The organism is Brevibacterium sp. HMSC22B09 (genome assembly GCF_001806795.1).
Taxonomy (GTDB): Bacteria; Actinomycetota; Actinomycetes; order Actinomycetales; family Brevibacteriaceae; genus Brevibacterium; species Brevibacterium ravenspurgense.
In genome coordinates, this window is the sequence record NZ_KV786007.1 from 140,772 (window position 1) to 197,944 (window position 57,173).

Annotated in this window: 53 protein-coding genes, 1 tRNA gene and 2 pseudogenes (2 of these 56 cut by a window edge); 30 read left to right on the forward strand and 26 right to left on the reverse strand. The window is 62.1% G+C overall.

What is annotated here, in order from left to right:
* The 4 genes in view from HMPREF3087_RS04035 to HMPREF3087_RS04050 are tightly spaced (at most 7 nt apart) and all read right to left on the reverse strand, a layout consistent with a single transcriptional unit that may run on beyond the window.
* On the reverse strand, positions 1 to 9 hold the 5' end (the start) of the coding sequence (locus HMPREF3087_RS04035) for a YbjN domain-containing protein (RefSeq protein ID WP_070428146.1). Its footprint begins 537 nt before the window's first position; the window shows 9 of its 546 coding nt (coding positions 1-9); the start codon lies at positions 7 to 9; its stop codon lies beyond the left edge, outside the window.
* Entirely contained in the window at positions 6 to 1,247 is a 1,242-nt protein-coding gene (locus HMPREF3087_RS04040) for a glycosyltransferase (protein WP_070428147.1), read from the reverse strand. Before HMPREF3087_RS04040 ends, HMPREF3087_RS04035 begins: the two co-directional genes overlap by 4 nt.
* A 7-nt stretch (positions 1,248 to 1,254) precedes the next feature.
* Complete coding sequence (locus HMPREF3087_RS04045) at positions 1,255 to 2,052, reverse strand: alpha/beta fold hydrolase (protein ID WP_070428148.1); 798 nt, start codon at positions 2,050 to 2,052, stop codon at positions 1,255 to 1,257.
* A complete protein-coding gene (locus HMPREF3087_RS04050; protein WP_019175795.1) occupies positions 2,049 to 2,366 on the reverse strand; it encodes a DUF2516 family protein in 318 nt (105 codons plus the stop codon). The genes HMPREF3087_RS04045 and HMPREF3087_RS04050 overlap by 4 nt, the downstream gene beginning before the upstream one ends.
* 125 nt (positions 2,367 to 2,491) lie before the next feature.
* On the opposite strand from HMPREF3087_RS04050, the gene HMPREF3087_RS04055 reads away from it, so the two are divergent.
* From HMPREF3087_RS04055 to HMPREF3087_RS04070, 4 genes are all read left to right on the forward strand, one after another.
* On the forward strand, positions 2,492 to 2,887 hold the full coding sequence (locus tag HMPREF3087_RS04055) for a hypothetical protein (RefSeq protein ID WP_070428149.1): 396 nt from the start codon (positions 2,492 to 2,494) through the stop codon (positions 2,885 to 2,887).
* Entirely contained in the window at positions 2,872 to 3,720 is an 849-nt protein-coding gene (locus tag HMPREF3087_RS04060; protein WP_070428150.1) for a hypothetical protein, read from the forward strand. The genes HMPREF3087_RS04055 and HMPREF3087_RS04060 overlap by 16 nt, the downstream gene beginning before the upstream one ends.
* An 866-nt stretch (positions 3,721 to 4,586) precedes the next feature.
* Positions 4,587 to 5,207 carry a hypothetical protein gene (locus tag HMPREF3087_RS04065; protein ID WP_070428151.1) on the forward strand — a complete coding sequence of 207 codons (621 nt, stop codon included), beginning with the start codon at positions 4,587 to 4,589 and terminating at the stop codon, positions 5,205 to 5,207.
* Positions 5,208 to 5,247: 40 nt separating this feature from the next.
* Positions 5,248 to 5,892 (forward strand): ABC transporter ATP-binding protein, encoded by a 645-nt coding sequence (locus tag HMPREF3087_RS04070; RefSeq protein WP_070428152.1) that lies wholly within the window; start codon positions 5,248 to 5,250, stop codon positions 5,890 to 5,892.
* Between the two features lie 102 nt (positions 5,893 to 5,994).
* Here the strand turns inward: HMPREF3087_RS04070 and HMPREF3087_RS04075 are convergent, their stop codons facing one another.
* Entirely contained in the window at positions 5,995 to 7,122 is a 1,128-nt protein-coding gene (locus tag HMPREF3087_RS04075) for an FUSC family protein (protein ID WP_256173028.1), read from the reverse strand.
* A 71-nt stretch (positions 7,123 to 7,193) separates the two neighbouring features.
* Between HMPREF3087_RS04075 and pepN the strand changes: the two genes are divergently transcribed.
* Positions 7,194 to 9,854 carry an aminopeptidase N gene (pepN, locus tag HMPREF3087_RS04080; RefSeq protein ID WP_070428153.1) on the forward strand — a complete coding sequence of 887 codons (2,661 nt, stop codon included), beginning with the start codon at positions 7,194 to 7,196 and terminating at the stop codon, positions 9,852 to 9,854.
* Positions 9,855 to 9,875: 21 nt separating this feature from the next.
* Here pepN and HMPREF3087_RS04085 read toward each other — a convergent pair whose 3' ends face one another.
* Positions 9,876 to 10,964 carry an LLM class flavin-dependent oxidoreductase gene (locus HMPREF3087_RS04085; RefSeq protein ID WP_218078848.1) on the reverse strand — a complete coding sequence of 363 codons (1,089 nt, stop codon included), beginning with the start codon at positions 10,962 to 10,964 and terminating at the stop codon, positions 9,876 to 9,878.
* A gap of 152 nt (positions 10,965 to 11,116) precedes the next feature.
* Between HMPREF3087_RS04085 and HMPREF3087_RS04090 the strand changes: the two genes are divergently transcribed.
* Positions 11,117 to 12,133, forward strand: coding sequence for a bile acid:sodium symporter family protein (locus HMPREF3087_RS04090; protein WP_070428154.1), 1,017 nt, complete (start codon positions 11,117 to 11,119; stop codon positions 12,131 to 12,133).
* 100 nt (positions 12,134 to 12,233) lie between these two features.
* Here the strand turns inward: HMPREF3087_RS04090 and gabT are convergent, their stop codons facing one another.
* The 5 genes from gabT to HMPREF3087_RS04115 form a co-directional block, all read right to left on the reverse strand.
* Positions 12,234 to 13,601 (reverse strand): 4-aminobutyrate--2-oxoglutarate transaminase, encoded by a 1,368-nt coding sequence (gabT, locus tag HMPREF3087_RS04095; protein WP_070428155.1) that lies wholly within the window; start codon positions 13,599 to 13,601, stop codon positions 12,234 to 12,236.
* A 42-nt stretch (positions 13,602 to 13,643) separates the two neighbouring features.
* Positions 13,644 to 14,762 carry a CAF17-like 4Fe-4S cluster assembly/insertion protein YgfZ gene (locus HMPREF3087_RS04100; RefSeq protein ID WP_070428156.1) on the reverse strand — a complete coding sequence of 373 codons (1,119 nt, stop codon included), beginning with the start codon at positions 14,760 to 14,762 and terminating at the stop codon, positions 13,644 to 13,646.
* 76 nt (positions 14,763 to 14,838) lie between these two features.
* Positions 14,839 to 15,531, reverse strand: coding sequence for a hypothetical protein (locus HMPREF3087_RS04105; RefSeq protein ID WP_070428157.1), 693 nt, complete (start codon positions 15,529 to 15,531; stop codon positions 14,839 to 14,841).
* A 10-nt stretch (positions 15,532 to 15,541) separates the two neighbouring features.
* The gene (locus tag HMPREF3087_RS04110) at positions 15,542 to 16,144 is read right to left on the reverse strand and encodes a heme-binding beta-barrel domain-containing protein (RefSeq protein ID WP_070428158.1); all 603 of its coding nucleotides are present in this window, start codon (positions 16,142 to 16,144) and stop codon (positions 15,542 to 15,544) included.
* Between the two features lie 201 nt (positions 16,145 to 16,345).
* A complete protein-coding gene (locus tag HMPREF3087_RS04115; protein ID WP_256173029.1) occupies positions 16,346 to 17,176 on the reverse strand; it encodes an ammonia permease in 831 nt (276 codons plus the stop codon).
* A gap of 115 nt (positions 17,177 to 17,291) precedes the next feature.
* Here HMPREF3087_RS04115 and mshD point away from each other — a divergent pair, with 115 nt between their 5' ends.
* The 8 genes from mshD (at position 17,292) to HMPREF3087_RS04155 (ending at position 26,196) form a co-directional block, all read left to right on the forward strand.
* The gene (gene mshD / locus HMPREF3087_RS04120) at positions 17,292 to 18,227 is read left to right on the forward strand and encodes a mycothiol synthase (protein ID WP_176745002.1); all 936 of its coding nucleotides are present in this window, start codon (positions 17,292 to 17,294) and stop codon (positions 18,225 to 18,227) included.
* A complete protein-coding gene (locus tag HMPREF3087_RS04125; RefSeq protein ID WP_070428161.1) occupies positions 18,227 to 20,371 on the forward strand; it encodes an RNA degradosome polyphosphate kinase in 2,145 nt (714 codons plus the stop codon). Before mshD ends, HMPREF3087_RS04125 begins: the two co-directional genes overlap by 1 nt.
* The gene (locus HMPREF3087_RS04130; protein ID WP_070428162.1) at positions 20,368 to 21,342 is read left to right on the forward strand and encodes an NUDIX hydrolase; all 975 of its coding nucleotides are present in this window, start codon (positions 20,368 to 20,370) and stop codon (positions 21,340 to 21,342) included. The genes HMPREF3087_RS04125 and HMPREF3087_RS04130 overlap by 4 nt, the downstream gene beginning before the upstream one ends.
* A gap of 226 nt (positions 21,343 to 21,568) precedes the next feature.
* A complete protein-coding gene (pstS, locus tag HMPREF3087_RS04135; protein ID WP_070428163.1) occupies positions 21,569 to 22,678 on the forward strand; it encodes a phosphate ABC transporter substrate-binding protein PstS in 1,110 nt (369 codons plus the stop codon).
* 117 nt (positions 22,679 to 22,795) lie between these two features.
* Complete coding sequence (gene pstC, locus HMPREF3087_RS04140) at positions 22,796 to 23,764, forward strand: phosphate ABC transporter permease subunit PstC (protein ID WP_019175814.1); 969 nt, start codon at positions 22,796 to 22,798, stop codon at positions 23,762 to 23,764.
* Positions 23,764 to 24,924, forward strand: a complete 1,161-nt coding sequence (gene pstA / locus HMPREF3087_RS04145; RefSeq protein ID WP_070428164.1) for a phosphate ABC transporter permease PstA — start codon at positions 23,764 to 23,766, stop codon at positions 24,922 to 24,924. The genes pstC and pstA overlap by 1 nt, the downstream gene beginning before the upstream one ends.
* Positions 24,925 to 25,034: 110 nt before the next feature.
* Positions 25,035 to 25,814 carry a phosphate ABC transporter ATP-binding protein PstB gene (gene pstB / locus HMPREF3087_RS04150; RefSeq protein WP_070428165.1) on the forward strand — a complete coding sequence of 260 codons (780 nt, stop codon included), beginning with the start codon at positions 25,035 to 25,037 and terminating at the stop codon, positions 25,812 to 25,814.
* Between the two features lie 306 nt (positions 25,815 to 26,120).
* Positions 26,121 to 26,196 (forward strand) — tRNA-Lys (locus HMPREF3087_RS04155).
* Between the two features lie 598 nt (positions 26,197 to 26,794).
* Here HMPREF3087_RS04155 and HMPREF3087_RS10795 read toward each other — a convergent pair.
* A pseudogene (locus tag HMPREF3087_RS10795) lies at positions 26,795 to 26,875 on the reverse strand (hypothetical protein); the annotation flags it as partial.
* A 153-nt stretch (positions 26,876 to 27,028) separates the two neighbouring features.
* Here HMPREF3087_RS10795 and HMPREF3087_RS04165 point away from each other — a divergent pair.
* The 4 genes from HMPREF3087_RS04165 to HMPREF3087_RS04180 all read left to right on the forward strand — a co-directional run bounded on the left by HMPREF3087_RS04165 (position 27,029) and on the right by HMPREF3087_RS04180 (position 30,796).
* Positions 27,029 to 27,943, forward strand: a complete 915-nt coding sequence (locus HMPREF3087_RS04165) for a phosphoenolpyruvate carboxykinase domain-containing protein (protein WP_070428167.1) — start codon at positions 27,029 to 27,031, stop codon at positions 27,941 to 27,943.
* Positions 27,944 to 28,248: 305 nt separating this feature from the next.
* Positions 28,249 to 28,992 (forward strand): metal ABC transporter ATP-binding protein, encoded by a 744-nt coding sequence (locus tag HMPREF3087_RS04170; protein ID WP_070423827.1) that lies wholly within the window; start codon positions 28,249 to 28,251, stop codon positions 28,990 to 28,992.
* Between the two features lie 2 nt (positions 28,993 to 28,994).
* Positions 28,995 to 29,837, forward strand: a complete 843-nt coding sequence (locus HMPREF3087_RS04175; protein ID WP_061942160.1) for a metal ABC transporter permease — start codon at positions 28,995 to 28,997, stop codon at positions 29,835 to 29,837.
* On the forward strand, positions 29,834 to 30,796 hold the full coding sequence (locus HMPREF3087_RS04180) for a metal ABC transporter solute-binding protein, Zn/Mn family (protein WP_062020602.1): 963 nt from the start codon (positions 29,834 to 29,836) through the stop codon (positions 30,794 to 30,796). The genes HMPREF3087_RS04175 and HMPREF3087_RS04180 overlap by 4 nt, the downstream gene beginning before the upstream one ends.
* 24 nt (positions 30,797 to 30,820) lie before the next feature.
* Here HMPREF3087_RS04180 and HMPREF3087_RS04185 read toward each other — a convergent pair whose 3' ends face one another.
* Positions 30,821 to 31,258 carry a hypothetical protein gene (locus HMPREF3087_RS04185; RefSeq protein ID WP_176745003.1) on the reverse strand — a complete coding sequence of 146 codons (438 nt, stop codon included), beginning with the start codon at positions 31,256 to 31,258 and terminating at the stop codon, positions 30,821 to 30,823.
* 26 nt (positions 31,259 to 31,284) lie between these two features.
* Between HMPREF3087_RS04185 and HMPREF3087_RS04195 the strand changes: the two genes are divergently transcribed.
* The gene (locus tag HMPREF3087_RS04195; protein ID WP_019175825.1) at positions 31,285 to 32,160 is read left to right on the forward strand and encodes a metal ABC transporter permease; all 876 of its coding nucleotides are present in this window, start codon (positions 31,285 to 31,287) and stop codon (positions 32,158 to 32,160) included.
* 28 nt (positions 32,161 to 32,188) lie between these two features.
* The gene (locus HMPREF3087_RS04200; RefSeq protein WP_070423824.1) at positions 32,189 to 32,845 is read left to right on the forward strand and encodes a metal-dependent transcriptional regulator; all 657 of its coding nucleotides are present in this window, start codon (positions 32,189 to 32,191) and stop codon (positions 32,843 to 32,845) included.
* 34 nt (positions 32,846 to 32,879) lie between these two features.
* On the opposite strand, the gene HMPREF3087_RS04205 is transcribed toward HMPREF3087_RS04200, so the two are convergent.
* Complete coding sequence (locus HMPREF3087_RS04205) at positions 32,880 to 33,557, reverse strand: metal-dependent transcriptional regulator (RefSeq protein WP_061942168.1); 678 nt, start codon at positions 33,555 to 33,557, stop codon at positions 32,880 to 32,882.
* A gap of 480 nt (positions 33,558 to 34,037) precedes the next feature.
* Here HMPREF3087_RS04205 and mobF point away from each other — a divergent pair.
* Positions 34,038 to 37,425, forward strand: a pseudogene (gene mobF, locus HMPREF3087_RS04210) (MobF family relaxase).
* Between the two features lie 116 nt (positions 37,426 to 37,541).
* Here mobF and HMPREF3087_RS04215 read toward each other — a convergent pair.
* Positions 37,542 to 38,732: an integrase catalytic domain-containing protein gene (locus HMPREF3087_RS04215; protein ID WP_062020688.1), complete on the reverse strand. Its 1,191-nt coding sequence runs from the start codon at positions 38,730 to 38,732 to the stop codon at positions 37,542 to 37,544.
* Positions 38,733 to 39,150: 418 nt separating this feature from the next.
* On the opposite strand from HMPREF3087_RS04215, the gene HMPREF3087_RS10800 reads away from it, so the two are divergent.
* On the forward strand, positions 39,151 to 39,387 hold the full coding sequence (locus HMPREF3087_RS10800; RefSeq protein WP_370919316.1) for a hypothetical protein: 237 nt from the start codon (positions 39,151 to 39,153) through the stop codon (positions 39,385 to 39,387).
* 73 nt (positions 39,388 to 39,460) lie between these two features.
* Here HMPREF3087_RS10800 and HMPREF3087_RS04225 read toward each other — a convergent pair whose 3' ends face one another.
* The 11 genes from HMPREF3087_RS04225 to HMPREF3087_RS04270 form a co-directional block, all read right to left on the reverse strand.
* Complete coding sequence (locus HMPREF3087_RS04225) at positions 39,461 to 40,477, reverse strand: DNA-processing protein DprA (RefSeq protein ID WP_256173031.1); 1,017 nt, start codon at positions 40,475 to 40,477, stop codon at positions 39,461 to 39,463.
* Between the two features lie 50 nt (positions 40,478 to 40,527).
* Complete coding sequence (locus HMPREF3087_RS10805; RefSeq protein ID WP_338076245.1) at positions 40,528 to 41,052, reverse strand: helix-turn-helix domain-containing protein; 525 nt, start codon at positions 41,050 to 41,052, stop codon at positions 40,528 to 40,530.
* A gap of 129 nt (positions 41,053 to 41,181) precedes the next feature.
* Entirely contained in the window at positions 41,182 to 41,583 is a 402-nt protein-coding gene (locus HMPREF3087_RS04230) for a DoxX family protein (protein ID WP_061941689.1), read from the reverse strand.
* Between the two features lie 224 nt (positions 41,584 to 41,807).
* Positions 41,808 to 42,311 (reverse strand): hypothetical protein, encoded by a 504-nt coding sequence (locus tag HMPREF3087_RS04235; protein WP_070428171.1) that lies wholly within the window; start codon positions 42,309 to 42,311, stop codon positions 41,808 to 41,810.
* A 43-nt stretch (positions 42,312 to 42,354) separates the two neighbouring features.
* Complete coding sequence (locus HMPREF3087_RS04240; protein WP_141738863.1) at positions 42,355 to 42,714, reverse strand: hypothetical protein; 360 nt, start codon at positions 42,712 to 42,714, stop codon at positions 42,355 to 42,357.
* 2 nt (positions 42,715 to 42,716) lie between these two features.
* On the reverse strand, positions 42,717 to 43,322 hold the full coding sequence (locus HMPREF3087_RS04245) for a hypothetical protein (protein ID WP_141738864.1): 606 nt from the start codon (positions 43,320 to 43,322) through the stop codon (positions 42,717 to 42,719).
* Between the two features lie 32 nt (positions 43,323 to 43,354).
* Entirely contained in the window at positions 43,355 to 44,923 is a 1,569-nt protein-coding gene (locus tag HMPREF3087_RS04250) for a hypothetical protein (RefSeq protein WP_141738865.1), read from the reverse strand.
* A 68-nt stretch (positions 44,924 to 44,991) separates the two neighbouring features.
* A complete protein-coding gene (locus tag HMPREF3087_RS04255; RefSeq protein WP_070428175.1) occupies positions 44,992 to 45,612 on the reverse strand; it encodes a prepilin peptidase in 621 nt (206 codons plus the stop codon).
* Entirely contained in the window at positions 45,609 to 46,076 is a 468-nt protein-coding gene (locus HMPREF3087_RS10610; protein WP_176745004.1) for a hypothetical protein, read from the reverse strand. Before HMPREF3087_RS10610 ends, HMPREF3087_RS04255 begins: the two co-directional genes overlap by 4 nt.
* Before the next feature lie 5 nt (positions 46,077 to 46,081).
* Entirely contained in the window at positions 46,082 to 47,296 is a 1,215-nt protein-coding gene (locus HMPREF3087_RS04265) for a hypothetical protein (protein WP_070428177.1), read from the reverse strand.
* On the reverse strand, positions 47,293 to 49,002 hold the full coding sequence (locus HMPREF3087_RS04270; protein ID WP_070428178.1) for an OmpA family protein: 1,710 nt from the start codon (positions 49,000 to 49,002) through the stop codon (positions 47,293 to 47,295). Before HMPREF3087_RS04270 ends, HMPREF3087_RS04265 begins: the two co-directional genes overlap by 4 nt.
* Positions 49,003 to 49,578: 576 nt before the next feature.
* Between HMPREF3087_RS04270 and HMPREF3087_RS04275 the strand changes: the two genes are divergently transcribed.
* The 8 genes in view from HMPREF3087_RS04275 to HMPREF3087_RS04310 are tightly spaced (at most 32 nt apart) and all read left to right on the forward strand, a layout consistent with a single transcriptional unit that may run on beyond the window.
* Complete coding sequence (locus HMPREF3087_RS04275; protein ID WP_070428179.1) at positions 49,579 to 50,397, forward strand: hypothetical protein; 819 nt, start codon at positions 49,579 to 49,581, stop codon at positions 50,395 to 50,397.
* Positions 50,394 to 51,188 carry a Flp pilus assembly protein CpaB gene (gene cpaB, locus HMPREF3087_RS04280; RefSeq protein WP_070428180.1) on the forward strand — a complete coding sequence of 265 codons (795 nt, stop codon included), beginning with the start codon at positions 50,394 to 50,396 and terminating at the stop codon, positions 51,186 to 51,188. Before HMPREF3087_RS04275 ends, cpaB begins: the two co-directional genes overlap by 4 nt.
* Positions 51,189 to 51,220: 32 nt before the next feature.
* A complete protein-coding gene (locus HMPREF3087_RS04285) occupies positions 51,221 to 53,014 on the forward strand; it encodes a nucleotide-binding protein (protein WP_070428181.1) in 1,794 nt (597 codons plus the stop codon).
* A complete protein-coding gene (locus HMPREF3087_RS04290; protein WP_141738866.1) occupies positions 53,011 to 53,412 on the forward strand; it encodes a TadE/TadG family type IV pilus assembly protein in 402 nt (133 codons plus the stop codon). Before HMPREF3087_RS04285 ends, HMPREF3087_RS04290 begins: the two co-directional genes overlap by 4 nt.
* Positions 53,412 to 54,740, forward strand: a complete 1,329-nt coding sequence (locus HMPREF3087_RS04295) for a TadA family conjugal transfer-associated ATPase (protein ID WP_070428183.1) — start codon at positions 53,412 to 53,414, stop codon at positions 54,738 to 54,740. The genes HMPREF3087_RS04290 and HMPREF3087_RS04295 overlap by 1 nt, the downstream gene beginning before the upstream one ends.
* Positions 54,737 to 55,669 (forward strand): type II secretion system F family protein, encoded by a 933-nt coding sequence (locus HMPREF3087_RS04300; protein ID WP_070428184.1) that lies wholly within the window; start codon positions 54,737 to 54,739, stop codon positions 55,667 to 55,669. Before HMPREF3087_RS04295 ends, HMPREF3087_RS04300 begins: the two co-directional genes overlap by 4 nt.
* The gene (locus tag HMPREF3087_RS04305; RefSeq protein ID WP_083272024.1) at positions 55,666 to 56,574 is read left to right on the forward strand and encodes a type II secretion system F family protein; all 909 of its coding nucleotides are present in this window, start codon (positions 55,666 to 55,668) and stop codon (positions 56,572 to 56,574) included. The genes HMPREF3087_RS04300 and HMPREF3087_RS04305 overlap by 4 nt, the downstream gene beginning before the upstream one ends.
* On the forward strand, positions 56,571 to 57,173 hold the start of the coding sequence (locus tag HMPREF3087_RS04310) for a sensor histidine kinase (protein ID WP_070428185.1). 603 nt of this gene lie beyond the right edge of the window; the window shows 603 of its 1,206 coding nt (coding positions 1-603); its start codon is at positions 56,571 to 56,573; its stop codon lies off the right edge, out of view. The genes HMPREF3087_RS04305 and HMPREF3087_RS04310 overlap by 4 nt, the downstream gene beginning before the upstream one ends.

The following is a 57,173-nucleotide window of genomic DNA, read 5'->3' on the forward strand; positions in this document are numbered from 1 at the left end:
CGACGTCATTCGTTCCTCCCCGCAGGCTTTCCACCCGCTCTGGCAACAGTGAGTGCTTCCATTACCTTCTCAGCACAGGCCTGCCACGTAAACCTCTGTGCGCGCTTGTGCGCCGCCCGCCCCAGGCGATCACGCAGCCCAGCATCGTCGAGCAGCCGTGCGAGCTCCTCGGCCCACAGCCGGTGGTCCCGCTTAGCCAGCAGAATTCCCGTTGCCCCGCTGTCGACGATGACCTCCAGCCCGCCCACGCGCGAGGCGAGAACCGCGCGGCCGGCGGCTGACGCCTCGGCGGCGACAAAGCCGAAGGACTCCGAGCGCGACGGCACGATCACCACGTCAGCCGCCCTGTACCAGTCGGCGAGCTCTTCTGCCGGCACGGGCTCGCGGATCTCAAGAACCTCAGCAACCCCGAGCCTCTCGGCCAGTTCGGTGTACACGCTGTCGTGTGCGTCCCCGGATGCCGCGCCCAGCTGGACCATGCGCGTGCGGCTCGCCAGGTCCGGCCGCAGAGCACGCAGCGATGCGAGGGTTTCGATCGCCAGATCGGTTCCCTTGACGCGCTGCATGCGGCCGACACCCAGAACCAGCAGGTCGGCGTCCACGCCCACCCGGCTGCGCGCTTCGGCTTGGTCGCCGGGGGTGAAGATGTCTGCGCGCACTCCCGGCGGCGCCGTGAGCACTCTGTCGGCCGCCGCCCCCAGGAGTTCCTGCGCGTCTTCGGCTTCTGCCGGGGTGTTGGCCACGATGGTGTCGGCCGTCTGCGCGATCCGCCGTTCGGCTTCCAGCCTCTGGGCCGGTTCGCTGTGCCCCGGGAAGTCACGCTCCTTAACCGCCGCCATCGTGTGGAACGACACTGCGGTCGGTTTGTGCGGCTTCGCGCGCAGGGCTGCGTCGGCTGAAATCCAGTAGTGCGCCCACACGCACTCGGCGGCACGGTAGTCGGGGTGTTCGCTCAGCTGCCGGGCCAGGATGTCGATGTCGGCTGCGAGTTCCTCTTTTGTCTGGGCTCTCGTCTCCAACAGGTGGGCACGGATTCCGGGACCCAGTTCACGAGGTGCCTGCTGGCCCCCGCTCTGCAGCTGCGGGTCCGCTGTGAAGATGTCGACGGTGTGCCCGGCGGCCGCGATTTCCCGGGCCACGTTGAGGGCGTACACGTTCAGTCCCCCGGCATCACCGGCACCGGGTTGGGCAGCCGGGGACGTGTGCAGGGATATGAGTGCCAAACGGCGAGCGGATGAGTTCGGCATCGGCGGCTCAGCTGCCAAAGAACTCACCCAGTATGCGGCGCACGTCCTGGCGGCCGCGCCACAGGATGGAGCCGCGCGGCAGAACTTCGAGGCGCGCGCTGGGAAACGCCGCCGCATATTTCTGCGCGACTTCAACAGGGTGGCTGTTGTCGTCCTCGTGGGTCAGCACAAGAACTTCGCCTGCGAAGTCTGCTGCGCCGGCCGGGTTGTCGACAGCCGTCTGGCGTGCCAGGCCGATGCCGTCTTTGAGGTCGGTGGTCATGATGGCCCGGGCTCGCCCGCGAGCGAACTGCTGGGCTTCCGGCATCTGCCGCACTTCGGGTGCTTCGCGTTCCAAAAGAGCATGGGCGAGGCCGTCTTCGTCACCGGATTCGACATAGCCGCGCAGCATCGTCGTGTACGCCTCAAAGTTCTCCATGAGGTGTTCGGGCGGCGCGGTCCACGAGGCCGGGAGGACAAAAGCGACCTTTTTCAGACTGCGTGCAGCCGGATGCCCGTCAGTGATGAGCCGGGCGAGCGCGCCCGCACTCATGGAAACCCCGAGTGCGCGATCAGCGTCAGTGCGCTCAAGAACACCCGCGAGCGCACGAGCGAGCATTGGATAGTCCCACCCGGGCCCGGGCGATGGGTTGCCTCCGTGGCCGGGCATGTGGGGAAAGACTTTTGTGCCGCGGATGCCCGTTGCGAAGGGCCTGGTGTCGCGGATGCTGCCGCCGAAGCCGTGCGCGAAGACGGTTGTGGGCTCACCCGAGCCGATGATGGCCGTGTAGTGCTCTTCCGCGCCGGGCAGAATCGCGCGCGTCATCGTTTATCGCGGCGGGGCTGGACGGCGCGCAGCTTCTTGGCCATGTCGCCCAGATAGATGCCGGCGGCCACGATGCTGGCAATGCCGAGCAGGCCAAGACCACCCGTGCCGCCGGTAATCGGCAGGTTGACAAACGCCAAAGCCGCGGCCACACCCAGGATGATGCACCACAGCGCCTTAGAGTGGCGGTCAATGGCTTTGTAGGCCTCGTCAGAGAATCGCAGCGAGTCAATGAACGCGATCGTCGTCAAAGCGAAGACGCCCACCTGGATGAGCATCATGATTCCCAATTGGATATTCCCGAGCACCTGCATGCCGCCATTCTAGACGGGCGCAAGACCATGGACCGCAGCATCCAAATAAAACGCTAAACGAAGCATTGACGTGACTCAAGCCATACATTTACTATTCTGGTTTAAGGAACTTCAAAGGAGAAGGCATGAACAAAAACTTTCTGAACAGATCCATCGCCGTCGCATGCGGTTTCGTCTTAGCTCTATCCGGAATTTCTGCGGCTTACGCTGGCGGCAAACTCACGGACTACAACACAACCGTTAGCAAGTTCAATGGCAGCGGGTATAGCGGCTACCAAACGAAATCCGTTTCCAGCAAGGCTGGCCGACTCGAATCCAAGTCTGTTGGAGGAAGATACACAGTTGACGCGCGAATGAACGCTGCTTCCGGTACGGGCCCCTGGGTGCGGAGGATAAACGACAACGATCACAGAGATCTGCCTAACGGAGTCGGGGCTAAAAAGAAGACTCGTGTGCAGTTCAGCACCAACCTCACAACCCGAGTGAATGTCCAAGTCTCAGGAAAGTGGAAGAGCAACTGAAACACGCAATAGTCAGCGTTTTTCCCCAGCGAGTATTTCCAGCGCTCGCTGGGGAAAAGCCTCTCTCAGCAGCCAATGTCAAGCGATTTGCGCCGACCGCTGCGGTCGGCATTCTCATCGCCTTCACTCCTGTGCTCTATGGTTCACTAGCGGCACCGTCGAACGTCATCGCCGATCCGGCTGATCTTTTCATTTTTTCGATCGGCAACGTTCTGCCGCTGCTGTTCGTCTTCTACGCAGCGCTTCTCTATGTGCCCGTCGTGCTCCAGGAGACTCAAGCCGCTGGATGGATGCCGATCATCGCTCGCCGGGGACGGAGTTCCTATGTTGGAACCCACGTTGTTCGCTCAGCTGCGATAGGAGCACTTGCGTTTGGCTCAGCTATCGGGTTGGCCGCAATGTGGGCCTTTGCCATTGCACCCGCATTCGACCAGGTCGCCTTCATGCCAGAACAACGGGTTCTTCCAGTGGCAGAAGACATGACATTCAGCCAGTTTGCGCACACAGGAACCTGGAAATTCGTCGTCTTCATGATTTTCTGGACTGCTTTCCACGGCATGCTCTATACGGTTCTCTTCACAGCACTGGCAATGCACCTGCGCAATCCATTCCTGGCGCTGCTCCTCGGCCCCGCAGTTGTTTTTCTGATCGGCACCGCTCTGGCAATCGCACAGCTGGAGATGTTCATGCCTGACAACGCTGTGCTGCCGACCGGGCTGGAACAGGGACCACTCCACGAGCCGGTCATAACAACCTGCGTCGTACTGCTCACGGTCCTCGGCACGGTCGGCTTTACGCTGTGGTCTCCTCGCTTACCCCGGGCGCTGCAATGAAATCGGCGCACGCTCGGCGCCCCCAGAGCACAGCTGCGCCGATTCGCTTTTCTCAAGTACTGCCCGGTCCCGAAGTTCTGCGAAAAGCCAGTCTCATCTTTTTAGCGAGCGCTGGGGTCTATTTTGTCTTCGGTCTTGTTTTTCCTCCTATCCCTACAGATGCGCGGGTTTCTTTTTGGGAGTCGGTTGTTGCGGGTTCGCATGACCCGTACCCCCTGCTGTATGCAGTGTGGCCAGTTTTGATCATCGCCAGCGCGACTGGCCAGCAGAGCTCCATGTCTCCCTTGCGAATTCTCCGGCGGGGCACAGTGAGGGCGGCCGTTGCCTCGGAGGCGGTCACCGGTGCATTCGCAGGGCTCGCTGCAGGTGCGGGAGCTGCGGTCGGCTCTGCAATCACTGCGACAGGAAACGGTCTAAGCCTGTCATGGAGCAGCTTCGCCACAATCCCCGGTGACGCCGATGGGTCACAGGTGCTCAGCGCATTCGCACTCGCAGAAACTCCAGTCCTCAGCGCACTCCTCGTTCCGCTATTCGCATGGGCTGGAACCTTGGCGGCTGCTGCCGCAGGGCTCGCAGTGGCGTACCGTGTCTCAGTTTTTGCACACAGGATTTCAGCCGCCTGCTTGATTCTTCTGCCACCCGTCCTATTCCGGGCAGAGTTCCTTCCGCCAACGGTGAATCCGATCTCTTTTCTTTTGCCGATACATCCGGCCGTAAACGGCCTGAGCGTTTGGATATACCCCTGCATCGCCTTCAGCATCGCGACATTAACTGTCATACAGGCCGGAGCTGGAATCCACACCGCCCTTCGAGTCCTTCGAACACCTCGAAGCGTGTGGTTTCTTACAGCACTCGCTCTAGCCTGGATGCTGTTGCTGCTCGCATCCCCAGAAGACACAGCGGCGGATGCGCTGTTCTACGGAACGTCGCCTGCCGGACTGTCCTTCGTCCACTGGGCTTATGGCGTCACCGTCTGGCTGGGACTGGCGATGGTCTCGCTTGTCCGCTGGTCCGGGTGGGTCCTTCCCCGATTCTCTCTTGTAGCCCTTCGGCACGGAACAGCGTCACGCGTACTGATCCGCGAACTGGTGACCGACACGGCGCGCACACTCGTTTCAGCTTCGGCCTTTGTGCTTCTCTGCGCAGCCAGCGGCATGATCTACGGCCTCACCCCGGCTGTCTGGACCGACTGGCTCGCAGTCGTACTCGGCGGGACTGCCAGCTCCATGGCAACGATCATGTTGGCCCTGGCCGCAGTATGGGCGACTTCGCGAATCGGTTCTGCCGCGCTCGTCCTAGTTGCGGCAGGAGCATCCACTTTGCCCGCGGCGAACCCGCTATGGCCTGCACCTTCCGCAACCGGTTTTCTAGGTGCTTGGGAATCCTCCTGGACCGCGGGCGCCTCAGCAATCAGCTTCTGCAGCAGTGCTGCCCTGCTGATTCTGATCTCCAAATTCAGACCTCTGCCAGAAGCAGACAGACACTGACCTGCTCTCCCTCACCCGACTACATCGAACGGTGGAAACCATGAATCAGCCGCTTGTGCACATCGACAACGTATCCAAGTCCTTCAAAGGCACAGAAATCTTTCGATCAGCGTCAATGGAGATCGAGGAAAACCGAATCCACGGTCTTCAAGGCCCTAACGGCTCAGGGAAATCAGTCCTATTCAAAATGATCGTCGGACTGCAGCGGCCCGATTCCGGAAGCATCCGATTGGACCAAAGCCTCAGAAGTCCCCGCGCTGATTTCCCGACCGAAGTCGGGGTCGTGATCGACCGTCCGGCCTATCTTGGCCACCTCACAGGCTTAGAGAATCTACTCGATCTGGCCCGCATTCGTCGGGTCATCGGCCCAGATGAGGCAGCCGCGGCAATGGAAAGAGTCGGCCTCGACCCAAGCCTCAAACAAAAAGCTCGCAACTACTCTCTCGGCATGAAGCAAAAACTGTCTATTGCCCAAGCCTTTATGGAAGGTCAGAGAATGATCATCCTCGACGAAGCATTCAACGGGCTCGATGACAGCAGCGTTGAGCGGATCCGCACGCTCCTGCACGAGCTTCGGGAAGAAGGTCGCACTGTGCTTCTGACCAGCCACAATCAAGCAGACATCGACTCTGTGTGCCAAAACGTGTGGAAAATTGATCAGCTGCAGATTTGCCGCACCAGGTGACCGGCACCTCGTCAGCCTTGTGGTTCCACGAGGTGCCGGAAGCTCCCCGGGCCACTCCCCCGGGCACCTGGCTCACCAGGAGCCCCGGCACTCACGTGCCGGTCAGTTCTCTCCAAGTTCCGGCAGGCCCGGCAGGATGTCATCAGCTGCGGCTTCGGTCAGACCGGCAGCGCACATGAGGTCGTGCGCCAGCGGGCGCAGCATGAGGATGATCGTTTCGTCCAGACGGTCTTCAACAAAAGGGGCCTTGACGTCCAGGCGTGCCGCCACCGATGACAGGTACTCTTCGGCTGGCACGCGGGACGTACCGCGGCGCAGCGCAATGCCGAGCATCGAGCTGCCCTCGGCGAGCGCATCGATAAGACCTGAGATCTCCGGCCTGGCCGCGCCCGTCTGCGTCAGCGTGATCGACCGGCGCGCCACAATCCTCACCATGCGCATGGAGCGGTCGGCATACTCAGCGGCACGTGCCAGACGATTGACTTCGGCGGCGTAGCGGCGCGACCGCGCGTTGATGCGAGTGGCTTCCTTCGACACGTTGACCGAACTGTGCCACTGGTCAACAAAGCTCTGGGTGTCACGCGCCCGTTCCAGCGCGCGCTGCGCCGCTCCTGTGTCCGCCGTTCGGATGCTGCGCGAAATGGCCTGCAGAATCTCAGAGATCTCATCCAGCAGAGACGCCGCTCGGTCTCGCGGGGCCTTGCGCGCGTCGTGCGGCACGATGAGGCTCATGAGGATTGCGACAGACGCGCCGACAGCAGCGTCGACGGTTCGATCAAAGGGATATGCATTCAGCGCAGGTGGAACCGTGACCACGTAGATGGACTGCACACCGATCTGCGTGATGAACAGCGGGCCGGAATTGATGAGCGCGCCCACGAGGATGCCGCAGAACATGACCAGAGCCATCTGCCAGATGCCCGTGCCGAACAGCGACAGCACCACCTCGCCGGCCAGCACACCGAAAATCGCTCCGATGCCGAACTCTGTGGCCCGCCGCAGACGACGGTCTGTGACAACACCCGTTCCCACGGTTGCGGCGACGGCCGCCAAGAACGGGTACTGGTGGCCAAGCACCAGCAAACAGAACGAATACGCCACAACAGCGCCGATGACCACCTGCAGATACTGGCTGAAGTTCGCCTTGATGCGGCGCAGACCCAGCCGAGCGCGCAGCCCCACATACGAACCCACGCGTCTGGCCCGCGACGGCTGCTTGACTGTACTCACTGACGCACCTCCTCCTGAAGTCTATATATCCACCTTCAGCGAAATATGAAAAGCTGTTCGGCGGAGGACCAATGACATCAAATCTCACTCGCAAAGAAGCACAAGAACGAGCACGTCTGCTCACCCTCGACACCTACCGCGTCAGCCTCGACGTGTCCGGTGCACCCAACCGTGATATCCCCACCTACGACTCCGTGACCACCGTGACGTTCACCGCGGCGGAAGACGCCACGACGTTCATCGACATCATCGCCGATTCGGTGTACGCCGTCAGCATCAACGGACAGGACCTCGATCCGGCTTCGGCCTTCGACGGCTTCCGCGTGACCTTCCCCGTCACTGCCGGACACAACGAACTGACCATCGGAGCGAAAGCGCTGTACTCGCGCTCCGGTGAGGGCATGCACCGATTCTTCGACCCGGCAGACGACAAGGTCTACCTGTACACGCAGTACGAACCGACCGACGCCCGCCGGGTGTTCGCCAACTTCGACCAGCCGGACCTCAAGGCCGTATTCGAATTCGACGTGACCGCCCCGTCAGACTTCACGGTGCTGTCCGGCGGAGCAGCTCAGCACTCCGAAGAGGTCGCCAAGGACATCACGCGGCACAGCTTCGCGCCCACCCTGCGCCAATCGAGCTACATCACGTGCGTGTGCGCCGGCCACTACGTCGAACTCACCGACACCTACACCCGTGCCGGTGCCGGCGAAAACGGCGCAGACCTCACCATCCCCCTGGGTCTGTACGCCCGGGCCAGCCTCGCCGACCACATGGACCCCGAATCCATCTTCACGGTCACGAAGCAGGGCCTGGACTTCTTCATGGACTTCTTCGACTACCCCTACCCGTGGGGCAAGTATGACCAGATCTTCGTGCCCGAATACAACCTCGGCGCCATGGAGAACCCCGGCCTGGTGACATTCACCGACGACTACCTGTTCCGCGACGCCGTCACTCGCCGCCAGCTGGAAGGCCGCGCCAACGTCATCCTGCACGAAATGGCGCACATGTGGTTCGGGGACCTGGCAACCATGACCTGGTGGGACGACCTGTGGCTCAAAGAGTCCTTCGCCGACTACATGGGCGGACTCGCCCTGGCCGAAGCCACTGAATTCGACGACGGCTGGGTGTCCTTCGCACTGTCGCGCAAAGACTGGGCGTACCGCCAAGACCAATACCCCACAACCCACCCGATCGTGGCCGACATTCCCGACGTCGAAGCCGCAAAGCTCAACTTCGACGGCATCACCTACGCCAAGGGCGCTTCCGTGCTCAAACAGCTGGTCGCCTACGTGGGCATTGACGCCTTCCGCGAAGGCTCCCGCCAGTACTTCCGCGACCACGCCTACGGCAGCACCACGCTGGAGGACTTCCTGTCCGCACTCGATGCGGCAGCACCGGACCGGGACGTACGAGGCTGGGCTCAGGCTTGGCTGCAGACCACCGGCATGAGCGAAATCGGCATCGACCTGGACGTCGACGCAGACGGCACCATCACCGCCGCCAAGGCCTACCAGCGCAACTGCGACGGATCCGACGTGCTGCGCCCGCACACCATGCGGGTGGGCATCTTCACCAAAAACGGTGCGGCCCTTGACCTCACGGACATGTTCACGCTGGACTTCGACACGGCAACGGCCGATGTCCCCCAGCTGATCAGCAAGCCCGCCCCCGACCTCCTGCTGGTCAACCACGGCGACGACGACTTCGTCAAAATCCGTCTGGACGAACGCTCGACCGCTACGGCGCTGCGCCACGTCAGCCGCCTGGCAGACCCCATGGACCGGGCGCTGGTCTGGTCGGCACTCACCAACGCCGCCCGCGACGGGCTGCTGCCCGTGACAGACCTCATTGAGGCCCACGCACGCTCCCTCGGCCGTGAAGACCACGCCGGCATCGCCGGCGGGATGCGCCAGACAGTGCTCGGCGCACTCGACCGATGGACGGCCGACGCCGAACACCCAGAGGCGCTGCGGTCACTGCTCGGCTCAGCCCTCGACGCCCTGGCGACGGCCCAATCTGGTTCCGACGTGCAGCTCGACCTGGCCGAACTGACACTGCTGCTGGTACAGCGCTCGACGGTGCTCACCCAACCGCACCCCGTGGATACGGCTGGGCGTCAATTGGCATCGACAGTGCTCGACGCAGAACTCGGCAGCACACTGACCGACGGGGCGGACAACCTGAAAATCGACCACTCACTGCGCTGGCTGGCACTCACCGCGCTCGTCACACAGGGTTGGGCCGACCACGAAGACATCGACGCGGAAGCAGCACTCGACAACACCGGTGCGGGAGCGCTGCGAGCACGCACAGCACGGGCGGCCATGCCTCTGGCACTGGCCAAACAGCGTGCATTCACCGCAGCCGTCGACGACCACACACTGTCCAACGACGCGCTGAGTGCCACCATCCAGGGCTTCACAGCACCGAGCGCCCTGCCGCTGTGCGAACCGTACGTGGAACAGTACTTTGAGCGACTCGAATCGTTCTGGGCTGACCACTCAATCGAAATCGCACGCCGTCTGGTGCTGGGCCTCTACCCCACGTGGGGCAAGGACCTGCAGCGCGTGCTCGACCTGACGAACACGTGGTTGGACGAACACCCGCAGGCACCCGCAGCACAGCGACGCCTGCTGGTGGAACTCGCCGACAACCAGGCCCGCGCCATCCGCCTACGGCAAGCAGGCGAAGGCGCAGACCAGGCCGGCGGCACCTCGGGAGCCTAAGAGCCCCGGGAGACTAGAGGATCAGAAGAGCTCTTCGGCCAGAAGCTCGAGAGTCCGCTCTCGGGCGACCGAAGTGCCCAGGTCCTCGTCCGGGTAACCGCCGGCAACCGCCTGCATCATCACTTCGTCGACGCCACCCTCGGCTGCCAGTTCGCGCAGCTGACGGGCGGCGTCCTTCGGTGTGCCGATGATGTAGGTCTGCGCGAGCTTGTCCGCCACCGCGCGGTGACCGGCGGACATGACCTCGTCGGTTTCCCGCCCAACGGTCGGCATAGAGCGCATGGGAGCACCCACCCGCAGGTTCGCCATCTGGTAGAGGAACGGCTGCGCGAGGTTCCAGGCCTCTTCCTCCGTTTCAGCAACAACGACGTTCGCCGTCATGAAGCTGCGCGGCTGGCTTCCGAACTGGCCTGCTTCGAACTGGTCGCGGTACGTCTGCATGGCCTGCTGTGCACCCCGGCCGGCAAAGTGGTTGGCGAATACATAGGGCAGGCCGAGCGCTGCCGCCAGCTGGCTTGAGTAATTGCTCGAACCCAGGAGCCACACCTGGGCCGCCGGATTGACCTCAAGCTTCGGGGTAGCGCGCAGAGTGTGCTTGCGATCGCCGAACAGCTCCACGTCCAGGCCTTCCGGGCTCAGCAGGCGCAGAATGTCCATGACGTGCTGCGGGAAGTACTCCACCGGGTCAACCGGCTGGCCTTCACGATTGACCACCTGGCCGTCCCCCAGGTGACCCCACATGGCCATGCGCGTAAACGGGTCGGTGCCCGGTGCACGCCCAATGCCCAGATCAATCCGGTCACCGTAGACGGCAGCCAGCAGGGAGAACTGCTCGGCAACGGAATACGGAGCGTGGTTGGGCAGCATGACACCGCCGGAGCCCAAGCGGATCTGCTTGGTGTTCTGGCCCAAGTGCATAAGCTCGACAGCCGGGTGGCTCGATGCAATGGCCGGCATGTTGTGGTGCTCAGCCACCCAGTAGCGGGTGTAGCCCAGCGCATCGGCCTTTTCCACAAACGACTTCGAGGCCCGCAGGGCGTCACTGGTGGTCTGCTCGCCGCGTACCGGCACAAGGTCAAGAATTGAAAGCTTCAACGGTGATTCAGTCATAATCCCAGAACACCCCTGAGCCGCGAGTAATTCCCTCAGGTCGCCGAGGCGGGGCTGGGGTGGACTGCCGAGGTGGGGCTCGGGACCCGCGGTTCTCTTGCCATGTGAGATTTCACTGGGCCGAACGCGCTCTGGCGCGTAGATTACCCGCTATGGCACCCGGGAACACGAACTCACCCAGCGAAGACAGCGGCCGCGGGAGCGGCACCTCGTCAGCAGTACACACAGGCAGAGCAGCCGGCGACCAGCAGACCCGCAGCGCACGGCTGGCCGTGACGGCGTTCCCGGTACTGGTGGTGCTCGGCGGGCTGCTGGGAGTCGCCGCATCCGACACGCTCGTGGCGATGAGCCCCGCGATCCCGTGGGCACTGGGCGTGGTCATGTTCCTCATGGGGCTGACGCTCACGATGCCGGACTTCGCCCGCATCGCCAAGCGCCCCTGGGCAGTGCTGATCGGTGTTGCTCTGCAGTTCACCATCATGCCGCTGGCCGGACTGGCAATCGTCCGCCTGCTGGGCCTGGAGCCCATGCTGGCCGTCGGCGTCATCCTCGTAGGCTGTGCGCCCGGCGGCACAGCATCGAACGTTGTCACCTACCTGTCGCGCGGCGATGTTGCGCTGTCGGTGACCGTGACGACGGTGTCAACGCTGCTGGCTCCCCTGCTCACGCCGATCCTCACACTGTGGCTTGCCGGTTCCTACCTCGAGGTGTCGGCCGGGGCGATGATGCTCTCGATCGTCAAAACCGTGTTCGTGCCGGTTGTTCTGGGTGTCATCGTGCGGCTGTTTGCGGCACGTGCCGTGGAGGCCGTCGCACCGGCCCTGCCGTGGCTCTCAACCATCACGATCACGCTGATCGTCGCGGTGGTCGTTGCCGGTTCCAAGAGCAGCCTGGCATCCGCCGGGCTCATTGTTCTGCTGGCCGTCATCCTGCACAACGCCATCGGCCTAGTACTGGGCTATGGGACAGCCAGGCTCACGGGCCTTTCACCCGCTCAGCGCCGAGCCCTGTCCATTGAGGTGGGCATGCAGAACTCCGGGCTGGCAGCGTCCCTTGCCGCAGCCTATTTTTCGCCTCTCGCAGCACTGCCGGCCGCCGTTTTCAGCGTGTGGCACAACGTGTCCGGCGCGATCATCGCCGCGCTGTTTGCCAGGGCTAAAGCCGACTAGAACATCAGAAACGCTTCCGGCCGCTGCGTGATTGCAGCGGCCGGAAGCGTTTCTGCGGCTTAGCCGCGCGGCGAGGGCATGCCCCACCGCGCGGTTCAGATCATTTGCCGAGTGCCTTGGCGAAAGCCTCTTCCATGACGTCGAATGCGTCGTCAAGGAGTTCGTCGGAGATGGTCAGCGGCGGCAGGAAGCGCAGCACGTTGCCGAACGTACCGGTGGACAGAACGAGAACGCCCTGTTCAGCGCAGTACTTGACGACATCACCGGCGAGCGTGGGGTGCGGTTCAGTGGTGCCTTCGACAACGAGTTCGACGGCCTGCATAGCACCGCGGCCGCGGATGTCGCCGACTTCGGCGAAGCGCGACTGCAGCTTGGTGCAGCGGTCAACCATCTTTTCGCCGATCTCGAGAGCACGCTGGGCGAGACCGTCCTGTTCGTAGGCTTCGATGGCGCCGAGGGCACCGGCAACGGCAACCGGGTTGCCGGAGTAGGTGCCGCCCAGGCCACCGCCGTGCACGGCGTCCATGATTTCGGCGCGTCCGGTGACTGCCGACAGCGGCAGACCGCCGGCGATGCCCTTAGCGGTGGTGACGAGGTCAGGTGTGATGCCCTCCCATTCGGAAGCGAACATCTTGCCGGTGCGGGCAAAGCCAGCCTGGACTTCGTCAACGACGAAGACGATGCCGTTCTTCTGCGCGTACTCCTGCAGAGCCGGCAGGAAGCCCTCGGCGGGGACGATGAATCCGCCCTCACCCTGGATGGGCTCGATGACGATGGCAGCGACGTCTTCAGCGCCGATCTGCTTGTCGATCATGGTGGTGACGCGCTTTGCGGCTTCTTCTCCGGACAGCTTGGTGCCGTATGCGGCGTTGTCGCGGAAGGGGTAGGACATGGGTGCGCGGTAGACCTCACCGGCGAACGGGCCGAAGCCCTTCTTGTACGGCATGGCCTTCGCGGTCATGGCCATCGTGAGGTTGGTGCGGCCGTGGTAGGCGTGGTCGAACACGACAACCGCGTTGCGCTTGGTGTAGCTGCGGGCAATCTTGACGGCGTTTTCGACCGCTTCGGCACCCGAGTTAAGAAGCAGGGTGCGCTTTTCGTGGTCGCCGGGGGTCAGGCGGTTGAGTGCTTCTGCGACTTCAACGTACGCCTCGTACGGGTTGACCATGAAGCACGTGTGGGTGAACGCTTCCAGTGCCTCCTTGGCACGGTTCACCACGCGCGGGTTCGAGTTGCCGACGTTCGTGACGGCGATGCCTGCACCCAGGTCGATGATCTGGTTCCCGTCGATGTCCTTGAGGATGCCCCCACCGCCGGCGACGATGTAGGCCGGCAGCGAACTGCCGACACCGGCACACACTGCGGCCTTGCGGCGCTGCTCGAGTTCACGGGACTTCGGTCCGGGGATTTCAGTTACAAGTTTGCGTTCCTGCGGCAGGCTCTGCCCGCCCTGCTCCAACGTAGTCATGAGGTCAGTGTAGAACTCTCTGACGCGTTCGTGCAGACCGGCTCACCTGCCAAACCGACGAAGATCAACTTCGCGATTGATCTGCGGCAGGCCGACGCGGTTTTCGCGTTTGAAGGCAACGATTTCTTCGACCGTGGTCGGCAGCTTTTCGTCTTCGTCTCCGGCAACCAGCAGCTGTGCGTCAGGGCTGGTTCCGCGGCGGATCAGAGCAAGCGCCACGGGCCCGTACTCGTAGTGGATCGCGGTCGAGGTCAGGTGCCCGATCACCCTTTCGGCACCTCGGACTTCGGCATAGACTTCCGCGCCCGGGCGCGGAATGGTGTGAGTCGAACCGTCGACGTGCAGGAACACCAGGCGGCGCGGCACCTGACCCAGGTTGTGTACGCGCGCCACGGCTTCCTGCCCGCGGTAGCAGCCCTTGGCCAGGTGCACGGCGGTGCGCAGCACGTCGAGTTCGCCCACGAGCGTTTTCGAATCAACGTCCTGCGGGGACGGCCGCCAGTTCTCGATCCTCAGGGCCTCCCACGCGTCGCGGCCGGCAACGCCGCCGGGCTGCCAGTCACGCAGCTGCTCCCGCGGGCACAGCTGAATGCGCAGGTCGTTCGTGTGGCCCGGGTGTTTCGGTGAAGCCTGTTCCTGGCCCAAGTCAAGGGCAGCATACGAGGCGGAGCCGGCTCCGATTGCAGGCCACGGGTCGTTCCACTCGGCTTGGACGGGAAGCCCTTCCGGTGCGGGGCCGACCGTGCCAACGCACTGGAACTCAGGCGTGCGGTCGGTGATTTCTGCGCGCATCATGAAGCGCATCGAATTCAGCCATTCGACGGCTTCTTCACCGCCGGTTTCGAAGATCAGCCACAGGCTGTCCTCTTCCGCGATGATCCGCACCCAGTGTTCAATGTGCCCGGTGGCCGACAGGATCAGCGTTTCGGTGCTCGTTCCCGCCGGCAGGTTCTCCAGTGACTGCGTTGTCAGGGAGTGCAGCCAGCGCAGACGGTCTTCGCCGGTGAGCGTGTACACGCGGAAGCTCGAAAGGTCAGCGACACCACGGCCGGCAGCGAGGTCACGCTGTTCTTTCAGCGGCATGCCGAAGTGCTGGACTTCGTCTGCGCGTTCGTCGATGCCGTAGACGGCTGCAGAGCGGGGGTAGCGAAGCGAATTCACGAATCTCCTGACTGTTCGACGGGGAATACTGCATTGAGGCGTCGCAACCCGTTTGGGCTGCGAACCCTAAGCGGTGCTAGGACGCGAAGGGAACTGCTGATTCGAGAGTGTCGTAGGCGTCGTTCAGCGCATCTTGGGACTTGTGCAGCTGTGAGCGCACCGACCTCCACGCACCGGCCTCATCAACATTGTTGAGAGTGTCACGTGCGCCTTTGAGCTTTTTCATGGCCTTTGGTGCGTCGGCCAGGGCCGGTCCGGCGTCTTTGAGCGCTTCGAGGCGCTCGGCCAGCGACTGGCCGTCTTCGCCCTTGAACACCGAAGTCGACTGGGCGAGCTTCACCGCGGTCGGCGCGGCTTCATCGACGACGAGGATGAACTGGTCGAGGATCGTGGCAACGATGCTCACGTTCGTGTCGACGTCAGTGGACTTGCGCAGAACCGGCATGGGGAACTTGTCGATTTCCTTCCGCGCCGCGTGCAGTTCGTCCGAGGCCTTCTTCCGTGAAGCTTCGGCATTCTGCGGGTCGTCGCGCAGGTCATCAGCGAACTGTCGGGCGGCTTCGACGGCACTGTCCGCATGGGCGCGGATGTTCTGATACCGCACCGTGGCCGTTCCCACGACCGCCACGAGGAACCCCGCGATGACCGCGAGCACAACAAAGACCGACACGAAGATCGCCAGATTGCGCCGTCTGCGGCGTCTGCGCTCTTCGAGTGTCGGCCCGTCGTCCCATTCCAAGGGGTATTCGGCAGTGTGATCGATCGTCATGGAAACCTTGTCAGGCGACCTTCTTCAGCCGTGCCGAAGCGTGGCTGCCCAGCGGATTGCCGAGTGCGGCCATGTCCCATGCCCACAGAAGATCACCTTCGACCAGCCCGTACATGCGGGTGGAGGACTTGTATTCCTTCGAGGTGGTGGTGCGGGCGACGAGGTCAGTGGCCAAGTCAATACGCGGGCCCTTGACGCGGCCGGTGTAGAGCTCCATGATGCCGTGCGGCTGAACGATCGACACTTCGAGTTCGAAGGCGTCGTCGTCTCCGCGCAGCTTTTCGACGGATTCGGCCGTCGTGAACGGGGTGTCCGCTGTGGGCACCATGAGTCCCGGACCGGCGTCGTGGGCTTCGCGCTTGCGCACCAGCTGCCAGATGCCGGTTTCCATGGTCAGCGTCTTGTCGATCTTGCCGTCGTCGTCAAGCGTGTACGCCTGCGCCGTGTAGTGCAGGAACGGAGCGCCGACGGGGGCGACGAAGTCGATGCGCTGGCCGAACTGGGTGTCGGGAGCGTCAGCGTAGCCGACGACGCCAACACCCTCCCAGGACCCGATGACCCATGCCAGCGGCACAAGCTCAGGAGCGAGGTCCGTAGGGATTTCGGTGACCATCAGCGGCGGCTCTTGAAGAGGTTGGTGATGACCTTGGCCGCAACACCGATGGTGCCGAGGCCGGCGAGGGCAACAAGAACGGTGAAGAAGGTTTCGAGAACCACGAAGTTATCCATGCCATCAGTGTACCCAGGGCGCGATTGGAAAGAAGACGCGCCCGGCACATCGTCAGTCGACCTGACCACCCGGTCACAGATCAGGTCAGATCATGGGGAAGATCAGCGGCAGCTGATCGAAGATGTAGACAACCACACCGCCGAGCGCAATAGGTGTTCCGCCCAGGGTGAGGTTGACGCCGACTTCGCGGACTTTGCTGCGGTTGGGACTGCGCCTGGGACTGCGCGCATGGAAGCGGCCGACGGCAATCGGGGCGAGCGCGCGGTCAACAGCGGCGACGAGACCGCCGAGGATCACCCCCATGATGCTCGCTGAAACGAGAGTCTGGGTCGGATACCACCAAGCGGAGTAGGCGATGAGCGCGCCGACGAGCCCCGCGATGATCGCCAACGGCGAGGTGTAGCGGGCCGGGAACGGCAGGATGGATGCGCATTGAGCCAAGAAAATGGCGGACAGTCCGATGATGATCGCCGACTCATCGCCCGGCAGGCGGAAACTCGCAGCCCACGAACACGCCGCGAGCGTCACGACCACACCGGCCACCTGCGCTGACACATTGGCCACGGCGTTTGAGGCCTCAATGCCGCGTGCCAGGTTCTGCACGAACGCCCACAGCAGCGCCAAGCCCGTCAGCAGCGGCAGCCACTCCAGGTGCGGCGGATAGATGCTCATCCACGTGCTGCCCATGCCGGCCAGGCCGAACACGAACAGCATGATCGACGTCAGCCAGCGCTGCGGGGAGTCAGTCAGACGCGGCCAGCCGAAGGCGAGAACGCCGACGAGAGCGGCTGTTGCCAGGGCCACGGGTATGACGGCAACGGCCTCGCCGGCGAGCGGGTAGCTTCCCAAGAGGGACGTTGCCCCCAAAGCGAGCGCTCCAACCAAGGCCACGAGGGCGCGAAACCATCTGTACACGGCCCTATCGTCTCAGAGCCGGATGAGTCTGCCTAATGGCGGGGAAAGCGCGGCGCGTCGATATACTGTGGCCGCGAAGCCGGAAACCCGATCGCCGCGAAAGGTGGCAGCAGCTGTGTCCTGGGATATTCACTCTCCCGCCCGCGTTGACGGAAGCGTCCGCAGCCTTCTTGCAGAAGCGCAGCGCGCAGACGGTGTTCCCCCACTGTCAGACGGTGTGCTCGATGCGGCGGATGCCGCCGACACGACCACTGTCGCTCTGGTCGATGGCTCGACCGTCGTCGGCTTCGGAATTGCCACGGGGCTGGGCTCCCGAGGTGCCGTCGAGTTCACAATCCACCCCGACTTCAGAGGTCAGGGACTGGGCAAGAAGCTGTGGACCGAACTGCTGGAGCGCCTGCGGGCTGAGGGAAGTCAGCACACCACGTGGCCGTGGTCGCACGGAAACCACCCGGCCGCCGCGGCTCTTGCCGCCGAATACGGCTACACGCCGCAGCGCACTCTTCTGCAGCTGCAGACCCCGCGCGTGGAAAAACTCGAACTGCCGCCGCTGGATCTTCCGGCTGGCGTTTCGCTGCGCACTTTTGAAACCGCGGACGAAGAGCGCTGGCTGGAAATCAACAACGCTGCCTTCTCCTGGCACCCGGAACAGGGCAACCAGACCATTGAGGACATTCGCGGTCGCACCCGCAGCGCTGATTTCGACCCGCGCGACGTCATCATCGCCGAACAGGACGGCCGGGTCATCGGCTTCCACGACACCAAAATGCACCCCGAACACGTTTCCGGTCTGCTGGTGGGCGAGGTCTACGTCATCGCTGTAGATCCCAGCGTGCACGCAAAGGGCATCGGCAATGCACTCATGGTTGCCGGCATGCGCGACATGATCGACCGCCGCGGAGCGCAGATGCTCGAGCTCTACGTAGAAGACGACAACGACAAGGCCCTCGGCCTGTACGACCGTCTGGGGTTTGCACACCGCATTGAACACATCAGCTACGCCCCGCCGCAGGCTGAGGACACCGCTGAAACAACGCAGGGAGAACGCTGATGTACGACGTCGCCGCCAGCGGGAAGAAACACGACCTTCCCGAACCACAGGACCGCTACCTCGACCGCGAACTGTCGTGGCTGGCGTTCAACGAGCGCGTGCTCACCATGGCGGACGACCCCGAAACCCCGCTGTTGGAGCGGGTGAACTTCCTGTCGATCTTCGCGTCGAACCTCGATGAGTTCTTCATGGTCCGCGTGGCCGGCCTCAAACGCCGCATCGCCACGGGACTGGCCGTACCTTCTGTCACGGGTGCCCAGCCGCGAGCGGTCATGCGGTCCATCAACAAGCATTCGCGTGCACTGGCCAAACGCCACACGCGGCTTTTCCTCGACGACATCAAGCCCAAACTCGCAGACCAGGGCATCCACTTCGTGTCGATGGACGAACTCACCGCGCGCGAACACAAGCGGATCGACCGCTTCTACCGCGAGCGGGTCTTTCCCGTTCTCACTCCCCTGGCAGTCGACCCCGCGCACCCCTTCCCCTATATTTCGGGGCTTTCGCTCAACCTCGGCATCCTGCTGCGCAACCCCGCTACAGGATCGGAGAGCTTTGCCCGCCTCAAAGTGCCCGGCCTGCTGCCCCGGTTCATCAACGTGTCAGAGTCCCCCGACGGAAACCGGGTGGTGTCACCAGAACACCCCGCCCGCTTCGTCGCGATCGAAGACCTCATCGCCACAAAGCTCGACACCCTTTTCGAAGGCATGGAGATTGCCGGCTATTCGCTCTTCCGCGTCACCCGCAACGAAGACATGGAAGTCGAAGAAGACGAAGCCGAAAACCTGCTCAAGGCGCTGGAAAAAGAACTCAGCCGCCGCCGCTTCGGCCCGCCCGTCCGTTTGGAAGTCACCCACGACATCCACCCCCGCGTGCGCGCGCTGCTGCAGGAAGAACTCGACCTGGCAGACACCGAAATCATCGAACTGGACGGTCCACTCGACTTCACGGGACTGTCGGTCATTGCGGACATTCCCCGTGACGACCTGCACTTCCCCCGGGCCGTTCCGCGCATGAACCGCGACCTCGCACCCACCGAAACCGCCGACCAGGTCGACGTCTTCGAAGCGACAGCGGAACGCGAAATCCTCCTGCACCACCCCTACGATTCCTTTTCGACATCAGTGCAGGCCTTCATCGAACAGGCGGCAGCCGACCCGCACGTGCTGGCCATCAAGCAGACCCTGTACCGCACCTCGGGAGACTCCCCGATCGTCGACGCGCTCATCGAAGCCGCCCACGACGGCAAACAGGTGCTCGCTGTCGTCGAAATCAAAGCCCGCTTCGACGAAGAGGCCAACATTTCGTGGGCGCGCAAACTCGAACGGGCCGGCGTGCACGTGGTCTACGGACTCGTGGGCCTGAAGACCCACGCCAAGCTCTGTCTTGTCGTGCGGCAGGAAAGCGACGGCCTGGTCCGCTACTCACACGTGGGCACCGGCAACTACCATCCCAAAACGGCCCGCGGCTACGAAGACTTCGGCCTGCTGTCCCGCGATCCCGTGCTGGGCGAAGACATTTCGAAGCTCTTCAACAAGCTCTCCGGCTATTCGCCCCGCTCGGACTACCAGCGGCTCGTGGTCGCACCACAGTCAGTGCGCACCAGCCTGCTGCACCTGATCAACCGCGAAACCGAAAACGCTCGCGCCGGCAAACCCGCTCGCGTGCGCATCAAGGTCAACTCCATCGTCGACGAAGCCATCATCGACGCGCTCTACCTGGCCAGCCGCGCAGGCGTGCAGTGCCAGATGTTCGTGCGCGGCATCTGCGCCATCCGACCCGGGATCAAGGGGCTGAGCGAAAACATCGAAGTCCGCTCCGTGCTGGGCCGCTACCTCGAACACTCACGCGTGTTCTCCTTCCTCAACGACGGGAACACCGAAATGTGGATCGGCTCAGCCGACCTCATGCACCGCAACCTCGACCGTCGCGTCGAAGCTCTCGTCGAACTCAAATCAGCCGAACACATAGCCAAGATCGACGCCCTGTTCGACCGCGCGTTCGACCCGGCGACCGAATCCTTCGTCCTGGGTCCCGCGGGAGTGTGGCGGCACATCGACCGCTCACCCGACGGCGAGAAACTCGCCAACTATCAGGAACTGACCATCGCCGACTACCGCCGTCGCCCAGGAGAGCGCCCGTGAGCCCCACCCCTGTCGCCAACGCCGGCGAATCCGCCAAGATCAAAGCCGACGTCTTTGCCGCCGGCGCAGTTCTGTGGCGCGACTTCACCGGCCAGCTGGAAGTCCTGCTCATCCACCGGCCCAAGCACAAAGACTGGTCGTTCCCCAAGGGCAAAGTCGACAAAGGCGAAACACTTCCGGAAGCCGCCGTGCGCGAAGTCCGGGAAGAGACCGGCTACATCATCCACCTGGGCCTGCCGCTGCCGGACGCCCGCTACACGGTGGGAAAGAAGCTCACAAAGCACGTCAAGTACTGGTCTGCTGAAGTCACCACGACCCAAAAGCCCGCGGCCGACAACCCCAAAGAAGTCGATGAGGGGCAGTGGCTGCCCATCGATCAGGCCATCAAAAAGGTCTCCCGCCACTCAGACCGCGAACAGCTGGAGAAGCTCAAACTCGCCTACTCAACAGGTTCTCTGCGGGCGTGGCAGTTCATCATCGTCCGCCACGCCAAGGCCTTCCCACGCTCCAAATGGCACGAAACAGAAGCGCTGCGGCCTCTGCTGGCCATCGGTACGCGCCAGTCGATGGCGCTGACCGGCCTTTTGGGTTCCTGGAACATTCCCAAGCTGCTGTCCAGCCCGTGGAAGCGCTGCACCGCAACGCTCAAGCCGTTCTCGGCAGGCCGCGGACTGAAGATCTCCACCAACCGCTGGCTGTCAGAGAAGGCGAACACCCAAAACCCCAATAAGACCGTCAAGGTGCTGAAGAAGGTTATGGCACGCGGCCAGACGACGGCCATCTGCTCGCACAGGCCGGTGCTGCCGACATTCCTGGACGTCGTCACCGAATACTGTGTGCCCGGCCTGGCGGAAAAGCTGCCGCAGAAAGACCCGTACCTCAGCCCCGGCGAGATCCTTGTGGCCTATGTGCGGCCGGGCTCTGTCCCGAAGATTGTCGACTTCGAGCGCTTCCGCCCGATCGATTCGTAAGAGCTTTCTGACCAGCCTTACTGAGCAGGGAAATCACGCAGAGTGAGCCTGATCGCGGCGGCAACAATAGCCTGATTTCAGCGCTTGTGTGGCCGGGAACACCGCAGCCAAACAGAGGTTCACCTTCAGTTAACCTTAAAAGTTCCTGGACGTTACACGCACGGCCTAGCTTTTGAAGAGCACTGAGGGAAAACCTACCCCGTGACCTCGAAAGAAAGGCACTCTTGTGAAGCTTACGCGCCTCGCACCTGCCGCAGCCGCATTCGCCGCAGCTGCAATCACCCTGTCCGCATGCGGCGGAGGATCCGCCACCGGAGAATCCGGCGGAGGCAACGAAGGCGGAGACCAGGTCTCCGGCGAACTCGTCGGCATCGGAGCGTCCTCGCAGAAGGCCGCCATCCAGTCCTGGACCACCGACTTCACCGGACAGAACTCCGACGTGACCGTCAACTACTCGCCCGACGGCTCCGGCGCTGGCCGCAAGCAGTTCCTGGCCGGCAAGGCAGACTTCGCCGGTTCGGACGCATTCATGGACGACGACGAACTCGAGCAGGCCAACAAGGTCTGCGGCGACGGCGGAGCTTTCGAATTCCCCGTCTACATTTCGCCGATCGCCATCGCCTACAACCTCGAAGGCGTTGACGAACTCAACCTCGACGCTGCCACCGCCGCAAAGATCTTCGCAGGCAAGATCACCAAGTGGAACGACAAGGCAATCGCCGACCTGAACCCGGACGCTGACCTGCCTGACACCAAGATCACGGCTGTCCACCGCTCCGACGAATCGGGCACCACCAAGAACTTCACCGACTACCTCAACAAGGCAGCCGGCGAAGACTGGAAGGACGAAGCAGCCGAAGAGTTCCCGAAGGAAGCCGGCGGTGAAGCTGCACAGGGCACCGACGGTGTTGTTTCGCTCGTTTCTGAAACCGACGGCGCAATCGGCTACGCAGACGCTTCCGCAGTTGCCGACGACCTCGGCACCGCCAAGATCAAGGTCGGCGAAGACTTCGTGGAGTACACCCCCGAAGCGGCCGCCAAGGTCGTTGACGCTTCGCCGGTCGCCGAAGGCCGCGGCGAAGGCGACATCGCTGTCGAGCTCAAGCGCGACACCGAAGAAGCAGGCGCTTACCCGATCGTCCTCGTGTCCTACCACATCGTGTGCTCGTCCTACGACAGCCAGGAAAAGGTCGACCTGGTCAAGGCTTGGGAAAACTTCGTCGTGAGCGAAGAGGGCCAGGAATCGGCTGCTGAAAGCGCGGGCTCGGCTCCGATCTCCTCTGAAATGCGCGACAAGATCACCTCTGTCCTCGACAAGATCGAAGTCAAGCAGTGATCTTACGCCGGTCTGAAACATACTCAGACTGAGCATTAGGGCTGTGCGGCTGTTCGGGACGGACTCCGAACAGCCGCACAGCCCGTTGAAATACCTACCCACACCACAGGAGCTCTTTTGTCTACAGCAACAGACACACAAGCCTCTGCTCCGGACACGAAGAAGTCCCGCACGGTAATCCGTCCCGGTGACCGCATCTTCTCGGCAGCTGCACTCAGCGCAGGCATTTTCATTCTCGCCATCCTCGCCGGCGTTGCATTCTTCCTGCTTCTTCAGTCCACGGACACCATCAAAGCGTCGTTTGACGACCCCTCGCAGATCAGCGGCGGACGCGGTTTCCTGCCCTACGTGTTCCCGCTCATCATCGGCACACTGATCTCGGCCGTGATCTCGCTGATCATTGCGACCCCCTTCGCCATCGGCATTGCGCTGTTCACCACGCACATGGCCCCGCGAAAACTCGCACCGGTTCTCGGCTACACGATCGACCTTCTGGCTGCCATCCCCTCGGTCGTCTACGGCCTGTGGGGCCTGGCACTGTCGAGCAACCTCGTCGGTCTCTACGCCTGGCTGGCCAAGTACCTCGGCTGGATCCCGATTTTCGCACCCGACGACGACGGAGCCATTTCACAGACGGGCCGCACCCTGCTCACCGCGAGCTTCGTCCTGTCCATCATGATTCTGCCGATCATCACGTCGCTCGTCCGCGAAGTCTTCCTCCAGACCCCCCGTCTGCAGGAAGAAGCCGCGCTGGCTCTTGGCGCAACTCGCTGGGAAATGATCCGCATGGCTGTTCTGCCCTTCGGCACGTCCGGCATTGTGTCCGCCGTTATGCTCGGCCTGGGCCGCGCTCTCGGTGAGACGATGGCCGTCGCCATGGTTCTGTCCTCGGGCGGCCTGATCGTGTCGCTTCTCCTGTCGGGCAACCAGACGATCGCAGCGGAAATCGCCCACAACTTCCCAGAAGCCGCAGGTCTGCGCCTCTCTGAACTCATCTCGATCGGCCTCGTCCTGTTCGCGATCACGCTGGTGGTCAACATGACAGCACGCTGGATCGTTGCTCGCACGACCGTGAAGGGGAAGTGATGAACACCCAGACAAACACTGTTGACAAGAACCGCAGCTCATCGCATCTGGTCACAAAGCGACTGCCCAAGTTCGCACCCCTGTTCGTCGCCGCGGGCTCCATCATCCTGGCGATCGTCCTGACGTTCGTCATCGCACACGGCTTCAACGTTCCGCTTGCCGCGTTCCTCGCCGGCGTCATCAACCTCGCCATCATCGTCGGGTGGTCGTGGACGGTCGAAGGCCGCCGCAAGGCAGTCGACCGTGTGGCCACAACACTCGTGACTTCGGCATTCGCGCTGGCGCTCATTCCACTCATCTCACTTCTGTGGATGTCGCTTGAGAAGGGCGGCCCCGTCCTCGTCGAAAACTCCACCCTCCTCTCCCGCTCCATGGAAGGCATGAAGGGCATCTACGACAAGGAGTTCGCCGCCGGTGAAGGTGAACTGTTGGGCGGCTTCTACCACGCCATCGTCGGTACGCTGCTCATCACTCTGTTCGCTGCACTGATCTCGATTCCGGTCGGCATCATGTGCGCCGTCTACCTGGTGGAATACTCCGGCGGCAAGAAGGCCGGCGCGCTCGGCCGTTCGATCACCTTCTTCGTCGACGTCATGACGGGCATCCCGTCGATCGTTGCAGGTCTGTTCGCCTTCTCCCTGTTCTCAACTGTCATCGGACTCGTCGCACCCGAAAGCCTCACGGCCGCGAAATCGGGTATCGCAGCGTCCGTGGCACTGTCTGTGCTCATGATCCCGGTGGTCGTGCGCAACACGGAGGAAATCCTTCGCCTGGTCCCCCACGACCTGCGCGAAGCTTCCTACGCGCTCGGCGTTCCCAAGTGGAAGACGATCGTCAAGATCGTCCTGCCCACCGCGATCTCGGGCATCCTGTCCGGTGTCACCATCGCAATCGCTCGCGTCATCGGCGAAACCGCACCGATCATGGTGACAGCCGGCTTCGCGGCAAGCGTCAACTGGAACGTATTCTCCGGCTGGATGTCCACCCTGCCGACGTTCATCTACGACTCCGTGACCCGACCGACCGCACCGGGCAGCGCAGCAATCGCCTCGGTTGACCGCGCATGGGCCGCAGCGCTCGTGCTCATCATCATCGTGATGGTGCTCAACCTCGGTGCGCGCATCATGGCAAAGGTCCTTGCCCCCAAGACCGGCCGCTGACCCACCCAGCCCAACAGACAAGAATTCAGCCGACTTCCACCTCGTGAATTCAGTCGGCACCCCGGACCCCGGGGAAACGGCATAAGCCGCAACAGATTTTTGGAGGAAACGTGTCCAAGCAGATCGACATCGAAGATCTCAACATCTTCTACGGCGACTTCCGCGCTGTCGAAGGCGTGTCCATGACCATCGAACCGAAGTCCGTGACCGCATTCATCGGCCCATCGGGCTGCGGTAAGTCCACCGTACTGCGCACGCTCAACCGCATGCACGAAGTGATCCCCGGCGCCAGCGTGCAGGGTTCCGTCAAGATGGACGGCAAAGACATCTACGGCCCCGGCGTTGACCCCGTCAACGTGCGCCGCGAAGTCGGCATGGTGTTCCAGAAGGCCAACCCCTTCCCCACCATGTCGATCAAGGAAAACGTGCTTGCCGGTGTTCGCCTGAACAACAACAAGCTGTCCAAGTCTGAAGCCGACGACCTCGCAGAACGCGCGCTGCGCGGCTCGAACCTGTGGGAAGAGGTCAAGGACCGTCTGGACAAGCCCGGTTCGGGTCTTTCCGGTGGTCAGCAGCAGCGTCTGTGCATTGCACGCGCCATCGCGGTCGAACCGGAAGTCATCCTCATGGACGAACCGTGCTCGGCTCTCGACCCGATCTCGACGCTCGCCATTGAGGACCTCATCAACACCCTCAAGGACCGCTTCACCGTCGTCATCGTCACGCACAACATGCAGCAGGCCGCCCGTGTGTCCGACAAGACCGCGTTCTTCAACATCGCGGGAACCGGCAAGCCGGGCAAGCTCATCGAGTTCAACGAGACCTCGAACATCTTCTCGAACCCGGATAAGGAAGAGACGCAGAACTACATTTCTGGCCGCTTCGGATGATCTGCGACTGAAACCGCCTGCCTGCACGGTTTGTTGACGGTGCAGGCAGGCCGCTCCCTGCAGGCCCACTGGGTCTGAACCACACAGTCTGAGGCGTTCACCGAGGAGTTTCTGGGTAGGTTCTCCCTTTGGACGGCTCATCCCCCGCGGGGGTGGAAGGAACTAGTCCTCCTTCCACCCCCGCATTCTTATTGTCTGGTATCCGAAACGAGCAGGACTCGTCCGGCGCGCCGTACGAGGCGGGAGGCATCCGATGATTTGAGCCGCGGCATGGCAAAGGATAAACTGGTCAGGCGCTGTGTGCGCGGGCCTCTAGCTCAGTTGGTAGAGCAACGGACTTTTAATCCGTGGGTCGTGGGTTCGATCCCCACGGGGCCCACCAGAAGGTCGTTGTTCAAACCGGCGACATTACCGGTTTGAGACCTCGATTCAGCGGCCCGCCCCTCGTGGCGGGCCGCTATCGTCTGCACACCAGGGTCGAAGAACGCGTTGAACGGTTCCCCCGGTTCACCGATAACGGTGCCCTCCTCACTGAGGTAGAGCTTGTCGAAGAACGCCTGGTTGGCGATGCGCCGCAGCGAGTCATCGATGCTCATGTATAGCTTGTAGCAGTCTCTGCCCAGTGCGAGGCAGTCGTCCAGGTGGGCACTTGCCAGTTCGTACTCCATGTCACCGGCTTCGATCTGTGCTTCGAGGAACGCGAGCCGTCTGCCGATGCGATCCTGCTCTGACTTGAGGAGATCAAGCGGCACCGCCCCCGCGTAGTGGGCTTGCAGAAGTTTGGAACGCTCTGCCTGGAGGTCGTCGTGTTCGAGCACGTGTGCGTTGCGTTCTTGCTTGACGGTGGCGTGGAGTTGAGAGAATTGCGCGGTGATGAGGCTACGCAATCCCTGGATGGTGCGCTCAGGGATTTGGATGCGCCGGTAGTAGTCTTCGACCGCGGCTTCAACATCAGGCACATACATTGCTTTGCGTTCACAGTTGGTGCGTTTGGCGTGACGACCGGCACAGATGAAGTACGGGTAGATGACGCCACGGCGGCTCTTGGCGTTGGTGACCATGAGTCGGGAGCCGCACTCACCGCAGAACACGGTGCCTTTGAGATAGTGATCGTGGGTTTGGGTTTTCTCGCCTGATACTTGTTTTGCGCCGAGCACTGATTGGACTCGGTACCAGACTTCGGGGCCGACGAGTGGGGAGCAGTCCACTACGGCATGAACCCCGAAAACGGGATCTTTGGTGTCGCGAAAGACACCAACGAAACCACGAACCCTGTAGCTGTCGATGCAATGAGCCCCGGAAGCGGTGCGATCTTCACGAACGTCGCCCGCCACGACCTAACCGGGGAGGTGTGGTGGGAAGGCAAAACCCCAGAGCCGCCAACGCAGATCGAAGGATGGCGCGACTGGGCCGGTCACCTCATCACCGACCGCGACGAGCGCACGAGAAATGACCCCTGGGCGCACCCGAACAGTAGATTCGCGACCGCACTCACCAACATCCCCACGCTCGCTCCTGCCGCTGACCATCCCGCCGGAGTACCAATTGACGCGATCATCTTTGGTGGACGCACCAGTGACCGTGAACCCCTGATCCGCGCGATCACCGACCTCGCGGAGGGTGTCTACGACGGACTCACCTTGGGTGCCGAGGCCACCTTCGCAGCCGAGGGCCTCGACGGGCAATTGCGCTATGACCCGATGTCCATGCGACCCTTCCTCTCCTACCCGGAAGGGGACTATGCCCAGCACTGGCTCTCCATCCTCGGCAACCTTGCCCACCCGCCAATCTTCGCTCACGTCAATTGGTTCCAGCGAGATCCAGACGATGGCCGCTACCTCTGGCCGGGGTACCGTGACAACCTCCGTGCTCTCCTTTGGCTTATCGACCACCATCACGGACGCGCGACCGGGCAGCACACCCCGGTCGGTATTCTCCCCACAGCTGACGAACTCGACCTCGACGGACTCAACCTCCAAGCGGGCGATCTCGACCGGCTGCTTCATATCGACCGTGCGCGATGGGGTGCTGAGATGGGCCACCGTAGCGAGCATCTCGCCCAATTCCCGAACCTCCCCAAACCTATTCGTGACGTACACAAACGCATCACCACGCAACTTGAGGAGTAGTAAGTTCAGCGACCTTGAGAACAGAGTCGGGGCGACGTGACCAAAAAACACGATTGCTATGCTTTTCAACTACGGCATTCCAAACATATAAGTTTGGAAATCAAGAGAAAGATGTTCAATGCGCACTCAATCACGATTGGTGACCGGCTTGGGAGTCATGGCGGCAGCTACGCTCCTTAGCGGGCAGAGGGGTCTGCCTCAGAGGATCTCGTGCGCCCGTGTGTTTCGCGATTTAACGGGTGAAAGCGGAGGGTTTACGGTAGGAGCATCCAAAAAGTTCGGTGCACTAAACTTAAGGATTCTTCATGGCTAATCTCTCTGTGTCTGACCCGGTGGTCCGGGTTCGCGGGCTCCACGCCGGCTACCGCAATAACCCAGTACTTACTGACGTCTCCTTCGAGGTGCCCCGCGGTGTCGTGCTCGGCATTGTGGGTCCCAATGGTGCCGGGAAATCAACACTCCTCAAAGCCATGCTCGGCCTCCTGCCCGGCACCACCGGCGAGGTGCGGTTTCTCGATCACCCACTGTCACGGGTGCGCGCCCGCGTGGCGTACATGCCACAGTCCCTCACCCTCGACCCGAGCTTTCCGGTCACGGTGCGAGACGTTGTGCTCATGGGCACCTACGCCGGGCTCGGCTGGGTGAAACGCCCCGGCAAAACCGAGCGGGCACGCGCCGCCACCGCTCTCGACACCGTGAAGCTCACCCACCTCGCCGAACGACCCATCGGGGAGCTCTCAGGCGGACAACGCCAACGGGTGCTCCTCGCACGCGCGCTCGCAGGGCAACCCGAGCTCCTCGTCATGGATGAACCCTTTCAGGGGGTTGACGCAACAAGCGAAACCACGATTGTTGAAACGCTACGAGAATTGCGTGCCCAGGGGGTCACCATCCTCATGGTGCACCACGACCTCATGACGGTGCTCGACTACTGCGACTGGGTCGCCCTCGTCAACCACGGGGTGGCACGCATCGGGCCCGCGAAAGAAACCTTCACCGCAAAAAACCTCGAGACCGTGTTCGGCATTCCACACCTAGGGGCGGCATAACCATGCAGTTCTTCACCGACCTTTTCGCCTACGACTTTCTCCAAAAAGCGCTCATCGTCTCCGTGCTCACCGGCATCATCAGCGGGGTCATCGGGAGCCTCGTCATGCTCCGCGGCCTCGCACTCATGGGCGACGCGATCTCACACGCCGTCGTGCCCGGCGTCGCCGTCTCCTACCTGCTCGGCATCAACTTCTTCTGGGGCGCCATCGCGGCAGGCCTCCTCTCGGCGTTTGGCGTGGGGTTCATCCAAAACCGCACCACCGTGAAACAGGATGCGGCGATGGGCATCATCCTCGCAACCATGTTCTCGATCGGGATCGTGCTCATCGCGAAAGCACAAAGCGCGATCGACCTCACCAAAATCCTGTTCGGCAACATCCTCGCGGTAAAAACGGAAGACATGATCCTCTCAATCATCGTCGGCGCCGTCGTCATCGCGGTAGTCGCACTGCTCTACAAAGAGCTTGTCATTTCAAGTTTTGATGAGGCGAGTGCTGAAGTGTACGGCTTCAAAACCCGCAACCTGCAATACCTGGTGCTCGTGCTCCTCACCCTCGTCACGGTCACCTCGATGCAAACCGTCGGAGTGGTGCTCGTCATCGCGCTACTCGTCACCCCTGCGGCGACCGCATTTTTGCTCGTGAAACGCCTCACCCCGATGCTCATCATCGCCGCGGCCTGCGGGGCGGTGAGCTCCTTTGTGGGCATGGTCGTGAGCTTTGCGACGAACCTCCCCTCTGGGCCCGTCATCGCGATCATCGCCGCCGTACTGTTTGTGCTTGCCATGCTGTTTTCACCCCGCCAGGGGCTCCTCATCCCACACAGAAAGGTACAACCTCAATGACCCATCACCCTCGCCGCAGGGCCCGGCTCACCGCGGCTGCAGCCCTCATCACCGTTTCACTGCTCCTGGGTGCCTGCACCCAAGCTGCCGATAACGGTGAGCCACCCGCCTCGGGCGAGGAGCCACTGCGGGTGGTCACCTCGTTCACCATTTTGGAAAACATGGCCGAAGAGATCGGCGGTGACCTCATCGAGGTGCACAACCTCGTACCCACCGGCACCGACCCGCACGAATACGAGCCCCTCCCCGAAGACACAAAAGCGGTAGCAGACGCTGACCTACTCATCATGAACGGGCTGAACCTCGAGGGAGGAGACGCGGGATGGTTTGCGCGGCTCACCGAGTCAGTCGGCACCGACCCAGACACCGTGATCATCGCCTCTCACGAGGTGGAGCCGATGATGATCGGCGAGGGCACCGCCGAGAGTGAGATCAACCCGCACGCCTTCATCGACCCAACGGTCGGCATCATGATGGCGGAGGCGATACGCGACGGACTCATCGCCCACGAACCGGAACACGAGGCGGAATACACGGAGCGGGCGAACGTCTACCTCGATGAACTCGAAAAGATTGAGGCGGAGTACCGGGAAGGGCTGGACGCGATCCCCGAGGATCAGCGTGTGCTCGTGACGAGTGAGCGCGCCTTCCAGTATCTTGCCGACCGCTACGACCTCACCGAATACTATATTTGGGAGATCGACACGGAAGAAAACGGTTCGGCTGAGCAACTCACCCGGCTCATCTCAAAGCTGAAAGAGGTTGAGGTGCCGTACCTCATTGTTGAATCCAACGTTGATACTCGACCGATGGAAAAGATCTCAGAAGAGACGGGGATCCCCATTTTTGAAGACCCCATCTACTCCGATGAGATTGGTGACGCCGAACATCCGGAGGCCAACACCTACGCGAAGTACCTTGAATACAATCTCAGGGTGCTCACCGCCGCGCTCGGGTAACTGCTGGAGTAGCTAACCGAGTAGCTATGCGGCGGCGCTCTCGCGGGCCCGGGTGATCGCGTCAAGCACCCGCACCCGCAGGGCGTTGCCGCGCTCCATGAAGCCGCGCTGCATTGCGGCATACTCGCTTTTACCCTCGGGCGTTTCAATTTTCACGGGCGGGAGACCGTACTCGCTCACGTCGTAGGGCGAGGCCTGCATGTCGACCCGCCCAATATCGAGCGCGAGATCAAAGGTGTCGAGGAGGAGTTCACCGGGCACGAGCGGGCCGAGCTTCATTGTCCACTTGTAAATATCCATTCCGGCGTGCAGGCACCGATCGCATTCGGCAACATACCCACTGGGCCACTGATCGTGCTCACCCTGTTCGCGATCTTCGTAGTTTCTCTGCTGTTTTCCCCGCGCCGCAGCATCATCACCCGTGTCTTCTCGCGCAGACGCGCACGCGCGATGCTGAAGCATGAACTCCTCATGGAAAGGACCGTGCAATGAGTTTCGCCATTGGCACCATGCTGCTCGCCGTCGTCACCGCCGTCGCCTGTGCGCTCCCCGGCACTTTCGTGGTGCTGCGTCGCGGGTCGATGCTCGTCGACGTGATCGCCCACTCGGTACTCCCTGGCATCGTTGTCGGCTACTTCATCACCCGCAACTTCGACTCACCCCTCCTCATCATCGGATCTGCCCTCGCAGGCCTGCTAGTGGTCCTTGGCGCAGAATGGCTCACCCGCACCGGCCTCTTCACCGGAGATGCCCCGCAGGGGCTCATCTTCCCGGCACTGTTCAGCGGCGGGGTGATCTTGGTGAGCATAAACTTCGCGAACATCCACCTCGACACTCACATGGTGCTCGCAGGGGACCTCAACATCGCCGCGTTCCGGCACCTGATCATCGGCGGTGTCTCGCTGGGCCCGTCTTACATGTACGTGATGCTCGCGGTCCTGCTCGTGAACGTCACCTTCCTCACCGTGTTCTACTCGAAACTCAAAGTCATGACGTTCGATCCCGAGTTCGCGGGCAGCCTCGGCATTCGTACCGGGCTCATCAACACCGCGTTCATGTTCCTCGTCTCGGTGACGTTCAACGCATCGGGCGCGATCCTCGTGATCGCACTCGTTGTCGTGCCGCCCGTGACTGCCTACCTGCTCAGCACGCGCCTTCCCGTGATGATGACGCTCACCGTGATCATCGCCATTGTTGGTGCGGTGGCAGGTTTTTGGGTCGCGTACGTTCTCGACGCCGCCACGAGTGCCGGGATGGCCGTGTTCTACGGGCTCATGTTCGCTGCCGTGCTGGCAGGCACACGGCTTGCACAACGCCGAAGAAAACTCGCACACCACGAGATTTCAGCACTAGCCTCCGCGTAAACCGGGCCTCCCGACGTGACATCAGACCATGCAGGAGAGCACCGCGATTCAATACTTGAAAGCAATTTGGCATCTGCAGGAGCACCACCATGCCTCCGTCAGCGTCACCGCCCTCACCCACCGTCTCGCCAGAGCCCCGGCCACGGTCTCGCAGGCCATCAAGCGACTGGGCGAGGCGAGCCTCGTTTACCACGAACGATACGGCCCCATCGATCTGACCGACAAGGGACGCAGTACCGCGCTCCTCGCAATCCGACACGAACGGATAGCGCGCGCATTTCTCTGCAACGTGCTCGGCATACCCTGGCCAAATATTGCAGAGGAGGCCTCAGGAATCAGTCTTGCCCTCACTAACACCCTCGCAGAGCGTATGTTCCAGAAGGCCGGATCACCGACTGTCGACCCGTACGGGCACCCCATCCCAGATATCACCGGCCACCTCAGTAAGGTTTCCGATGCCGCACTGAGAAGCCACCCCGTAGCAGTAGATCTGCGTATCACACGGGTGGTGGAAGGTGATCGCGAACTCCTCGAACGTTTCCAGATGCTGGGACTCACCCCCAACTCGCCAGCGCAAATCACACATATCGATCACGCAATCGGTGTCATTGAGCTGGACACCTCGACCGGGAAAGCAAGCCTGGGACTTACCGTCGCTGGTCAGATACATGCCGTCACAGCCTAAGCGGCAACAGATCGGCTCACCCCGACGCACACCACTATTCGAGCATTGCCACCCAGACCGCATCCGTCGCAGAACGTCCAAGCGGCAGCACTGCCTCGTGTTCCACGACAGCCACCTCGAGCGTGTCCGTATAGGGAGCCGCGGCTCTCGTCTCCAGAACGGTCCCGTATACGATGCCATGATCCGCGAAAAACTGCAGCAGCTCCGAGTCATCGTCAGAGATCCGCTCTACCCGAACCCGTGCCCCCGCGCCGACGCTCGTGAGCAGCACCGCATCGGGCCTCGTCACCGTCCCGTCCGCCGCAGGAATCGGGTCACCGTGTGGGTCGCGCTCTGGATGTCCGAGAAGCTCATCGATGCGGTCGATCATGAAATCCGACACGGCATGCTCAAGCATGTCCGCCTCTTCATGCACCTGATCCCACCGATACCGCAACACCTCGACCAGAAACGACTCGATCAGTCGATGCCGACGCACCATCGTTACCGCATGCGAGCGGCCCTCCGGCGTCAAGCTCACCGCACTGTAGCGGGCATGCTCCAGCAGGCCCTGTGTACTGAGCTTCCGGATCGCATCCGATGCCGTCGACAACGCTACCCCCGTGCGTGCCGCGACCATCGACGCGGTCACCGGAACATCGGACCACTCCCCAAGGCTCCACACCGCCTTGAGATAGTTCTGAGTACTCTCCGACAACGTAGACACCGACATAACCGCAGTTTATCAAACATCAAACTACGGCACGACGAAACTTTTCTGACCGATCCAGCGGCGTTGATGCCACTGTCGATCTCATCGGTGAAAATGCCGGTGGCACATAGGGGAGGTTTTTCTCGGAATCAGGTACCGAGCATCCGAGCCTCGCTACAGCCTCGATCATCATTCCCAAATCGGTGAACGCTCATTGTGCGGCGGTATTTAACTTTCTAAAGAACGTTGATAGTCGCCATGAGGCCACATCTTCGGGCCACCAGGAAGGTACGGTGAACATCTCCGGTTGCTCCTTACCTCTGTGGGCATATTTCGTGGTCGAGAGCGGGCCGAGCACGTTCTCGACGATCACCTGTCTGGGTCCCAACACGAGCCGCCACGCGTCTTGCAGAAGAGGCGCGAGCCCGCGAATCAACCCTGAGCTGACGCGGCAGTCGGAGCGGTCTCTGAGGCTTACCTGTCGTTCAGGAGGTAGGAGCGATGACGGTTTCGGTGCGGGTGATGTCCGCCGGGGACGGCTACAAATATCTGCTGCGCCCCGTGGCCGCCGGTGATGGAGATTGGTCGCTCTCGACTCCCTTGACCCGCTACTACGCCGAGCAGGGATCACCACCCGGGCGCTGGATCGGGCAAGGCCTCGCCGGGATCGGAGCAGGACAACTCAGCACCGGTGACCAGGTATCCGAAGCGCAACTCCAGCTGCTTGTTGGGATGGGCCGTGACCCGATCACCGGTGACCCCCTCGGCCGTGCATATCAGTCCTTTACGCCCGTTTCGGAGCGCATCGAGCACCGAGTATCAGAGCTGGATGCGTCATTGTCGCCCGCCGCCCGTGCGAAACAATTCGCACAGATCGAAGCCGAGGAAATCGAGCGGGGTACCCGTCGTGCCGTAGCTGGATTTGATTACACGTTCTCGATACCGAAGTCCGCGTCGGTGTTGTGGGCAGTTGCCGATGCAGGGACGCAAGCGCTGATCGCGCAAGCGCACCATGCGGCGATTGCGGAGGTGGTTGCATTCATCGAGCGTGAGGTTGCAGCCACGCGAGTCGGTGCAACCGGGCCGGATGGTGCCGCAGCTCAAGTCGATGTCACTGGGGTGATCGCCACCGCATTCGATCACTACGACTCCCGTGCCGGTGACCCGCACTTGCACACGCACGTCGTGATCTCCAACAAGGTCCAGACCGCGCAAGACGGCAAGTGGCGCTCCCTTGACGGCAGGCCGATGCACGCCGCCGTCGTCGCACTTTCAGAACTCCACGAGGCGGTGTTTGCCGATCACATGACCCGCACGTTCGGTATCGAATGGGAAGCCCGGGATATGGGTCGTGATCGTAACCCGGCATGGGCAATCACCGCTGTGCCTGAGGAATTGGTGTCGGAGTTCTCGACTCGTTCCCACCATATTGAGGTCGAGAAGAACCGCCTCATCGACGCCTATATCGACAAGCACGGCAAGCAGCCGTCCACGGCGACGATTCTCAAGCTCCGAGCCCAGGCAACCCTCGCAACCCGACCCGAAAAACAGGTGCGATCCCTGGCAGAACTCACCTCAGATTGGCGCACCCGCGCAACTCGCCTGCTCGGTGAAGATGCAACCCGGTGGGCGCAAGACGTTGCAGTGAACGCGTCCGCGATGCTGTTGCGTGCTGACGATGTACCCCTCGATGTGACTGCTGAGATCGGGCAGAACATCGTGGATGTAGTGGGTGAGAAACGGTCGACGTGGCGGCGCTGGAACCTGCACGCCGAAGCATCCCGTCAACTCATGGGATGGCGCTTCGCCTCCATGTTGGATCGTGAAGCCATCACCGGGCTTGTGGTTGATGCAGCTGAGAACGCGTCCCTCAGGTTGACGCCACCCGAATTGGCATCAAGCCCGGTCGTATTCCAACGAGATGATGGCACGAGCAGATTCCGACCGAAGCACTCCACCGTGTATTCCTCCGAAACCCTGCTGGAAGCAGAAGACCGCCTCCTGCAACGTTCCCGTTCAACGGCGTCACCTACTGTGGAGCTTACGACGGTCGAGCAGATCACCCGTCGTCCCGATGCTGATGGGCGGATGCTGAGCGATGATCAAGCGACCGCACTCGCGTCGATCGCTGTGTCGGGCAGGACTATCGACGTGCTTGTGGGGGCAGCCGGTGCTGGCAAGACCACCGCGATGAACGCGCTCCGCTCAATTGGTGATCATTGACGAAGCGAGCCTTGCCGGTACTCATTCACTCGATCGCATCACAGGACTTGCCGAAATGGCAGGCGCGAAGGTACTGCTCGTGGGCGACTATGCGCAACTGCAATCCGTAGACGCAGGCGGCGCGTTCGCACTGCTGGCCGGTGACCGGGACGACGCACCCGAACTGATCGATATTCACCGGTTCAGCAATGAGTGGGAAAAGACCGCATCCCTTGAACTTCGGCACGGCCGCACCGACATCATCGACACCTACCTCGATCATGGCCGCATCCATGACGGTGGCGAAGACACGATGACAGACGCCGCATATGCTGCCTGGCGTGAAGACACCGCGGCGGGCACTTCATCGGTGTTGATCGCGGAGACCAATGAGACCGTCACCGCACTCAACAACCGTGCCCGTACCGATCTGATTCTTGACGGTGCTCTACACCCGAGTCGTGAGGTGGAACTCAATGACGGGTCGTTGGCGGGTGTCGGGGACACGATTATTACTCGACGCAACGACCGGCGACTGCGCACGAAAGACACATGGGTGCGCAACGGTGCACGTTGGCACATCACCCAGGTCCGTGACGACGGCTCACTCACCGTACGAGCCATCGGGCGTCGTTTCGGAGGCGCGATCGTGCTGCCTGCCGCGTACGTGTCCGAGCATGTTGATCTCGGCTACGCCGTCACCGCCCACAGAGCACAAGGCATCACCACCGACACCGCACATACAGTTGTGACTACGACAACGACACGGGAGAACTTCTACGTCGCGATGACCCGCGGCCGCAACGCCAACCACGCTTATGTCGCCGTAGACAAACCCGATGATGCGCACAGCCAGCCCCACCCCGGTGATAACAGTGATGCCACTGCCAGATCCGTGCTCTACGGAGTCATGCAACACGTCGGCGCTGAACTCTCCGCCCACGAAACCATCACGGCGGAGCAGGAACTGTGGGGCTCGATCGCGCAGCTCGCGGCCGAGTACGAGACGATCGCGCAAGCAGCACAATACGACCGCTGGGCGACCTTGCTACATGCGAGTGGCCTCACACCTGAACAGGCTGAAGACGCGCTTACCTCCGATGCGTATGGTGCACTATCGGCGGAGTTGCGACGAGCGGAAGCGAATCACCACGATGTGGATCGGCTCCTGCCACGCCTCGTACAGGCACGCAGCGTCGAGGATGCCGATGACATCGCATCGGTACTGCACGCGCGACTCGTCAAAGCCACTGCTCGTCCAGCCGGGTCAGGACGGACGCGAAAACAGCCACGCCTGATCGCAGGACTTATCCCACACGCCGAAGGAACCATGAGTCCAGAAATGCGGCAGGCACTCAATGAGCGACGCGAGCTGATCGAGCAACGCGCCGATGCACTCGTTGACCACGCTGTCGATGAAGCAGCCGATTGGGTGCAGCCGCTCTTCCCACAACGTCAGAACGAGCACATGATGACTGGTTGGCGGCGGCGTGCACGCGTCATCGCTGCCTACCGCGACCGGTACCAGGTCAGCAGCAGTGATCCACTTGGCCCAGTGCCGGAGCGTACTGCGCAGAAGATTGACTATGCACGAGCCCAAGCAGCGGTCATACAATTTCGTCCATCGACTCAACCACCTTCACACCGTGAACAGCAGCGACAGGTCATTCACGCCCTCGGACTCTGAGGCCAAGAAGGTCTCGGGCCGTGATGCCTCATGTCAAGACCTCCGGATGAGTTGATCGTTGCCTCAGGTGCCGATCTCCGGGGGTGGTGGGTCGTTGACTCAGCTATTTCCTCCGGTTACCCCGTGAGCTGACCGGCTCGGGCTTGTTGGTTGTGGCGGGTGCGGCCCTTGGCTTGGGCGAGGGTCTCGAGGCGCCTGGTGAGGTCGAGGATCTGGCGTTGTAGTGCGCCGAGGCGTAGTCGCTTGAAGCGGGCGTTCATGGTGATTACGGGCCGTTTGCGGATCGCGGGGTGGGCGCGGGCGCGCTGGTGTGGGGTGGCGGCCTGGTGGTACTTCTTGACGACTTTGGCCCCGTCGCGGTGCTTGGAGGCGAGCTTGAGGCTGGGCAGAAAGTAGTTCGCGAAGGCGTCATCGGCCTCCCAGATCTGGTTGAGCACATCCAGCTCGTCGCCGGTGTCGTAGCGGTAGTGGCCGACCAGCTCGCGCACCCGGGCCCAGTTCTTCTGTTCCACGTAGCAGCCGTCGTTCTTCTTGCCCGCCCGCCCGCGGGTGAAGGTGATCTCGCGCTGCTCGCAGTAGGCCAGCAGGTGGTGGTTGATGAACTCCGATCCGTTGTCGGAGTCGATCCCGCGGATCGGAAACGGGAACATCGCCGCAGCGTGGTCGATCGCCTCGATCACCCACACCCGTGCCCGGTTGGGCACTGAGCGGTTGAGGGTCCAGCCGGTGGCGATGTCGGTCATGGTCAGGGTGTAGCAGTACTCCCCGGCCGCCACACCGCCGTCATGGGCGACCAGGTCGATCTCCACAAACCCGGGCTCGGCGTCGTTCCAGTCAGCGAAGGTGCGGATCGGGATCTGGTGCTTGAGCAGCGAACCGGGCTTGGTGCGCGAACGTCCCCGCAGAGTCATCCGTTGCCGTTCGGTCTTGAGCATTCGGTCGATCGTGGCCGCCGAGACCCCGCTGAGCAGCTCGGCCTGGGCATCGGTGACCTTGATCTCGCCCTCGGCGCGCAGCAGCGGCACCAGTACCGGCATGAATGGGGCCATGATCTTGCCGGCAGGGGCCCGCAGCAGCACCCAACAGCGGATCAGCGCCGGCAACAGATCATCGCCATAGATCCGTGGGCGCGCCTTGCGTGGCTTCACCTCCCGGATCACCAGCGCCTGGCGCAGCGCTGCCCGCGCATAGTCCCGGTGCCAGCCAGTCAGTTCGACCAGCTCATCCAAGATCCGAGACTTATCCGCCCGGTCCGCGCTGCGGTAGGCCAGCGCCTTCTTCTTCGTCACGGCCTTGCGTTGACTCATCGTCAGCTCCATCCACGATGGTGCTCACGCGAAGTTCCTTACCTGAGGCAACGACACTCACAACCGGAGGTTTCTACCTGAGGCAACGACCCCGCACAAGCGGAGGTTTCCGATGAGTCAACTCGCGGGCTTCCCTCCTGTCAGTGCTTCGTCGTATCCTGGTGACAGAGGCGGATACTCCTTCCAACGCGCCACTTGTGGCAGACGTTCCAGGTCACTCTTCAACGCATCGCCTCGTCGGAGTTGTTTGTGCGATGGAGAGGAACGAGATCGTGATCCGCTTGCTCTGGACTGGAAGCGTCCTTACCCGGAATTTTCTGCGTCGGTACATGCCGACCAATATCCTGCTTGATTCGATCCGCACCCCACGCGGTCTCAAATGGGGTGTGCCAGTGATGCTGTTGGCGACCCATATTTCTTGATCGCGGCAGTCCTGGTGCAGGTCATCAATGATGGTGGCCCGGCTTGGCTCAATGTGCTTGTCCTGTTGAGCATTTGGAACGGGCTCAAGATGTTGTGGATCGGTCCGTTGAGTCTGGTGTTGCTTGCGCGTCTCCATGTCAACCGGCTCAAGGCCCGACCCAGAATTCAGCAGAGAACCCAGCATACGTTTGGTGAAGCTGCTGAATATCGTAATTTAGAAACGGCGCGCTGATCCGCGTCCTTATCTACACATGCATCTCAAGGCCAAACGATCCGTACTGCGATCGTTGATCTCGTGGGTTCCGTCAGAGATCACGGTGAGCTGAATGAGCGGCACGAGCACGTGCCGAGTATCTTTCCATACGGAACGCTTCGGCGCTGAGTTGCGGCATCGAGCCGGAAGACGGCTGTTTCTCGGAAAACGCCCGTACGTCGTTGGCATTGGTCACGACACTGGCGATGCCCTGGGCAATGAGTCGATGCGGGCCATAACTCGTGGCACTTGTCACCGGCCCCGGAACCGCACCGACGCTGCGTCCCAGCGAGTGTGCCTGTTGAGCCACCAGCAGCGAGCCCGACCGTGAACCTGCTTCAACGATCGTCGTTGAACCAGAAAGTGCAGCTTCGATGCGGGCACGGGCCATGAACCGTGCTCGTGTCGGCGGGGCTCCCGGCGGCTGCTCGCTCACCAACAGTCCGACATCGCTCACACGTCCAAGCAAATCTCGATGACCCGCTGGGTATGGACGGTCAATTCCACCGGCCATCACTGCAATCGTATGACCCGCAACAGCCAACGCAGACCGGTGTACTTCACCATCTATGCCGTATGCGCCACCAGCAACAATGACTTTCCCGTCACTGGCAAGGTCAGCAGAGATCTCGTTCGCGACCTGGACGCCGTAGCTGGTTGCCGCACGTGCACCCGTGATCGTAAAGCGATCACTCTCTGGCATTGCGAGTAGCGACTCCTCTCCTTTGACCCAGAGGACATAGGGAGCACCATCGCCTAGATCGTGGAGCGACCCCGGATAGTTGCCATCGCCGGGAATAAGCGTCTTGAAGCCACCGTGTTCTGTGAAGTCGAGTGCTTCTTGGATCAGTCGTGGTTCCACTCGGGGCGTCAAGCGTTTACGCCACAGCTGAGATTCCACGTTATCCAGACCGGGTACCAGTGCGTCGTCGGTAAGCATCGTGACAGTGCTGACTGCGCCGTGAACCGCAAGGAGATGCCCCGTTGTCGCATCAGTGGGGTCAGTGATCACGGCCAGGGCGATCCGTGCCGCACGTTCGTCCGTCGCGAGTGTCAAGAGCGTGTCCATGTTCCCGGTCCCTTCGTCGTTGAAGGGAAGGTGAGCATTCGACGCCCGAGTCAAGCATTCATTCGACGGCGGCCTTTGGGTCGAATCGTGCCCCCATTCGCTACCACGGCCGAGCGAACGGCTTCGTCGCCGATGCCCAACTGCACTGCTACTTGACTGAGCGTGAAACCCTCAGCGTAGAGGCGTGCCGCCTCACTTCGTAGCTGTTGTGAATGTTCTGGGGCTCTGCTCGGATGACCCGCTCGCCGAGCAATCTCTCGCACCGTCGCGCGATGGATATTGAACCTTGCTGCCAGTTCCTGAACCGGCACCCCCTCGGCGTACCCAACGAGGAGTTCTTCACGATTCGAGGCACTCAAACGGGTTTGAGACTGACTCGAATTTTCACGTAGCGGCCCCCTAGAATCTGTCGTGTGAGGGGTGCCAGTGCGCTGTCGCTGTGTCTTCGATCCCTTGAGAACACGCGAAATCAACGTTCTTCGCGGCTTACTGGGGTTTGAGAAGTACCTACGAAGGCCCACTTTTTTATGCCCTTTACGCCCTGCACGAATAGTCGTGCAAGCCGTTTCGCACACCCCTTAGCCGGAATACACCCGTTAGCAGTGCCCACACTCCCTGTAGCCGGATTCTGCGCCTTAGCAACAGCTTCTAAGGCGCAGAATCCGGCTACAGGGCGGGCAGGCGTGTGGATGGGGCGCGACGTCTTATTTCTTTGCGCCGACGACGGCGAGCAGGCCGCCGACGATGGCCGCGTTCTTGTAGAACTGTGTCTTGTGCGCCGCTTTCTGACCTTCGTCTTCTTCCTTCCAGAAGGCGTGGCCTGCAAGCGTGGTGGGAATGAGCGAACCGGCGAGCACGGCGGCCGAAGCCTTCGGGAACAAGCCCAGGCCCAGGGTTAGGCCCGCCGCAGCCTGGATGCCGCCGTTGATGCGCACGACGAGCTCATCGTCCTTCGGGATTGCCGGAACGTACTCGCGCATAGCGTCGAGCGTCGAGGCAGCCATCTGGGGTCGAGGACCCGGCTCCTTGGCGGCTGCGAGTCCGTTGACAACGAACAGTGGGGCAATGGCCAGACGACCGGCGGTGCGGGCAAGGGCGTTGAACATGCATCTTCTTTCAGTCGAGAAAATCTGCTTGCACTTTCAACCCTACGCCTCGGTAAGCCGCATTCGTCACGGCCACACCCCTTAGCCGGAATACACCCGTTAGCAGTGCGCACACTCCCTGTAGCCGGTTTCTGCGGCTTAGAAGCAGCTGCTAAGGCGCAGATTCCGGCTGAAGCGCGGCAGGTTGTGCGCAAAGTGTGGGCAGAATGTGGGCATAGAAGCCCTCACACAAGCTTCCATTTGATGCGGACGTCTGGCTTGCGCGGCGGCACGACCTTCACCGGCAACGGCTTTGCAAGCTCGAACTCATAGCCTCCATTGTCGATGGCCAGCCCTGCCTGCATGCGAGCCTCATCATCCTCAATGTTGAAATCATTGTCGTCCAGCCATCTTCTCCAGTCGTACATCTGCCTGCGGATGGGACGCGGCAGATTCAGAGGTCGCACCGGGCGGTCCTCGTACCTGCGCATACCGTGCGGAGTCTCGACGTCAATGCACACTGAATTCAAACGCGGGTCAGATCGGTCGCCCACCGGTTCAATTCTGGACGTGCTCCGTCGCACACGAACCACACGAACGACTCCGTCCACCGCATCTGAGCGCAAACCGATCAGGGCCCTACCGGGCGACATGCGATAGACAACAACCACGCCCAGCAGGATCACCGCCGCGACGCTGAGAAACATTCCACCGGCGGCGAGCAGAACCTGCATGAGGTCACTGCTCATAACACACCCCCTGCCGCCGAGAAATCACATAATCCAGCTCCTGTCACTCCGGGCGAAGGACGAAGCGCTCCACCACGTGCACAATCACTGCGCCAATTGTCGCAGCCAGTGCGAACAGCGCGCCCGTGGTGATGTCCATGAGGATACCCGTCGACAGGTTCCACGGGGTAAACAGCGCGTAGTAGATCGACAGCAAGATCGGTGCGCCGAGCACTGCGATCGCGTGGCGAATCCAGCCTCCCTCACCCGACCACAGGTGCACGGCTGCCGCTGCGACACCCGCCAGGAGGGGGCACAGGAAGTTGAGGAACATCAGCGACCCAAACGGCAGGACCAGTCCCAGGATGAAGTCAACGACGACGAAAACGACTGCGCCGACAACCCATGCGCGGATGATGTCCATGATCACTTCCCCGGCTTGAGCTCAATCGAGTCCGCAATCTTCTCCATGAGATCCTCGCTGAGGGTGTCCTGTTCGCCGGCGATCTCGATTGTCACGACCTTGTTGGTCTCCGGGTCCGTCATAAGGACCCACCGGCCGCGCATCTGCGAATCATCATCGGCAACATAGGTGAAGTCGGCAGTGAAGCCGCGTGACGCTCCGTCGATGTCTGCTTTCTCGCGCTTACCGCCCTTCCAGTCGGGACCGTAGAATCCGCCGACCTGCGCACGAGCCGCCAGCTCGGCCTCTACAACATCCGGGTGAGGCGAGTCGTTGATCTCCGGTGCTACGCGAACGCGGATCGTGGGGCTGTCAGCAGAATCGTCGTAGCCTTCAGTCCAGTCGCCGTCGAAGTCCTCTTCGGGGCTCTTCACCCAGCCTTCGGGAACTTCGAGGCTGACCTGGTCAAGCATTACGTCCTGCATACTGCCTTTCTTCGTCTGCTGCGCTTCCTGAGCCTGGGGAGCGTCACCGGCGCTCTGCGACTCCGAGGAGTCACCCGAACCACCGCACGCGGTCAGCGAGAGCGCAAGCACCAGACCTGCACATCCCAGCGTCGTCTTCCGCATATTCAGCTTCACAGTGTTGTCCTCTCCCTTGCTCACTTGAGGCAATCGGCGTTGGTTTCGACCTTTCGGAGACCGTCCTCGCCTATATCTTCAGCGTACTTCGAATCGACAAGCTCGTAATTGGAGTTCTCCTTTTCACGTTCAGCGCCGAAACCGAGGATCTTGGCCCCATCCGATGATTCGCTCTTATCGAGTTCGTACGTGTCCTGCGCCAAATCGCTGGCCTCGGTATTGTTGTAGATGATCTCCTCGAGCTCATTGCTCGGGCCTTTGTTCATGAGCTGATTGAGATTCACATTGTCAAGACGGCCGGTAAAGGCTGCCATTTCGACCTTCTCGCGGTCTTCCTTCGAAAGCTTCGTGAGATCGACATCGAGGGATGTCCACCTCTCCTTGATCTTTCCGCCCTTCAAACTGCGATCACGATTACCGTAGTCCGGAAGATCTTCGTTATTCGCGTCTTTGCCGTTTCCGTTTGGACCAGCTTGCGGAAGTTTGGCCTCACCGGAGACCTTGCCCTGTGCGCCGTAGGTGAACTTCTGGCGGACGCGGACGTTATTCAGTTCGTGGTTGTCGTTGAATCCCAGCACCGTTCTTTCTCCGCCGCCCAGCTGGCCGCCGAGGTTGGCGTTGCCTTCGATCTGTGGTGCTGACTTGCTTTCAGCCTTTGACTCGGCCTTGAACTGGCCGTTGAGTTCGCCCTTGGCATTGGAATCGACGATGATGTTGTAGTCGCCGCTGTCGGTGAAAGTCTCGATCCCGTACATTTTGTTGCCATCGAGACTGAGTTTTGCTCCGAGCTTGGTGTCGAACACTTTGCCGGATTTGAAACCGGCATTGCCCTGCACTTCGCCCTTGCCGCTGATGTCAAGCGCTTTGCGCTTTGAGTCGGGTTCCGGTGGCGGTTTCGGCCCACCGGTCAGTCCCGAGAAGAATTGGCCCACAGTGTTGCCGCTGACGTTGTCGAGCATCTTGTAGTGCGCGTAGTCCTTGAGGTTTTCAGTAAATTCCTGCGCCTCTTCTGCACTGTCGACCTCCCACGTGTCACCCATCTCGAGGCCAAGGCGTGCGCGAATTTCAGCTTTCAGCTTTGCTTTGCCGACGTCTCCGCCTTCTTCCGCACCTATACCGCCTCCGTAATCTGTCGACAGTCGCAGCTTGTGTTTGCCGTCGCTGGTGACATCGTGTTGCAGCCCCCAGCCGCTGTCGATTTCGAAGAACTTGCCCGAACCGGAGTACGAAGTCTTTTCCTTAGAGCGGCTCACGGTGCACGTCGGAGGTTCGACCTTGTGCTGTTCACCGTCACTTTCAGCAATGGGGCCTTGCCCTTGGGGGCCACCTTCACACCCCATGCCGAAGATCTTGCACACTGCGTCGCGGAAGCCATTCGTCACCGTCGGCTGCGTCGAGACCGGAACGGCGACGAGCACACCGATGAGTGCCGCGGCGATGAACGCTGTTGCCAGGTACTCCACGGATACGAGGCCGCGCTCGCCATTCCGTCGACGAGCGGCGCCCGAGGTGCCTTCCGGGGACTGCCGGTGTTCGCTGTGCTGTCGCTGTTCTTCACGACGATGCCGAGGTGGCGCAAAGACTGTCATGCTCGTCACCGTATGGCCTGGGCCGCCTGGGCAGAACAGCACAAGGGCCCACCTTGGGGCCCATATGTTCAGGTCAGCGCTGCGGCACCAACGCAGGTGATGAGAGCAGCCACCAGCATCGCGGGACCGAAGGCAATATGAACGTTCTTCACACGCCGAAGCACGACCGCGACAAGCAGCCCGTGAACAACTCCCACGCACAGCGTCAGGACGAGGGCAGCGATGACCATTCGCCAGCCGTACCAGCCGATCAGCATGCCGATGACCGCGGCGAGTTTGACATCGCCGAACCCCAAGGACGCGGGAGCCAGAACAAACAGAACGCCGAAAACCGCGGTGAGGAGCACCGCGCCCACAACCGCCTGCACTAAGCGGTCCCCCGCATCGTCAGCTATCGCGGCCCACACGCTGCCCGCAAAGACAAGCGCCAGCAACGGCAGAACCACAACGTCTGGCAATCGGTGTTCGCGCAGATCCACCCAGATCAGCAGCGGCACAGCAAGAGCGAAGAGCACCGCGGGAACACGGTGCCAACCAGCACTGGGCCCCATAAGCAGCCACACGGCTGAGGCAAGCACAACCGCAGCAACAGCACAGATACCCCAGCCCCACCTCGTGGGCTCAGAGTCAGCGAACAGAGTTCGCGTCCTCAGCCAAGTGCGGAAGCGACTGTCGGATGCCCTGCTCATAGGCGCCGGCTTCGCTGCCGTCGGTTCGCAAAGCGCTGAGACACACCGGCACTGGCCGAAGGCCACACGGCAGCGACTGCCAGCCCCAAAGCAACACTCAGCACAGCCCATCCCAGCATGAAGGCCGCCTGCACGTACAGTTCATGTTCGGCCGGCTGGGCCCACACGCAGATCCCCGCGGCAGCCAAACCAACACCGAGCACAATGACAATCACGTGCGCAACCAGCATGTTCACCGCGCACATGGAAGAAGACGCCGACAGCCGGCGCATAGCCACCGTGAACGCACCGTCAACACAGACGTGCAAAAGCAGCACACCGACAAGGACCAGAACAGACGCCGCCGCACTCCCCCACAGAACGGAAACGCTCGGAATGACCATCAGACCGACGGCCGTCGAAAACAGAACAACAACCAGGTGCGCGAAAGCGGCGAACACGACGATGGAGGGAAACACGCGCACCGCACTCACCCCTGTCCTTCGGGAGTGCTGTCCGCATCGCAGTTGACGAAGGGCTCAAGGCGGTCCTGCGGCCGCTGCAGGTCGATTGCCTCACCGCTGATCAGCCGCGGTTCAAAGGCGTCAGCCGCACCTGCCGTGCCAGACGAGCCCGCAGCCATGGGCGCGCCCGCGGCCAAAGCCAACGTCGCCTGCGCCGAAAGGGGCCCGCCGGTCGGGTTCTTGTACGAGGTTTCAACGAGAACCGCGTCCGGCTGCAGTCGCCGTGCAAGATCGTCTGTTGGGTACCTGCGGTCATCACCCGGCGCTGAGCTTTCCGCGTACGGGCGCAGCGGCAGCGACCGGAAGGTGTAGCCCACAGCGCTCTGCTCATTTGGAAACGCCGCGTCGAAAACCTGCGCGTTCTTCTCTTCCGTCAGATCCAGGGTGTAGGACCGCAGTGTGAACAGCTGGCTGTCCGTCTGGCTTTTCTTCGCAAACTTCACTGACGGCTGCGTACCCGTCAGAACACGCAGGTCCCATCCTTTGCGAGCAGGCCCCAGCAGGGTCAGGCTTAAAGGCTTGCCGTCAGCGCTGTACTCGGTGGCGACGATGACGTGGTGGTCAATACCCAGCCACTGCACCAGGCCCGTCAGCAGTCCCCCGACCGGCGCTGGGAGTTCGACTGCCTGAGCCACGCTGTAGCCGCCGCCGGGCTTGCCGGCGGCCACCGTCGAGCCGTCTTCGGTCCGAGCAACGTCCGAGGTGTCGCCCGCCTCGGTGCGCGATCCCAAGCCCACTTTGTCGAGGGAACCGAGGACCGCTTGGGTTGGTCCTGTCACGCCTGGACCCCAGACCCGGTCTGCTGCCCGGGACTCTGTTTGGTTTCGCCCGACCATCCACCGCAGGGCTCTCTGGCCGCTGGAAAAGCGATGAGACCGCATCCCGTCCCCACCGTCGCCGACCACGCCGGCTGTGCCATCGGCGAAGAACCGCAGACCCATACCGCCCGCCTGTTCGTAGTAGACGGGGGTCGCAGCCTGTCCTCTCACGGTCGAGGTGGTGTCGACGGTGCACGCACGGGTCATGACTTCCGCTGTGCGACAGGAACCGAACGCTTCGCACGTCTTCGCCTGCCCGCTGAAGCCGATGCGCGGGGCCACCGGGATGAGCACCGCGCTGGCAACGCCGATGACCGCCAGGCCGGCGATTGCGGCCGACTGCAGGCGGCCGAAGAGCCTCACTCCTGCCCGCCGCTGCTGATTTCGTCAACGGTCAGCGGCCACGTTCCGCTGTTGGCGATGCGCAGGGTCAGCTTTTCGCGTTCCAGCACTTCCGCCGGGAACATCGAGAACATCTGGGAGGGTTCGACAAAGGCGCCTTCGACCGTTGAAGCGCCTTCCGTGCACAGGCAGTCCGCGTCGCCGCCGGTGACCGGCAGGAACTGCTCCCCAGTTTCTTCGTCGATGAGCGACACGTTGGCGCCCGACGGCGCACCTGCGTAACTGTAGGGGTTGAGACCGAAGTGCAGAAATCTGGTCACCTGTTCGGTTCCGACGAACAGTCCGGCTACAGGCTGCGCATTTTCGTCCGGCAGCGCAAACGCGTAGTCAAGCCGGGCGAACTTGCCATCGGCTTTCAATCCGCGCAGGTCAATGCGAAGGTCCTTGCCGCCTGTCGACATTCCCGGCTGCTTGAGGATGGCCGATGCAGCAGCACCGTCCGCTGTTTCGGCTTCCTCCATTTTTGGAGCGTCCTCCAGCTTTTCGCCAGTGTCGATCTTCGTGTCGGCACCTTCTTTCGGCGTGTAGTCGAAAGACACGCGGCGGTTCTGCTTGCGGTTCTCTTCGATCGGCTTGCCCTCTGAGTCCTTGTTCGGCGCCAGCGGTTCTTTTTCACCGCGGCCTTCCGTCTTCAAGGTGATGTCCGCACCTTCGAGGGGCTTTTTGAGGGCTTTTTCAACAGCCTTCGCCCGCTCTTCGGAGAGCTTCTGGTTGTACGCCTCTTCACCCTGATCGTCCGTGTGTCCGACGATCGTCACAGTCTGTCCCTCAGCGCTTTCGCGCAGCGTCTTCGCGGCATCATCAAGAACCTTTTTGCCCTCTGAGGTGATGGTGCTGGAATCGAAGTCGAAGAGGACGTCCGAAGTCACCGACAGCTGAAGCTGGTCATCTGCCTGTGTCTGGCGCGAACCAGCGACGTTCTTGATGTTCTCTCGCAGCGGCAGAACAGCTCGCTGTGCGTCAGCACTGCCGTATTCGTCCGGAGGGTCTTCTTCGAAAGCGGCCTTTTCTGGAATCGGGTTCTCAAAGGGCGTGTCTGTGCTTATGGGAAGGGCTTCGGTCGGCACCGCGTGTTCGCCCATGAGAACACGGACATCGGAAGACTCCGGTGCGGGGAAATCAACCCAGAAAAGTTCGACGTTCCCCTCCCTCGGCTCAAAGAACGTCCTGCTTTTGGCCTCGGAGCACAGGCACGCGTCTTTTCGATCGAAGGATCCAGCTTCAGCGCCTGCTTCCTGCAGCGGCTCGTAGAGCTTGCCGCCGGCTTCGTCGACCAGTCGAATCCAGGGACCCCTGTGGAAGGCTTTGCGGCCCACCGCCAGAGTCTCCGAACCCAGCGAGGCGCCCTCAGAAGAGCGCAGCCACGCGCCGACCATGCGAACCGTATCGCCGTTCTTGTCGAGTGACAGAATTCTGGCGCGGCTCTTTGCTTCCACGCTGCCGTCTGCGCCGAATGCGGGAACGTTAAAATCCACGGTGCCGATGCCGGCGAGTTTCGGGTCGCTGAAGAACCCCGAGTCATCCACTGCCGGCTGTGTCGACTGCGTGTCCTCGGTCGCGTGATCTTCTGTCTTGTCCGCTTTACCCTCCGATTCACCCCCGAAGGAACATCCAGAGAGCACCAGAAGAGACGTCACAAAAACAGAAGCAGCGGTTCGCAGGCGCACCGTGGAATTCCTCCTATGCGAGTTCGGCCTGGTCAGGCTAGCCGCACGGGCTAAGACACAGGCGAACTTAGCACCCGATGCTCAGCCGGATCAGCACTGTCAGAAAGCGTGCACACACTGTTCACGTGGAGTTAACTGACTTTCACGCCACCTCCGCTACCGATGTTCCGCGCCTGGTCAGGGCTGTGCGGGGGCATCACCACCACAGCCCCGCCGACTCCCCCTCTCATCATGTGGACGCCACTTAGGACCGTAGACCCTAATCGAGGCCCACAGAAACGAAGCCGCGGCGTGCCGCTGGCGGCAGGCTCAGACGCCGAGATCCCCGAGTTTTCCGGCCAAACAGCCTCTGACCTGCACAAACAAGCGCGCATACAGCGGGTTAATCCTTATTGAACCTTCGCTGACCAGGACTTTTGGGCCTTGATTGGCAGGAAAACGCCGCCCTAGAGTCAAGGCCGTAAGCACTTGGGCACCGCGTCCCGCCGCCTCGTAATCCGTATCGATGCAGTGAGCGGCCACTAGCCACGAACCTGCGCCAAGTCACAACCGATACAGCAAACGAGGGAGATATCCGTGTCCGACCGCCGGGTCCTGCTTCCCGAGAATGTCTGGTGCTTCGACGGTACGTTCGAATGCGCCGCCCTCGCGGTCGAACGCGCGGGGGGCAATCCCCCGCTGATCGTCATCGAAGCCGGCAACACCAGCGAAGAAACCTTCGTCGGCCAGGCGCGTTCCGCTCAAGTCGACTCTGAGCTCATCATCTTTCCCAGCCGCCTGGGCTCTCTGGGGCGCGCAGCCATGGCCGATTTCGCCAGGCAGCTGACAGCTCAACACGACCCCGGCCTCGTCATGGCGATCCTGGAGGAAATCGAGCGAGCCTCGCGCAACTTCGTCATCACCGGCAAGCCGGGCAGCCTCAAGCGCCCCAACCCCAAGCTGTGGCAACACCTCCTCGGTTTTCTGCCGTCACGGACCGCGCTCGGCGAGCTCGACGGAAGCGTAAGAATCATCGGTCCCAAGGGACTCCCCGACGACACGCGCCGCGAGTACGCCTTGCCGAACATGGTGCTGCACTCCACTGCACCACAGGCAAACGCTGAAGCGTGCCGCAGAGTGCTCAGCGAGTTCTCGCAAGCTGCTTCAGCGGCACAGCACATCACCCACCCGCGGCTGACAGAAACCCAAGCCGAATGGTGGGGACCGCGCGACGCCGTCGAAATCGTCGCCGTACCCGCCGACATTTCGCCGATCACCGCTTCGGTCAAACACCGAGCGCGCACCTGCTCCTGGTGCGGTCTGTCGACCGTCACCCCTGTGTGCGGCTTCTGCCGCGCGGACGGCGAAGCACCCCGTTCCACCTCGCGCCCCAAACCTGAAGGACAGTACGCATGAATCCTCGTCAGCGCCGCGGTGTCATCACCCTGATCATCGCCGCTATCGGTGCGATCGCCGTGTTCCTCGGGATCGTCGCCTACGTCGGAAACGTCAACGCCGAAGTGGGCCCCCGCGTGACCGTGTACAAAGCGGCCGAAGACATCGGCACGTACCAGACGATCAACCCCGAAGAAGACGTCGAAACGGTCGAGATTCCCGAAAAGTACGTCACCCCGCTCATGATCACCTCGCTTGATCAGCTTGCCGGGCAGAAGGCGCGCACATCGATCACCGCCGGTTCAATCCTGCAGACCGATTCGCTCACCCCCGTTTCAGCTCTCGAAGACGGCGAGCGCGAAGTGACCATCACGTTTGAAGCCGCGGAGGGCATCAACGGACGCGTACAGCCCGGTGACGTCGTCGACGTGGTCGCCGCCTTCGCCCGCGAACGCGAAGACAAATCAAACGGCGGGGACTACCGACGCGCGGACATCCCCTACAACGTCGCCGGTGTTCTCGTGGCAAACGCCAAAGTCATCGCGGTCGGCCAGGCCGCCCCCGAGATCGACGTCAAAGGCGGCCAGGGCGCTGGCGAATCCGCTGTCGAAGGCGTAGCTGAAAAAGTCGCCGTGACATTCGCAGTATCGGTCAAAGACGCTGCCCGACTGTCCTACGGCGAAAGCTTCGCGGTGTCCATGCGCCTGCTGCGCTCGGGCAACAACGAAACCGGTTCGAAGATCAAGGACGGCGACAAGTCCTTCGAAGATCCCGATCTGCCGCCGGCTCTTGGGTCGACGGGCAGCAAGTGACCAACGCGGCAGAACACAGGAGGAAGCACACCATGACCACCGCGCTCATCGTCAGTGCCGATGAACAGAGGGCCTGGCAGATCCGAGAGGCACTCAGCGCGGCCGATGTCGAAATCGGCCAGGTATTCGCCACCTCCCACGCCCTGCTTCATCGACTGGCCCAGCCGGGCGAAGCTCCCGTCGATCTTCTGGTGATCGATGAGAACTCAACGCCGATGAACCAGTGGGACCTCATCCGCGAACTCGGGGTTCGACAGCCGACAAGCGCTGTTCTCGCGGTTGTCACCGAGCCTCAGCCGGAGGACTACACGGCAGCGCTGTCCAACGGCGCCCGAGGGGTCGTGCGCTTTCCGCTGTCCTACGAGGAGATCGCCTCACTGGTCGAAAGCGCTGTCGGCTGGTCGGCCGTTCTGCGCGATGTAGTTGCCGCACCGGCGGAAGACACGGTTGACCGTGGCGGCAAGATCCTCGTCACCGCGGGCGCTAAGGGCGGCACCGGCACGACCACGCTGGCTCTGCACCTGGCGCTGCGCGCAGCGGCGCACCGTCCCAACGACCGGATTGTCTTCGTGGACTTCGACCTGCAGAAGCCCGATGCGTCGGTCCTGCTGGACGTTCCCCAGAACCGCAACCTCACGGACCTTTTGGGTGTCATCGAAGAGCTCACACCGCGGCACCTGGACGATGTGCTCTTCCGCCACCCCAGTGGCCTGCGGGTGCTCTTCGGCCCGGAACACGGTGAAGACGGCGAGCGCGTCACAGAGTTTGCCGCCCGCCAAATGCTCAGCATGCTCGCCGCACGCGCGGACCTTGTAGTTGTCGACGTCGGCTCTGTCATCGGCGAAGCCGGTGCGACGGCACTTGAAATGGCACACACCATCCTCAGCGTGTCGACCCTCGACGTTCTGAGCCTGCGGGGTGTGCACCGGCAGACGGAGCTGTGGGACAGGCTCAACATCCAAACGGAGGGCTCCGTGCGGATTGTTCTGAACAGGGTCACGAAGAACAGCGACCTCAGCCCGAGCGCTGCTAAGCGCATCCTCAACTATCCACTGCTCGAAGCCGTGGCTCACGAAGACACAAAGGGCTTGGAAGCAGCGGTCAACCGCCGCGATGCCGAGCTTGCCTCACCGGTGTGGAAGCAGGACCTCGACGCTATCCTCCAGGAGCTCAGCATCATCGCTCCCCCGTCGATTCACGACAAGCCACAGCGTCCCCGCTTCGGCAGAGGCGGCAAGAAGAAAAAGGACAGCGACTCGCATGATGCGCTCCCTCCCGGCGGACAGAACAGCAGTCCGGCCCCGGCCGCACAGGCAGACCAGGGGCAGCTTCCACCTCGACCCGAACAGCCGCCGGCAGTCGGCAGCCAGCCCACAGGTGCTCTCCAACCGGCTGGCGCGTCAGCACCCGTCGCGAGCGCAGACAATGCGGAGGCTTCACTCAAACGCCCCCGATCGCGCAGCCGCTTCCGCAGGGCGGGCAAGGCCGGTTCGGAACGCGGAGCAGTCAGCATTGAGGCGCTCGGCATCGCAACCCTGTTCGGCATCTGCGCGGCAATTGCATTCCAGATGCTGCTCGTGGGCGTCACGTTCGTGCTCGCCAGCCACGCAGCTGACGAAGGTGCCCGCGCAGCCGCGGTCGGGGACAATGCCACCGCCGCCGCGGTGAGCGCAACACCCGGCGCGTGGGCTGACGACATGACGGTGAGCCAGGCCGGCGATCGGGTCACCGTGAGGATGAAATCCCCGTCTCTCATTCCGAAGACCGCTGACTTCGCCCTGATCATTCCCGCCAGCGCAGGCGTTGTGAAGGAGCCATCGTGGTGAGCGTCCGCAAACTCAAAGACCGCCTGCACGCTGCCCGCACGGGTGAGCGCGGTGTCGTCAGCATTGAATTCCTCGGCAGCGCCACCATGTTCCTGGTCGCAGGGCTGATCGCCCTGCAGATCATGCTCGCCATGCACGCCCTGTCTCAGGCAAACCACGCTGCGCGCAACGGCGCTCGTGCCGAGGCCATCAGCATGGGCAGCGGCACCCCGGCAGCCTACGCGGCAGTCAGCGAATCGCTGCGCAGCGAAACCCGCGCGCACTGCGGCGGGGCCAAAGAGATCAACTGCACGGTGCAGATCGACATGCCGTACCTGGGCATGAACTGGATTTCGCAGATCATCCCGCCCGTCACGGTCACGCGCACTGCACACTTTGTACGGACGGAACCCTACTGATGGCACTCCTCAACCGCACCCGCGGCAAACGCACCGACGACTTCGAGTTTGCAGGCGGTGAACAGCTCAGCCCCGAACAGCAGACCATCCGCACCTACCGGAAGATGCTGCTGGACGAAGTCGACCTCGACGAGCTGAGCAAATACGACGCGACACAGCGCCGTGTTCGGCTCGAGCGTGTGCTCAGCCACCTGATTTCCCAGTCCGGTCCCGTCATGTCGGCGTCCGCCCGACAGTCGCTCATCCGCCGTGTCGTCGACGAAGCTCTCGGCCTCGGTGTCCTCGAACCTCTGCTGGCCGACCCGTCCGTCACCGAAATCATGGTCAACGGACCCGACGATGTCTACGTTGAACGCCGCGGTCGCCTGCAGAAGCTCGACATGGGCTTTTCGAACTCCGCACAGCTGATGCAGACAATCGACAGGATCGTCGCGGCGGTCAACCGCCGCGTTGACGAGTCCTCCCCCATGGTGGATGCACGCCTGCCCACCGGTGAGCGCGTCAACGTCATCGTCCCACCCCTGGCGCTCGACGGCCCCACCATGACCATCCGCCGCTTCCCCACTCCCTTCACCCTCGACGACCTCATCGAAAAAGGATCACTCGACCCCACCTCGCGCGACTTCCTCGCATCATGCGTGCGGGCACGATTCAACATCGTGGTCTCCGGAGGCACCGGCACGGGTAAGACGACGATGCTCAATGCGCTGTCCGGTCTGATCTCGGATGCCGACCGCATCGTCACGATCGAAGACTCCGCCGAACTCCAGCTGCAGCAGCCCCACGTGGTCCGCCTGGAATCCCGTCCGGCCAATATCGAAGGCAAGGGGCAGGTGACGATTCGCGACCTGGTCCGCAACAGCCTCCGCATGCGGCCTGACCGCATCATCGTCGGTGAGGTCCGCGGTGGTGAGACCCTCGACATGCTCCAGGCGATGAACACCGGTCACGACGGCTCTTTGGTGACAGTGCACGCCAACAACGCAGCCGATGCGGTATCACGTCTTGAAACCCTCGCGTCGATGAGCGAACTGTCAATTCCCTACGCTGCGCTGCGCGACCAGATCAATTCCGCGGTCGACCTCATCGTCCAGCTGTCCCGCGGTGTTGACGGTTCGCGCCGCATTTCCGAGATCGCCGCCGTGACCTCCAAGAGTCGCGAAGAGTTCACGCTCTCCCCCATCATGAGCTTCAACGCCGACCCGATCACGGAAGAGCGCAGGGTTACGGGACGCTTCGTCTTCCACCCCCTGCCGGAGATCATTGCCCACCGCATGTGGCTTGCCGGTGAACAGCTGCCCGCGGGCATCCCCGGGGTTGAGGCATGAATCCAGCAGCGATTCTGCTGATCGCCGCCGCCGTCGTCATTCTCGGCGCGGCGGGTTTCTCTGCTTTCCTCCTGGGCACGTGGGACCGACAGTCGATCGTTCAGCGCGAGCGCTCGCTCATTCGCAGTGTGGGACTGCGCGCGACGATCTTCGACCCCCTCGATCGACTGCTTATGAAGCTGTCGCCCATTCGGAAACTGCAGCGGCTCATGACAGAAGCGAACGTGCGCCGACTGCGCGTCAGCGAGTTCCTCCTGCTGGTGACAGCGGCCGCTGTGCTGACAACCGTCATGTTCAACCGGATCATGGCGCTGCACTGGGCGGTGCTGCTGGGCGCCGGCGTTTTCTTCGTCGCCTTCTACGTTCTCACCGTGCTGCACCGCCGCCAGTACGAGCAGATTGTGGCCCAGCTGCCCGAGTTCGCCCGCATTCTGGCCTCAACGACCGGAGCTGGTCTGTCCATTCAGACGGCGCTGCACATTGCCGGTGAAGAGCTTCCCGACCCCGCCGGCCGCGAAATCAGAATGCTGTCACGCGAACTCGATCTGGGCACTCCGCTGGACATCGCGTTCGAACGCCTGCGTGATCGGGTTCCCGGCCGCGACTTGGGAGTTCTCGTGTCCACACTGGTCATTTCCCACCGTTCCGGCGGTTCGCTCATCACAGCTCTTCGCGACCTGTCCACCACACTGGAGAACCGCAAGGAAACCACCCGTGAGGTCCGCACCCTCGTCGCCGAAGCCAGCTACACCGGCTACATGGTCGCCGGCATGGGCGTAGTTCTCATGGCCGTGCTCATGCTCATCAATGACCAGGTTCTCTACGAGATGACCAGCTCAATCGTCGGCCAGGTGGTCCTCGTCATCACGGGAGGCGCCTACCTCCTGGGTCTCTTCATCATCAACCGTCTGACGAGGGTCAAACTGTGATCGCACTCGCTTTCGGGCTGTGCGCCCTGCTCATCTGCCTTACCGCCTACCGCGGGCTGAGCATGATGCGCTCAGACCCCCTCGACGCCCTGTCAGAACAGGATCGCGCGCTTGTGCGCGTTCCCGTGCAGAAGCAGAAAGCCCAAACGGGTCCTCTCAGCCGTCTGGCTGAGCGCTTCGGGCGAGAATTCGAGAACATCCTCGGCACCGGGTATCGGAACCTGATGTCGCGCAAGATCGTCGAATCCGGCAAAGCCGACTACGCGAACTTCTCGCAGTTCATGACGATGAAGACGAAGCTCACGCTTCTGGGCATCGCTCCCGCTCTATTGCTTGGCGTGTTCTTCGGCTACTGGCTTGCCACAGTGGGAATCGTGCTGGCCCTGTTCTTCATTCCGGACATCGCCCTGTGGTCAAAGGCTTCGGAGCGGCAGGAGAAGATCGAGGACGACCTTCCGGACTTCCTCGATGTTCTGGCCGTCACGGTTTCAGCTGGTCTTTCATTCCGCGGAGCTCTCGAACGAGTCATCGACCGCTCGGAGGGTCCGCTGGCGGAAGAAATGCAGCTTGTTCTACGCCAAATGGACGTCGGGGAATCACGGTCGGAAGCATTTGCGAGCCTGCGTGCCCGCAACTCGTCGAAGTCCCTGGACTCTTTTGTCGTCGCACTGCTGCAGTCGGAAGAGCTCGGCTCTCCGCTGACCGAGGCGCTCAACCAGATTGCCCTCGACATGCGCCGGGTAACGGCACAGCGTGCCCGCCAGAAAGCATCGCGAGCGAACCCCAAGATCTCCGCGGTCGTGTCACTCATCATGGTTCCGGCCACCATGCTGCTGATCGGCGTGGGCATGTACTACGCCGTCGACTTCGACTTCGGCGAAATCTTCGGAAGGGTCAAGCAGTGAAGCCGTCGTGGTCGCGCACCGAGTGGGAGCCGGGGCAGGTTCTGATCCAGGCGGGAAAACTCGTGCTGTTCATGCGTCTGCTGGCCAATCTGCCGATGGTGCTTGCGTGGCGCGACGAACCGCCGACGGTTTTTGCCGTTGTCTTCGCCGCGCTGACGACGACGGTCACCCTCGTGCTCATTCTGGCGTGGTCGTCAGTCATCCCGTTCGTCGTCAAACACCCTGCAACTGTTCTGGTCGATGTCGGCCTGTCGACGGTTCTCGTAGCGGTCTCGAGCTCATCCGCGGTGTACATTGCATACCTCCTGTGCGGCGCGTTCCTCGTGGGGATGCTGTTCGATGCGTCCTACCGGCACCTCATCACGGCACTCATCGTCGTTGTGTACGCGGCCGTGTTCATCTTCGATCCCCGCGCGACCGACACCCAGCCGGCCATCACATCGGTTTCTGTGTGGGCAACAATCGTCACGCTGATCGTGTGCGTCCACATGGGCGCAACTCTGCGCACTCTGCAGTGGCGGATTGACGCCGCCCTCGAACAGTCAGTCCAGAGCGCGCACGATGCCGCACTCGGCGAAGAGCGTTCGCGCCTTGCCCGC

Excerpts from the sequence above, each read along its gene's own strand:
- HMPREF3087_RS04040 (WP_070428147.1), bottom strand. The coding sequence starts at position 1,247 with ATGCCGAACTCATCCGCTCGCCGTTTGGCACTCATATCCCTGCACACG.
- HMPREF3087_RS04045 (WP_070428148.1), bottom strand. The coding sequence starts at position 2,052 with ATGACGCGCGCGATTCTGCCCGGCGCGGAAGAGCACTACACGGCCATC.
- HMPREF3087_RS04050 (WP_019175795.1), bottom strand. The coding sequence starts at position 2,366 with ATGCAGGTGCTCGGGAATATCCAATTGGGAATCATGATGCTCATCCAG.
- HMPREF3087_RS04055 (WP_070428149.1), top strand. The coding sequence starts at position 2,492 with ATGAACAAAAACTTTCTGAACAGATCCATCGCCGTCGCATGCGGTTTC.
- HMPREF3087_RS04065 (WP_070428151.1), top strand. The coding sequence starts at position 4,587 with ATGCTGTTGCTGCTCGCATCCCCAGAAGACACAGCGGCGGATGCGCTG.
- HMPREF3087_RS04070 (WP_070428152.1), top strand. The coding sequence starts at position 5,248 with ATGAATCAGCCGCTTGTGCACATCGACAACGTATCCAAGTCCTTCAAA.
- pepN (WP_070428153.1), top strand. The coding sequence starts at position 7,194 with ATGACATCAAATCTCACTCGCAAAGAAGCACAAGAACGAGCACGTCTG.
- HMPREF3087_RS04085 (WP_218078848.1), bottom strand. The coding sequence starts at position 10,964 with ATGACTGAATCACCGTTGAAGCTTTCAATTCTTGACCTTGTGCCGGTA.
- HMPREF3087_RS04090 (WP_070428154.1), top strand. The coding sequence starts at position 11,117 with ATGGCACCCGGGAACACGAACTCACCCAGCGAAGACAGCGGCCGCGGG.
- gabT (WP_070428155.1), bottom strand. The coding sequence starts at position 13,601 with ATGACTACGTTGGAGCAGGGCGGGCAGAGCCTGCCGCAGGAACGCAAA.
- HMPREF3087_RS04105 (WP_070428157.1), bottom strand. The coding sequence starts at position 15,531 with ATGACGATCGATCACACTGCCGAATACCCCTTGGAATGGGACGACGGG.
- HMPREF3087_RS04110 (WP_070428158.1), bottom strand. The coding sequence starts at position 16,144 with ATGGTCACCGAAATCCCTACGGACCTCGCTCCTGAGCTTGTGCCGCTG.
- HMPREF3087_RS04125 (WP_070428161.1), top strand. The coding sequence starts at position 18,227 with ATGTACGACGTCGCCGCCAGCGGGAAGAAACACGACCTTCCCGAACCA.
- pstA (WP_070428164.1), top strand. The coding sequence starts at position 23,764 with ATGAACACCCAGACAAACACTGTTGACAAGAACCGCAGCTCATCGCAT.
- HMPREF3087_RS04165 (WP_070428167.1), top strand. The coding sequence starts at position 27,029 with ATGAACCCCGAAAACGGGATCTTTGGTGTCGCGAAAGACACCAACGAA.
- HMPREF3087_RS04170 (WP_070423827.1), top strand. The coding sequence starts at position 28,249 with ATGGCTAATCTCTCTGTGTCTGACCCGGTGGTCCGGGTTCGCGGGCTC.
- HMPREF3087_RS04175 (WP_061942160.1), top strand. The coding sequence starts at position 28,995 with ATGCAGTTCTTCACCGACCTTTTCGCCTACGACTTTCTCCAAAAAGCG.
- HMPREF3087_RS04180 (WP_062020602.1), top strand. The coding sequence starts at position 29,834 with ATGACCCATCACCCTCGCCGCAGGGCCCGGCTCACCGCGGCTGCAGCC.
- HMPREF3087_RS04185 (WP_176745003.1), bottom strand. The coding sequence starts at position 31,258 with ATGCTTCAGCATCGCGCGTGCGCGTCTGCGCGAGAAGACACGGGTGAT.
- HMPREF3087_RS04195 (WP_019175825.1), top strand. The coding sequence starts at position 31,285 with ATGAGTTTCGCCATTGGCACCATGCTGCTCGCCGTCGTCACCGCCGTC.
- HMPREF3087_RS04200 (WP_070423824.1), top strand. The coding sequence starts at position 32,189 with ATGCAGGAGAGCACCGCGATTCAATACTTGAAAGCAATTTGGCATCTG.
- HMPREF3087_RS04205 (WP_061942168.1), bottom strand. The coding sequence starts at position 33,557 with ATGTCGGTGTCTACGTTGTCGGAGAGTACTCAGAACTATCTCAAGGCG.
- HMPREF3087_RS04215 (WP_062020688.1), bottom strand. The coding sequence starts at position 38,732 with ATGAGTCAACGCAAGGCCGTGACGAAGAAGAAGGCGCTGGCCTACCGC.
- HMPREF3087_RS04225 (WP_256173031.1), bottom strand. The coding sequence starts at position 40,477 with ATGGACACGCTCTTGACACTCGCGACGGACGAACGTGCGGCACGGATC.
- HMPREF3087_RS04230 (WP_061941689.1), bottom strand. The coding sequence starts at position 41,583 with ATGTTCAACGCCCTTGCCCGCACCGCCGGTCGTCTGGCCATTGCCCCA.
- HMPREF3087_RS04235 (WP_070428171.1), bottom strand. The coding sequence starts at position 42,311 with ATGAGCAGTGACCTCATGCAGGTTCTGCTCGCCGCCGGTGGAATGTTT.
- HMPREF3087_RS04240 (WP_141738863.1), bottom strand. The coding sequence starts at position 42,714 with ATGGACATCATCCGCGCATGGGTTGTCGGCGCAGTCGTTTTCGTCGTC.
- HMPREF3087_RS04245 (WP_141738864.1), bottom strand. The coding sequence starts at position 43,322 with ATGCGGAAGACGACGCTGGGATGTGCAGGTCTGGTGCTTGCGCTCTCG.
- HMPREF3087_RS04250 (WP_141738865.1), bottom strand. The coding sequence starts at position 44,923 with ATGACAGTCTTTGCGCCACCTCGGCATCGTCGTGAAGAACAGCGACAG.
- HMPREF3087_RS04255 (WP_070428175.1), bottom strand. The coding sequence starts at position 45,612 with ATGAGCAGGGCATCCGACAGTCGCTTCCGCACTTGGCTGAGGACGCGA.
- cpaB (WP_070428180.1), top strand. The coding sequence starts at position 50,394 with ATGAATCCTCGTCAGCGCCGCGGTGTCATCACCCTGATCATCGCCGCT.
- HMPREF3087_RS04285 (WP_070428181.1), top strand. The coding sequence starts at position 51,221 with ATGACCACCGCGCTCATCGTCAGTGCCGATGAACAGAGGGCCTGGCAG.
- HMPREF3087_RS04295 (WP_070428183.1), top strand. The coding sequence starts at position 53,412 with ATGGCACTCCTCAACCGCACCCGCGGCAAACGCACCGACGACTTCGAG.
- HMPREF3087_RS04300 (WP_070428184.1), top strand. The coding sequence starts at position 54,737 with ATGAATCCAGCAGCGATTCTGCTGATCGCCGCCGCCGTCGTCATTCTC.